The organism is Velazquezella soli, from assembly GCF_977018685.1.
The window spans coordinates 500906-557978 of the sequence record NZ_CDRNXF010000004.1 but is presented as its reverse complement, the minus strand read 5'-3'; the positions used below and the strand labels follow the sequence as shown (position 1 = coordinate 557978).

Annotated in this window: 51 protein-coding genes, 1 tRNA gene and 3 pseudogenes (2 of these 55 cut by a window edge); 37 read left to right on the top strand and 18 right to left on the bottom strand. The window is 58.1% G+C overall.

The features are described from left to right. The 5 genes and pseudogenes from AC0JZ8_RS06325 to msrA all read left to right on the top strand — a co-directional run. On the top strand, positions 1-34 hold the end of the coding sequence (locus AC0JZ8_RS06325; RefSeq protein ID WP_062576949.1) for an ABC transporter permease. 974 nt of this gene lie to the left of the window's left edge; 34 of the gene's 1008 nt are visible here — the last part of the coding sequence; its start codon lies beyond the left edge, outside the window; the stop codon is at positions 32-34. Continuing rightward, entirely contained in the window at positions 31-858 is an 828-nt protein-coding gene (locus AC0JZ8_RS06320) for an ABC transporter permease (RefSeq protein WP_471892083.1), read from the top strand. Before AC0JZ8_RS06325 ends, AC0JZ8_RS06320 begins: the two co-directional genes overlap by 4 nt. Continuing rightward, complete coding sequence (locus tag AC0JZ8_RS06315) at positions 851-2494, top strand: ABC transporter ATP-binding protein (protein WP_471892082.1); 1644 nt, start codon at positions 851-853, stop codon at positions 2492-2494. The genes AC0JZ8_RS06320 and AC0JZ8_RS06315 overlap by 8 nt, the downstream gene beginning before the upstream one ends. Before the next feature lie 134 nt (positions 2495-2628). Continuing rightward, positions 2629-4514 (top strand): annotated as a pseudogene (locus AC0JZ8_RS06310) (CocE/NonD family hydrolase); the annotation flags it as partial. Positions 4515-4606: 92 nt separating this feature from the next. Next, entirely contained in the window at positions 4607-5308 is a 702-nt protein-coding gene (msrA, locus tag AC0JZ8_RS06305; RefSeq protein ID WP_471892081.1) for a peptide-methionine (S)-S-oxide reductase MsrA, read from the top strand. On the opposite strand, the gene AC0JZ8_RS06300 is transcribed toward msrA, so the two are convergent. The 3 genes from AC0JZ8_RS06300 to AC0JZ8_RS06290 form a co-directional block, all read right to left on the bottom strand. After that, a complete protein-coding gene (locus AC0JZ8_RS06300) occupies positions 5298-6224 on the bottom strand; it encodes an alpha/beta hydrolase (protein ID WP_471892080.1) in 927 nt (308 codons plus the stop codon). The two genes, msrA and AC0JZ8_RS06300, sit on opposite strands and share 11 nt — an antisense overlap. Positions 6225-6301: 77 nt before the next feature. Then, positions 6302-6925, bottom strand: a complete 624-nt coding sequence (locus AC0JZ8_RS06295) for a class I SAM-dependent methyltransferase (RefSeq protein WP_471892079.1) — start codon at positions 6923-6925, stop codon at positions 6302-6304. A 9-nt stretch (positions 6926-6934) separates the two neighbouring features. Next, positions 6935-7603, bottom strand: coding sequence for a pseudouridine synthase (locus AC0JZ8_RS06290; RefSeq protein ID WP_471892078.1), 669 nt, complete (start codon positions 7601-7603; stop codon positions 6935-6937). 156 nt (positions 7604-7759) lie between these two features. On the opposite strand from AC0JZ8_RS06290, the gene AC0JZ8_RS06285 reads away from it, so the two are divergent. Continuing rightward, positions 7760-9163, top strand: coding sequence for a DUF6880 family protein (locus AC0JZ8_RS06285; RefSeq protein WP_471892077.1), 1404 nt, complete (start codon positions 7760-7762; stop codon positions 9161-9163). Positions 9164-9250: 87 nt separating this feature from the next. Here the strand turns inward: AC0JZ8_RS06285 and fdhA are convergent, their stop codons facing one another. Continuing rightward, positions 9251-10441: a formaldehyde dehydrogenase, glutathione-independent gene (gene fdhA / locus AC0JZ8_RS06280; protein ID WP_430255482.1), complete on the bottom strand. Its 1191-nt coding sequence runs from the start codon at positions 10439-10441 to the stop codon at positions 9251-9253. Positions 10442-11346: 905 nt separating this feature from the next. On the opposite strand from fdhA, the gene AC0JZ8_RS06275 reads away from it, so the two are divergent. Together AC0JZ8_RS06275 and AC0JZ8_RS06270 are read left to right on the top strand one after the other, a co-directional pair. Next, on the top strand, positions 11347-11790 hold the full coding sequence (locus tag AC0JZ8_RS06275; RefSeq protein WP_062576960.1) for a PTS sugar transporter subunit IIA: 444 nt from the start codon (positions 11347-11349) through the stop codon (positions 11788-11790). A 103-nt stretch (positions 11791-11893) separates the two neighbouring features. After that, complete coding sequence (locus tag AC0JZ8_RS06270; protein WP_471892076.1) at positions 11894-12745, top strand: dihydrodipicolinate synthase family protein; 852 nt, start codon at positions 11894-11896, stop codon at positions 12743-12745. Positions 12746-12822: 77 nt separating this feature from the next. On the opposite strand, the gene AC0JZ8_RS06265 is transcribed toward AC0JZ8_RS06270, so the two are convergent. Together AC0JZ8_RS06265 and AC0JZ8_RS06260 are read right to left on the bottom strand one after the other, a co-directional pair. After that, positions 12823-13068, bottom strand: coding sequence for a hypothetical protein (locus tag AC0JZ8_RS06265; RefSeq protein WP_156461718.1), 246 nt, complete (start codon positions 13066-13068; stop codon positions 12823-12825). 83 nt (positions 13069-13151) lie between these two features. Further along, entirely contained in the window at positions 13152-13601 is a 450-nt protein-coding gene (locus tag AC0JZ8_RS06260) for a phage regulatory CII family protein (protein ID WP_471892075.1), read from the bottom strand. A 185-nt stretch (positions 13602-13786) separates the two neighbouring features. On the opposite strand from AC0JZ8_RS06260, the gene AC0JZ8_RS06255 reads away from it, so the two are divergent. Beyond that, a complete protein-coding gene (locus AC0JZ8_RS06255) occupies positions 13787-13963 on the top strand; it encodes a hypothetical protein (protein ID WP_471892074.1) in 177 nt (58 codons plus the stop codon). A 34-nt stretch (positions 13964-13997) separates the two neighbouring features. Here the strand turns inward: AC0JZ8_RS06255 and AC0JZ8_RS06250 are convergent, their stop codons facing one another. Beyond that, the gene (locus AC0JZ8_RS06250; RefSeq protein ID WP_471892073.1) at positions 13998-14687 is read right to left on the bottom strand and encodes a permease; all 690 of its coding nucleotides are present in this window, start codon (positions 14685-14687) and stop codon (positions 13998-14000) included. A 270-nt stretch (positions 14688-14957) separates the two neighbouring features. Here AC0JZ8_RS06250 and AC0JZ8_RS06245 point away from each other — a divergent pair, with 270 nt between their 5' ends. The 3 genes from AC0JZ8_RS06245 to AC0JZ8_RS06235 all read left to right on the top strand — a co-directional run bounded on the left by AC0JZ8_RS06245 (position 14958) and on the right by AC0JZ8_RS06235 (position 16761). Further along, positions 14958-15356 carry a hypothetical protein gene (locus AC0JZ8_RS06245; RefSeq protein ID WP_471892072.1) on the top strand — a complete coding sequence of 133 codons (399 nt, stop codon included), beginning with the start codon at positions 14958-14960 and terminating at the stop codon, positions 15354-15356. 51 nt (positions 15357-15407) lie between these two features. Then, positions 15408-16145: a lysostaphin resistance A-like protein gene (locus tag AC0JZ8_RS06240; protein ID WP_471892071.1), complete on the top strand. Its 738-nt coding sequence runs from the start codon at positions 15408-15410 to the stop codon at positions 16143-16145. A 76-nt stretch (positions 16146-16221) separates the two neighbouring features. Further along, positions 16222-16761 (top strand): hypothetical protein, encoded by a 540-nt coding sequence (locus AC0JZ8_RS06235; protein ID WP_471892070.1) that lies wholly within the window; start codon positions 16222-16224, stop codon positions 16759-16761. A gap of 162 nt (positions 16762-16923) precedes the next feature. Here AC0JZ8_RS06235 and AC0JZ8_RS06230 read toward each other — a convergent pair whose 3' ends face one another. Continuing rightward, positions 16924-18999 carry a methyl-accepting chemotaxis protein gene (locus tag AC0JZ8_RS06230; protein ID WP_471892069.1) on the bottom strand — a complete coding sequence of 692 codons (2076 nt, stop codon included), beginning with the start codon at positions 18997-18999 and terminating at the stop codon, positions 16924-16926. A gap of 729 nt (positions 19000-19728) precedes the next feature. Between AC0JZ8_RS06230 and AC0JZ8_RS06225 the strand changes: the two genes are divergently transcribed. From AC0JZ8_RS06225 to AC0JZ8_RS06205, 5 genes are all read left to right on the top strand, one after another. Continuing rightward, on the top strand, positions 19729-20109 hold the full coding sequence (locus AC0JZ8_RS06225; protein ID WP_471892068.1) for a hypothetical protein: 381 nt from the start codon (positions 19729-19731) through the stop codon (positions 20107-20109). A gap of 223 nt (positions 20110-20332) precedes the next feature. Continuing rightward, a complete protein-coding gene (locus AC0JZ8_RS06220) occupies positions 20333-21457 on the top strand; it encodes an ABC transporter ATP-binding protein (protein WP_082476353.1) in 1125 nt (374 codons plus the stop codon). Between the two features lie 90 nt (positions 21458-21547). After that, the gene (locus tag AC0JZ8_RS06215; protein ID WP_062459092.1) at positions 21548-22525 is read left to right on the top strand and encodes an ABC transporter substrate-binding protein; all 978 of its coding nucleotides are present in this window, start codon (positions 21548-21550) and stop codon (positions 22523-22525) included. Positions 22526-22529: 4 nt separating this feature from the next. Continuing rightward, positions 22530-24233 carry an ABC transporter permease gene (locus AC0JZ8_RS06210; RefSeq protein WP_471892067.1) on the top strand — a complete coding sequence of 568 codons (1704 nt, stop codon included), beginning with the start codon at positions 22530-22532 and terminating at the stop codon, positions 24231-24233. A gap of 152 nt (positions 24234-24385) precedes the next feature. Further along, a complete protein-coding gene (locus tag AC0JZ8_RS06205) occupies positions 24386-25327 on the top strand; it encodes a DUF808 domain-containing protein (protein WP_471892066.1) in 942 nt (313 codons plus the stop codon). 30 nt (positions 25328-25357) lie between these two features. Here AC0JZ8_RS06205 and AC0JZ8_RS06200 read toward each other — a convergent pair. Then, positions 25358-26524, bottom strand: a pseudogene (locus AC0JZ8_RS06200) (IS3 family transposase). Positions 26525-27037: 513 nt separating this feature from the next. Between AC0JZ8_RS06200 and AC0JZ8_RS06195 the strand changes: the two are divergent. Further along, on the top strand, positions 27038-27223 hold the full coding sequence (locus AC0JZ8_RS06195) for a hypothetical protein (protein ID WP_471892065.1): 186 nt from the start codon (positions 27038-27040) through the stop codon (positions 27221-27223). A gap of 148 nt (positions 27224-27371) precedes the next feature. Here AC0JZ8_RS06195 and AC0JZ8_RS06190 read toward each other — a convergent pair whose 3' ends face one another. Further along, positions 27372-28433, bottom strand: a complete 1062-nt coding sequence (locus AC0JZ8_RS06190; RefSeq protein WP_471892064.1) for a hypothetical protein — start codon at positions 28431-28433, stop codon at positions 27372-27374. A 301-nt stretch (positions 28434-28734) separates the two neighbouring features. On the opposite strand from AC0JZ8_RS06190, the gene AC0JZ8_RS06185 reads away from it, so the two are divergent. The 6 genes and pseudogenes from AC0JZ8_RS06185 (at position 28735) to AC0JZ8_RS06160 (ending at position 35462) form a co-directional block, all read left to right on the top strand. Beyond that, entirely contained in the window at positions 28735-29883 is a 1149-nt protein-coding gene (locus AC0JZ8_RS06185) for a tyrosine-type recombinase/integrase (RefSeq protein ID WP_471892063.1), read from the top strand. Then, positions 29841-30587 carry a hypothetical protein gene (locus AC0JZ8_RS06180; RefSeq protein ID WP_471892062.1) on the top strand — a complete coding sequence of 249 codons (747 nt, stop codon included), beginning with the start codon at positions 29841-29843 and terminating at the stop codon, positions 30585-30587. Before AC0JZ8_RS06185 ends, AC0JZ8_RS06180 begins: the two co-directional genes overlap by 43 nt. Before the next feature lie 584 nt (positions 30588-31171). After that, positions 31172-33256 (top strand): phage/plasmid primase, P4 family, encoded by a 2085-nt coding sequence (locus tag AC0JZ8_RS06175; RefSeq protein WP_471892061.1) that lies wholly within the window; start codon positions 31172-31174, stop codon positions 33254-33256. Between the two features lie 193 nt (positions 33257-33449). Further along, entirely contained in the window at positions 33450-34223 is a 774-nt protein-coding gene (locus AC0JZ8_RS06170) for a hypothetical protein (protein ID WP_471892060.1), read from the top strand. Between the two features lie 171 nt (positions 34224-34394). Continuing rightward, on the top strand, positions 34395-35090 hold the full coding sequence (locus AC0JZ8_RS06165) for a tudor domain-containing protein (RefSeq protein ID WP_471892059.1): 696 nt from the start codon (positions 34395-34397) through the stop codon (positions 35088-35090). Then, positions 35077-35462, top strand: a pseudogene (locus tag AC0JZ8_RS06160) (DUF3768 domain-containing protein). Before AC0JZ8_RS06165 ends, AC0JZ8_RS06160 begins: the two are co-directional and overlap by 14 nt. A 59-nt stretch (positions 35463-35521) precedes the next feature. On the opposite strand, the gene AC0JZ8_RS06155 reads toward AC0JZ8_RS06160, so the two are convergent. Further along, positions 35522-35752 carry a helix-turn-helix domain-containing protein gene (locus AC0JZ8_RS06155; protein WP_471892058.1) on the bottom strand — a complete coding sequence of 77 codons (231 nt, stop codon included), beginning with the start codon at positions 35750-35752 and terminating at the stop codon, positions 35522-35524. Between the two features lie 23 nt (positions 35753-35775). On the opposite strand from AC0JZ8_RS06155, the gene AC0JZ8_RS06150 reads away from it, so the two are divergent. From AC0JZ8_RS06150 to AC0JZ8_RS06140, 3 genes are all read left to right on the top strand, one after another. Further along, complete coding sequence (locus AC0JZ8_RS06150) at positions 35776-36108, top strand: DUF805 domain-containing protein (RefSeq protein ID WP_471892057.1); 333 nt, start codon at positions 35776-35778, stop codon at positions 36106-36108. 255 nt (positions 36109-36363) lie between these two features. Then, on the top strand, positions 36364-36921 hold the full coding sequence (locus tag AC0JZ8_RS06145) for a hypothetical protein (protein ID WP_471892056.1): 558 nt from the start codon (positions 36364-36366) through the stop codon (positions 36919-36921). After that, positions 36914-37450, top strand: coding sequence for a hypothetical protein (locus tag AC0JZ8_RS06140; RefSeq protein WP_471892055.1), 537 nt, complete (start codon positions 36914-36916; stop codon positions 37448-37450). Before AC0JZ8_RS06145 ends, AC0JZ8_RS06140 begins: the two co-directional genes overlap by 8 nt. 377 nt (positions 37451-37827) lie before the next feature. Here AC0JZ8_RS06140 and AC0JZ8_RS06135 read toward each other — a convergent pair whose 3' ends face one another. Both AC0JZ8_RS06135 and AC0JZ8_RS06130 read right to left on the bottom strand, forming a co-directional pair. Beyond that, the gene (locus AC0JZ8_RS06135; RefSeq protein WP_471892054.1) at positions 37828-39684 is read right to left on the bottom strand and encodes a hypothetical protein; all 1857 of its coding nucleotides are present in this window, start codon (positions 39682-39684) and stop codon (positions 37828-37830) included. Continuing rightward, positions 39650-40690 carry a nucleoid-associated protein gene (locus AC0JZ8_RS06130; RefSeq protein WP_471892053.1) on the bottom strand — a complete coding sequence of 347 codons (1041 nt, stop codon included), beginning with the start codon at positions 40688-40690 and terminating at the stop codon, positions 39650-39652. The genes AC0JZ8_RS06135 and AC0JZ8_RS06130 overlap by 35 nt, the downstream gene beginning before the upstream one ends. Positions 40691-40969: 279 nt before the next feature. On the opposite strand from AC0JZ8_RS06130, the gene AC0JZ8_RS06125 reads away from it, so the two are divergent. Continuing rightward, entirely contained in the window at positions 40970-41947 is a 978-nt protein-coding gene (locus tag AC0JZ8_RS06125) for a hypothetical protein (protein ID WP_471892052.1), read from the top strand. A 270-nt stretch (positions 41948-42217) separates the two neighbouring features. Further along, entirely contained in the window at positions 42218-42769 is a 552-nt protein-coding gene (locus tag AC0JZ8_RS06120; RefSeq protein WP_471892051.1) for a recombinase family protein, read from the top strand. 268 nt (positions 42770-43037) lie between these two features. On the opposite strand, the gene AC0JZ8_RS06115 is transcribed toward AC0JZ8_RS06120, so the two are convergent. The 5 genes from AC0JZ8_RS06115 to AC0JZ8_RS06095 all read right to left on the bottom strand — a co-directional run bounded on the left by AC0JZ8_RS06115 (position 43038) and on the right by AC0JZ8_RS06095 (position 50434). Continuing rightward, the gene (locus tag AC0JZ8_RS06115; RefSeq protein ID WP_471892050.1) at positions 43038-44669 is read right to left on the bottom strand and encodes a type I restriction-modification system subunit M; all 1632 of its coding nucleotides are present in this window, start codon (positions 44667-44669) and stop codon (positions 43038-43040) included. Next, complete coding sequence (locus AC0JZ8_RS06110; RefSeq protein WP_471892049.1) at positions 44666-45805, bottom strand: AAA family ATPase; 1140 nt, start codon at positions 45803-45805, stop codon at positions 44666-44668. The genes AC0JZ8_RS06115 and AC0JZ8_RS06110 overlap by 4 nt, the downstream gene beginning before the upstream one ends. After that, entirely contained in the window at positions 45802-47145 is a 1344-nt protein-coding gene (locus tag AC0JZ8_RS06105) for a restriction endonuclease subunit S (protein ID WP_471892048.1), read from the bottom strand. The genes AC0JZ8_RS06110 and AC0JZ8_RS06105 overlap by 4 nt, the downstream gene beginning before the upstream one ends. Then, the gene (locus tag AC0JZ8_RS06100) at positions 47135-50158 is read right to left on the bottom strand and encodes a type I restriction endonuclease subunit R (RefSeq protein ID WP_471892047.1); all 3024 of its coding nucleotides are present in this window, start codon (positions 50156-50158) and stop codon (positions 47135-47137) included. The genes AC0JZ8_RS06105 and AC0JZ8_RS06100 overlap by 11 nt, the downstream gene beginning before the upstream one ends. A gap of 186 nt (positions 50159-50344) precedes the next feature. Then, a tRNA-Ser gene (locus AC0JZ8_RS06095) sits at positions 50345-50434 on the bottom strand. Positions 50435-50738: 304 nt separating this feature from the next. On the opposite strand from AC0JZ8_RS06095, the gene rplU reads away from it, so the two are divergent. The 8 genes from rplU to AC0JZ8_RS06055 all read left to right on the top strand — a co-directional run. Then, positions 50739-51050 (top strand): 50S ribosomal protein L21, encoded by a 312-nt coding sequence (rplU, locus tag AC0JZ8_RS06090; RefSeq protein WP_062462732.1) that lies wholly within the window; start codon positions 50739-50741, stop codon positions 51048-51050. 32 nt (positions 51051-51082) lie between these two features. Then, a complete protein-coding gene (rpmA, locus tag AC0JZ8_RS06085) occupies positions 51083-51352 on the top strand; it encodes a 50S ribosomal protein L27 (RefSeq protein WP_062462735.1) in 270 nt (89 codons plus the stop codon). Between the two features lie 130 nt (positions 51353-51482). Further along, a complete protein-coding gene (locus tag AC0JZ8_RS06080) occupies positions 51483-52130 on the top strand; it encodes a GNAT family N-acetyltransferase (RefSeq protein ID WP_471892046.1) in 648 nt (215 codons plus the stop codon). Beyond that, a complete protein-coding gene (locus AC0JZ8_RS06075; protein ID WP_471892045.1) occupies positions 52127-52732 on the top strand; it encodes a GNAT family N-acetyltransferase in 606 nt (201 codons plus the stop codon). The genes AC0JZ8_RS06080 and AC0JZ8_RS06075 overlap by 4 nt, the downstream gene beginning before the upstream one ends. 165 nt (positions 52733-52897) lie before the next feature. Next, entirely contained in the window at positions 52898-53959 is a 1062-nt protein-coding gene (obgE, locus tag AC0JZ8_RS06070; protein WP_471892044.1) for a GTPase ObgE, read from the top strand. Continuing rightward, on the top strand, positions 53956-55173 hold the full coding sequence (gene proB / locus AC0JZ8_RS06065) for a glutamate 5-kinase (protein WP_092665088.1): 1218 nt from the start codon (positions 53956-53958) through the stop codon (positions 55171-55173). The genes obgE and proB overlap by 4 nt, the downstream gene beginning before the upstream one ends. Next, entirely contained in the window at positions 55163-56443 is a 1281-nt protein-coding gene (locus AC0JZ8_RS06060; RefSeq protein ID WP_471892043.1) for a glutamate-5-semialdehyde dehydrogenase, read from the top strand. The genes proB and AC0JZ8_RS06060 overlap by 11 nt, the downstream gene beginning before the upstream one ends. Before the next feature lie 37 nt (positions 56444-56480). After that, on the top strand, positions 56481-57073 hold the 5' portion of the coding sequence (locus AC0JZ8_RS06055; protein WP_113110014.1) for a nicotinate-nucleotide adenylyltransferase. It continues 4 nt past the right edge of the window; only the first 593 of its 597 coding nucleotides appear in the window; it begins with the start codon at positions 56481-56483; its stop codon lies off the right edge, out of view.

The window sequence follows — 57073 nt, the reverse complement described above, 5'->3', positions numbered from 1 at the left end:
CATCGCCAACCCCCGTCTGAGGCATCCACGATGAGATTGAGAGAGATCCCCATCACCGCCTGGGTCGGCCTGTTCGGCATCGCGCTCGCTGTTTTCTGCGCCCTGTTCGCGCCCTGGATTTCCCCTTACGGCGAGACCGAAGTCGTCGGCAATGTCTGGCAGGAGGCCGATGCGCAATTCTTCTTCGGCCTCGACAATCTCGGCCGCGATATCCTGTCGCGCCTGATCTTCGGTGCGCGCACGACGCTGATTGTCGCTTTGGCGGCAACCGTGATTTCCTTTTCGCTCGGGATCATCCTGAGCTTTACCGCCGCCGTTTCCGGTGGCCTCGTCGATACGGTGTTTTCCCGCTTCAACGACCTTTTGATGTCGATCCCGACGCTGATCTTCGCGCTCGTGGTGCTGGCCGTGCTGCCGCAACACCTGATCGTGCTGATCCTGGTGATGGCGATCCTTGATTCCACCCGCGTCTACCGGCTTGGCCGGGCCGTGGCGCTGGATGTCGCCGTGATGGAATTCGTGGAAGCGGCGAAGCTCCGCGGTGAAGGCAAGATCTGGATCATCTTTCGCGAAATTCTGCCCAATACGCTCTCGCCGCTGCTGGCCGAATTCGGCCTGCGTTTCGCGTTTGCGATCCTATTTCTCTCCACCCTCTCCTTCCTTGGGCTCGGCATCCAGCCGCCGACCGCCGACTGGGGCGGCATGGTGAAGGACAACAAGGACGGCATCATCTTCGGCATTCCCGCGGCCTTGGTGCCGGGAACGGCGATTGCGGCTCTCGCCGTCTGCGTCAACCTCGTGGTCGACTGGCTCCTGAAGCGAACCTCCAGCCTGAAGGGAGGCCGCGGCGATGCATGAAGCTCAATCTCATCTCCTCTCCGTCCGTAACCTCAAGATCGAGGCAACAAGCTATCCACCGGGTGAGCCGCCAAAGCGCATCACCATCGTCGACGACGTGTCCTTCGATCTCGCCAAGGGCAAGGTTCTTGGCCTGATCGGCGAATCCGGCGCCGGCAAATCGACGATCGGGCTCGCGGCTTTAGGCTACGGCCGCGGCGGTGCCGAAATCACCGGCGGCGAAGTGAAACTTGACGGCACCGACATCCTGCAACTGGGCAAGGGCGGCATCCGCAAGCTGCGCGGCGCCCGCGTCTGCTATGTCGCGCAATCGGCAGCTGCCGCATTCAACCCCGCCCACAAGCTCGGCGACCAGGTTATCGAGGCGACTGTCAAGCATCGCCTGATGAGCAAGGAAGATGCTCGCGAGCGCGCTGTCTACCTGTTCCAGGTTCTCGGTCTGCCGAACCCCGAAACCTTCGGCGACCGCTTTCCGCACCAGGTTTCCGGCGGCCAGTTGCAACGCGCCATGACGGCTATGGCGCTCTGCTCCAACCCTGACCTGATCGTGTTCGACGAACCGACGACCGCGCTCGACGTGACGACCCAGATCGACGTTCTCGCGGCGATCAAGCACGCGATCGAGGAAACCGATACGGCAGCGCTCTACATCACCCACGATCTGGCCGTCGTCGCGCAAATCTCCGACGACATCATGGTGCTGCGCCACGGCAAGATGGTCGAATACGGTCCCGTGCAGCAGATCATCGAGGCTCCGAGACAGGATTACACAAGGGCTCTGGTCAATGTGCGCCAGGCAGCCCGCGAAGAGGCAAAAGACCAGACCGAAGCCGTTCTCAGGGTCGATCATGTCAGCGCCCAGTATTCCAACGGGTTCAAGGTGCTGCACGACGTTTCCCTGCATCTGTGCAAGGGCCAGACGCTCGCGGTCGTCGGCGAATCCGGCTCGGGTAAGTCGACGCTGGCGCGCGTCATCACCGGCCTGTTGGCGCCTAGCAGCGGCGCGATCACCTTCGAGGGCCGGCCGCTGACGCCGTTGCTGAAAAGCCGGCCGAGAGACGACCTGCGCCGCATCCAGCTGATCTACCAGATGGCCGATACGGCCATGAACCCGCGCCAGACGGTGCGCGACATCATCGGCCGTCCGCTGACCTTCTATGACGGCCTGCGTGGCTCGGCCAAGACCGCACGCGTCAAGGAACTGCTCGACCAGATCGAGATGGGCACCGGCTTTATCGATCGCTATCCGGCTGAGCTTTCCGGCGGCCAGAAGCAGCGCGTGGCAATTGCCCGCGCCCTTGCCGCAAGGCCCGAGCTCATCCTATGCGACGAACCCACATCGGCGCTCGATCCGCTGGTGGCGGAAGGGATCCTGAAGCTGCTGATGAAGCTGCAGGAAGAACAGCAGCTGTCTTATCTGTTCATCACCCATGACATCGCAATCGTGAAGGCAATCGCCGACTCGGTCGCCGTCATGCATCGCGGCAAGCTCGTCCGCTTCGGGCCGAAATCCCAGGCGCTGTCGCCACCGTTCGACGACTATACCGACCTTCTCCTCAAATCCGTGCCCGAGATGCAGCTCGGCTGGCTGGAGAAGGTCTTGACGACACGGCGGATGGAAAGCGCGGGAAATTGAAGATCGATATTTGAGAGCGCATGACCATGACTGACCGTTCCTTCACCGTCATCGAGAACCAGTGGATCAGGCTAAAGGACGGAACCCGTCTTGCCGCCCGCATCTGGATGCCTGACAATGCAGACGCCGATCCGGTGCCGGCCGTGTTTGAGTTTCTGCCCTATCGCAAACGGGATGGAACCAGCCCGCGCGACGAATCCACCTATCCGGTGTTTGCGGCAGCAGGCATCGCCGGCGTTCGCGTCGATATTCGCGGCTCCGGGGAATCCGACGGCGTCATCGACGGTGAATATACCGAGCTGGAGCTTGCCAATGCCTGCGAGCTGATCGCCTGGATCGCAGAACAGCCCTGGTCGAACGGCAGCGTTGGCATGATGGGCATTTCCTGGGGCGGCTTCAACTGCCTGCAGGTGGCGGCGCTTCGACCACCAGCGCTCAAGGCCGTGATCTCGATCGCCTCGACCGCTACAATGACGACATCCATTACAAGAATGGCTGCCACCTGTCGGCCCAGCTCTCCTGGGCCGCCACCATGCTCGCCTACCAGTCGCGCTCGCCGGATCCCGATATCGTCGGTGATCGCTGGCTCGAGATGTGGATAGAGCGGCTGGAAAACGAACCGTTCTTCCTGGAGGAATGGCTGTCCCACCAGCGCCGCGACGGGTTCTGGAAACATGGCTCCATCTGCGAAGATTATGCGGCTATCGAAATTCCAGCTCTCGTCATTGCCGGCTGGGCCGACGGGTATCGCAACACGCCGCTGCTCGCCGTCGAAGGGCTCGGCGACAAGGCGAAGGCACTGCTCGGCCCCTGGGTTCACAAATATCCGCATTTCGCCTGGCCGAAACCGCGCGCCGATTTTCATGGTGAGGCGATCGCTTTCTGGAACCGCTGGCTGCGGGGTGAGGAGAACGGCATAGAAACCCTGCCCCAGGTTCGCGCCTATATTCTCGACGGCCCGAAACCGGCGGTGCGGCGCGATGTCGATCCGGGCTTCTGGGTCTCCAAGCAGCACTGGAGCGCACCGGAAAGCGAGTGCTTCTACGTCGACCAGTTCGGCTCGCTGCTGGAGGGGATGCCGATCCCGCATGCACCGGCGCACGAGATCTATCTGAAGTCACCGCTCGACACCGGAACGGCGGCCGGCGAATGGTTTACCCTCAAACCCGACGCGGAACTCGCCGGTGACCAGCGCAGCGACGATGCCGGATCGTTGGTCTTCCAGACAGCGCCGCTTGCCACGGCCAAAACCTTTCTCGGACGCCCGAGCATCACCTTGACGCTCAGCGCCGACGCCGAGCTTGCCAATCTTTGCGCCCGGATCGTCGATATCCATCCCGACGGCACCGCGACCCGCGTCTCCTTCGGCGTGATCAACCTCGCCCATCGCGACGGCAATGAGGATCCGCAACCGCTCATTCCCGGCCAGCCGGTCGAAATCCGCCTCGATCTCGATGCCTGCGGCTACCGGTTCGGGGAGGGTCACCGAATCCGGCTATCGCTCTCGACCGCCTACTGGCCGATGATCCTGCCGCCACCTGTCGATCCCGGTGTGGCGATCGATATCGCCTCGCTCGGGCTTGCCATGCCGCTTCTCGGCGATCACCAGACATTCGAGATGAAGCAGCCGGCGAACCCGGATCCGCTGCCGAAATATATCGAGCACGCGCCGTCCACTACCCGCCGCAGCGTCACCCGTGACCTTGCTGAAAACCAGACGCGCTACGAAGTGGCTGAAGACACAGGCCTGTTCGAACATCCGGGCACCGGCCTTTCCACCCGGCAGTTGCGCGAGGAGACCTGGTCGATCGACCCGACCGATCCGCTGTCGATGACGGGCACTTCGGTCTGGACCTGCGACATGAGGCGCGACCGGTGGTCCGTCCGTACCGTCTCCACGGCAAAACTCGCCTGCACGGCAACCGACTGGCTGATCAGCGCTTCGGTCCTTGCCTATGACGGAGAGAAGAAGATCTTTGAAAAGACCTTCGAGAAGGCCATTCACCGCGATCACATGTAGGCGTCGCCCGCCGTGGCTGGCGGCCTACGCCGATGTGATTTGACGCCGGGCCGGTATCCCTGAGACAGTCCATGCGAACAGGAGGAGTTCTCATGGCAGTCTTCGCAAATCGTCTGGCGGCGGCAATGTTTTGCGCCGTCGTGATGGCGTTTCCGGCATCGGCGCTGCGTGCGCAGGAGGCCGCCGTTGCCATTCCTGCACCGACGATCGACGAAGCCGCGAAGGGCAATGTCGAGAAGGCCATCTTCGCCGGCGGCTGCTTCTGGGGCGTTCAGGGCGTCTTCCAGCATGTGAAGGGCGTGAGCAACGCCGTTTCCGGCTATTCCGGCGGCGACCAGAAAACTGCTACCTATGAGACGGTAAGCTCGGGCAAATCGGGCCATGCGGAAGCCGTGGAGATCACCTTCGACCCGAAGCAGGTAAGCTACGGCAAGCTGCTGCAGATCTTCTTTTCCGTCGCCCACAATCCGACCCAGCTGAACTACCAGGGTCCTGACCGCGGGACGCAGTACCGCTCCGCGATCTTCATCACCAGCGACGATCAGAAAAAGGTAGCCGAGGCCTATATCGCCCAGCTCGATGCGACGAAATTGTATCCCGCACCCATCGTCACGGAAATCTCCAGGCTCTCCGCCTTTTATCCGGCCGAGAAATACCACCAGGACTTTCTGACGCTAAACCCCAGCTATCCCTATATCGTCTATAACGACATGCCGAAGATCGATAATCTCAAGGCGATCTTCCCAAGTGCATTCCGCGCCGATCCGGTTCTGGTGTCAAAGGCTAAGAGCTAGCCGCCGCCATCTGCCGCACGGCCTCGCAGAGCGCCACGAAACCGCTGCGCGCGCCAGCACTCATGTGGCGGGCACGCAGCCAGGCATGCACCATCTGCGGCTCCTCGCGGAATGTCGCATCGACGCCCGCCTCTCGTAACCGCTGCGCATAGAGTTCGCCATCGTCCCGCAACGGATCGAAATGCGCAACGGTGATATAGGCCGGCGGCAGGCCGGATAGGTCGCGGGCCAGAAGCGGATGCGCGACGGGTTCGATCTCTGGCGCTTTGAGGACTGCCCGGTAATAGGCGACATCGGCCGTGGTGAGCCCCGGCGCATAGGCCATCTCGCGGTAAGACCCAGACACCAGATCGCCGCCGAGCGCTGGATAGATCAGCACCTGGCCGGCAATCCCCGACAGTCCTTCGTCCCGCGCGCGCAACGCAAGGCCCGCCGCAAGATTGCCGCCTGCGCTGTCGCCGATCAGCACGACCTTTCGCCCCTCGCCTAGAAGCTGCTTCAGCACACCGAAACAATCGTCCGTCTGGGCCGGCCAGACATGTTCGGGCGCAAGCCGGTAATCGACCGAGACCAGTTCCGCCTGCGCGAAATCGGCAATCTCCGCACAGATCGCGTGGTGGCTATCCAGCGACCCGACCACGAACCCGCCGCCATGCATATAGAGGAGAACAGTTTCGCTACTGATCATCGCGGGTCGGTAACGCCTGATCGGCACGACCAGCATTTCGTCCTGAAACGTCAGACCCTGCGGCAGCGGCTGGTCGAAGCGGGCGCAGAGCGCATCATACCAGGCCCGCTGCTGTGCAATCGGCGCATCCACAGCGTCGGCAGGATAAAATCGATCGCAGATATCGAGAAATTCGAGGATCCCCGGCTCTTCCGGAAACGGGCCGGACTTCTGGTCGCTCTCTGACATCGGCAAGGCACTCCCAAGGAATGCGGGATACTATGCGCAACCGTCGCCACAGGGCAACAACCGGGAGCCACGAACGCCTACTCGCCGGTGATCTTCGCCTTGACGAACACATCGTAGCGGGTGCTTTTCCCCAATATCTGATGGGACGGTTTGCGCACGCCCGCCATCGGCTCGGCGCGCAACGGCCACTTCAGCACGACCCGGTTTTGGGCCGCCTCCAGCGCGACCTGCATGAGCTGCACCGAATCCGCATCGGTCCCGACGATATCCCGGATCAGCCGCATCTCCTTCTTTACGAGAGCGGTTTTGTCACGCGGCGGATGCATGGGATCGATCAGGATCACCTGCGGGTTCATCTGCGGAAGGAGAACGCAGGAATCCCCATGCACAAGTGTCATCCGCGAGACCGTCTCCGCAATACGCCCGCCTTCCGCCCGCGCCCGTTCGAGCCCTTCCAGAAGCAGCGCATGCATCGTCGCGGATCGCTCGATCAGCGTGACGCGCGCGCCGAGCGATGCCAGCAGAAACGCATCCCGCCCGAGGCCTGCCGTCGCATCGACGACGTCAGGGATCGTGCCGCTCGAAAACCCGACGGCCTTCGGCAGGTCCTGTTTGCGGCCCTCGCCGGAGCGGAAACGGTGGCCGACCGCGCCGCCGACAAAATCGACGATCAGGGGCGTTTTCTCGAGGTTTTGTGCCAATGTCCGATCTCAGAAAGGCGTTGGAGCGGTGAACGTGACGTCCGAACCGTCAGGATGGCGGAAGCTTAGTTCTTCGGCATGGAGAAGCAAACGGTTCGCAGCCAGAAGCGCATCGCCATCCGCATAGAACTCGTCGCCGAGGATGACGTGGCCGAGCGCTTTCATATGCACGCGCAGCTGATGAGTGCGTCCCGTCAGCGGAAACAGCCGGAGACGCGTCCTGTTTGCGCCGTATTCCATCACCTGCCAGCGCGTCTGGGCAGGCTTGCCGTGATCGGTGTCGACGCGGTGGCGCGGCTTGTTATCAGGATCGATCGCCAACGGCAGGTCGACCAAGCCTTCCGCCTGCTCGAGCCTTCCCCAGACTTCGGCCACATAGGATTTTCGCGTGGTGCGCCCTTCAAACTGCGCTGCAACAAGCGCATGTGCCAGGCGGTTGAGCGACATCACCACGACACCGGATGTATCCTTGTCCAGCCGGTGCACGATCAGCGCCTCCGGATACTCTTTCTGAACCCGCGTCAAAAGACTGTCCGAGAGCGCCGGATGCCGCCCAGGCACCGACAGCAGGCCGCTCGGCTTGTTGAACACAAGCAGATGCGCATCGCGGTGCAGCAGCGAAAGATAGGGATCCTGCGGCGGGTTATAGATCGGATCGGCATCTGAAAGCGCGTTCATGGCGACCCTCTACCAATGATTCCGTTAGGGTGAAAGGTCCTCGACAGCGCTCGGCAGCAACCCGATGGTGAAATGCGGGCCGAAACACTTGCAAATCCCGTTCCGGTTCTGAACTGTCGCTCCCGACACCTCACGCAAGACCGTATCGACATCGCCATGGCCACGAAGACGACCCTCAACGCGAAGAACCTGGAAGCGCTCGGCTCGCAACGACTTGCCGAGTTGCTGATCGAAATCAGCACGGGCAGTGCCGCAAACAAGCGCCGACTGCGCATGGAACTGGCCGGCAGCCACAGCAGCGGAGAAGTGGCGCGCGAAGTTCGCAAACGGCTCGGCAGCATCGCGCGCGCCCGAACCTTCATCAGCTGGCGGCGGGTAAAATCGACGAAGGCCGACCTCGAAACCCAGCGCAAGACGATCGTCGAGACCGTGGCACCGGACGATCCGGGCGAAGGCTTCGAGCTGATCTGGCAGTTCCTTGCCCTCGGTGAGCCGATCTTCGACAGAACGGACGATGCGAGCGGCGCGCTGCTTGCAAGTTTCCATCAAGCCTGCAGCGATGCTGGCATCATCGCCAGCGGATCAGGCATCGACCCCGATATTCTTGCCGACAGGGTTCTGGCGGCGGTTCAGAACAATGGCCACGGCCAATTCGACCCGTTCATTCCAGCCATGGCCCCGGCCCTCGGCACTCAAGGCCTCGACCGCCTGAAATCGCTGCTTGTGCAGTGGTTGAACGAGCCCGACGAAAGCGCCCGGGAAAGCATCGGCACCACCTCACCGAGGCACGACCGGCATGATGAGACGACAGTGCGTATCGCGCTTCAGGCAATCGCCGATGCCACAGGAGATGTGGATGCCTACATTGGCGAACAGCCGGAGAAAACCCGACGGATACCGGCAATCGCTGCCGAAATAGCTCGCCGTCTCCTCTCCGCAGGGCGCGCCGAAGAAGCGCTGCAGGCGCTCGATGGCGCCGAAATAACCGGTTCGCCAGACCGCGAGATCGAATGGCAGCTCGCCCGCGCCGAGACGCTGGAAACCCTGGGACGCACCGAGGAAGCCCAGGCCGATCGCTGGCGATGGTTCGAACAGTCGCTCAGCGACATTCACCTGCGCGCATTCTTGAAACGCCTGCCGGACTTCGACGATATGGACGCCGAGGAAAGAGCGTTTGCCTATGCCCAGACTTCCCCGGATGTTCACCAGGCCCTCGCCTTCTTCCTGCGCTGGCCGGCACTCACCCAGGCAGCACGACTCGTGACAACCAGGACGGCAGAACTGAATGGCGATCTCTACGAACTGATGACATCAGCTGCCGAGATGCTCGCCCCCCATCATCCGCTCGCCGCAACCCTGATCCTGCGCAGCATGATCGACTTCTCGCTCGATCATGGAAAAGCCAGCCGCTACAAGCACGCAGCCCGGCACCTCGGCACAGCCCAAGCCCTCGCGCCCCATATCCTCGATCCCGGCACGCTCATATCCCACGCGGCCTATGTCGCAGCGCTAAAGCGCCTGCACGCAAACAAGCGTGGCTTCTGGAACCATGTGACGTGAGGACTTGGTAGCGTTAGGCAAATCTGCCTTGTCCGGCACCCAATATGGCGCCGGACAAGGGTAGCGGGCTGCACTCGGCCGGTGAGATCATGCGGCTTTCGTCAGGTCCCCATGCGGATCCAGCACGTATTTGACCGCGGCCCCCTGATCGAAGCTTTCATAGCCTTGCGCCGCCTCATCAAGCGAGATGATCTTCGCGTTGACGATGTCGGCGATCGGCAGACGGTCGTGAAGGATGGCTTGCATGAGCTGACGATTGTATTTCAACACCGGCGTCTGGCCCGTGTGGAAGGACTGGGCCTTCGCCCAGCCGAGACCCAGCCGAAGCGACAGACTGCCCTTTTTTGCGGCGTCATCCACCGCACCAGGATCTTCCGTCACATAAAGGCCGGGAATGCCGATGGAGCCCGCCGCGCGGGTGATCTCCATCATCTGGTTCAAAACGATAGCCGGCTGTTCGCCACCCGAATGTCCGCGGGCTTCGAAACCGACAGCATCGATGGCGCTATCGACCTCGTCTGTCCCAACCACCTCGGCGATCATGTCCCCGAGCCGGTCGCTTTTCGACAGATCGATCGGCTCGAAGCCGACCTTGGCGGCATGCGCGAGACGATCCTTGTTGAAATCACCGATCATGACGACCGCCGCACCGAGAATGCGCGCCGACGCAGCCGCTGCGAGACCGACCGGACCAGCACCCGCAACATAGACCGTCGACCCGACCCCGACGCCTGCCTTGACCGCCCCGTGAAAACCAGTCGGCAGGATATCCGACAGCATCGTCAGATCGCGGATCTTCGACATCGCTCTGTCGCGATCCGGGAATTTCAGCAGATTGAAATCTGCATAGGGAACAGTGACATAACGCGCCTGGCCGCCGATCCAGCCGCCCATGTCGACATAGCCATAGGCACCGCCCGCGCGCGATGGATTGACGGTGAGGCAGACGCCGGTATCCTGCGACTTGCAGCAACGGCAGCGGCCACAGGCGACGTTGAAGGGCACGGAAACGATATCGCCGATCTCGAGCATCTCGACATCGACGCCCTTTTCGATGACCTCGCCCGTGATTTCGTGGCCAAGCACGAGCCCCGGCAAGGCCGTCGTGCGCCCGCGCACCATATGCTGGTCTGACCCGCAGATATTGGTCGAAATCACTTTCAGGATAACGCCATGCTCGATCCGGCGCCCATTTGGCGCCTCAAGCTTGGCGTCGTCGATATCCCTCACCTCGACCTTGCCTGGCCGCAAATAGACTACACCTCTGTTCCTGCTCATGCCCATTCCTCCTCTGGGTGGGTTAGACGGAAAGCCAATGCTGCTCGCCGGCAGTTCGCCAAAAGCGGCACTTCCGCCGCATTCCCCGATCTCTTCCTCCTCGAAAAGATCAGGCGAGCAAAACAATGTACCTCAACCCCAGCAGCAGACCACCATCATTCCCATTCGACTGCCGCGACAACGACATGCGGAGATGCAATGGCGACGAGTGGCGATTTGGCGAGGAAGACTTCCGAAATGCGCATAGGTCAGAGCGCCCGAGGAACAGACAAGACGTCATTCAGGGACGCCGCTCCGACGTGTAAACACTGTGACCGCGTTAAGGCAGATGGAGGTGTGTTGGGCGGGCTAGTGACCTGGCGCGAAGTGTCAAAAATCACTATGCATTTTCTATATTCTAGTCCTTCTCCCCGTCTCGAATCCCTATGCGTATCCGATCCATAAAGACGGAGACCCACGCCAACCTGCGCCTGGGCATCGACCCGAAAAAGGTGCGACATGATGTTCGACTACAGATTGTTCGGAGCTTCGACGATCCTTTTCGAGGCTTGTCTTGCCCACATGCAGTGGTGTCAGGAGCGGCTTCAGTGCGTTTCGTGATGTTCGCCCGCTTTGTTCGCAACGCCGTCTTTCCCCGCCGGAACGCAAGGATGGCATGTTGTGGCTCCAACGTTATCTTCGGAATTGTTTGCGCACTTGGCTCGGTCATGTTCGTGGCGAAGGTCATCACCAACATTGCATCCGTCAACTGAAATGTCGGAAACAACAGGGCAAGCCCGTCGTGCTGCGTCATCGTGTTGGGCACGATGACGCAGCACGACTTCCGAACAAGGGCAAACCCCGCAGCTGGTGGTGCAGCTCGTTCAGAGACGAACCAGGCTTCGGAATTTAACGGAGGAGAGAAAATGTTGGTCCACGATTTTCTCCTGGCGGAGAACGTCTTCGTTGGGTTGAGTTCATCGTCAAAACAACACCTCCTGCGGCAGATATCTGAGAAGGCTGGCGAAGCGACCTCGGTTCCTTACCGTATAATCGCCAAAGCACTATCCGACCGCGAGGTCCTGGGCTCTACGGGTATCGGGGGCGGTGTGGCCCTTCCGCATGCTGCAGTCGCTGGACTGGAATCCGTATTTTGCCTTGTGGTTCTTCTGGCGCACCCGATCGACTTCGAGGCCGTGGACGGCGAGCCCGTCGACATCGTCATTCTGCTTCTGACACCCGCTTCCGCACGGACGGAAGCCCTCAATGTCCTGTCATGCGTCGCCAGGCGCTTTAGAGAGGGCGACGCTGTTCGAGGGCTACGGGCGGCCAGGACCGGTGACCAGGTTTATGCAATCCTGACAGCGTGACGCCATCCTTGCACACGGAAAGCTGACGAGTTCGTCCGACCCATCGACATCTGGAAGATCGGCGATCAGTTCGACGTCGGTCTCGTCTCAACGGGAAATCACCATGACGTTCTTTCGGGGGCCAGGGCCATTTTCTATCACAGCGATGCTGACGCCGTTCTCAGCCACCAGCGTCGATATCGCAGTCTTCGAGGCTGAAGTCCGCCACCAAGTCGCGGCGGGAATCGACGGTATCGTCGTCCACGATGTCATCGGGGAGAGCTGCGCGCTTGAGCAGAGGGAACAGGACCTGCTTTTGAGAACGGCCGTCCGCTGTGCGGATAGCCAACTGACTGTCATCGCCGCGACAGGATCGAACTGTACGGCGAAGACGATTGAACGTTCGCTGAGGGCGCAGGAACTGGGGGCAAAGGCCTTGCTGCTGACGGTGCCCTATTACACGAAGCCAACCCTGAAAGGCGTAGTCGATCATTTCCGACAGATCGACGCTGCGGTCCGGCTTCCCATCCTGATCGACGACGATCCGTCAAGGACGGCGCGAGATTTCGGGGAAGAGATGCTTGTCGAGCTTGCTGACCTCGCTCAGGTCGTCGGTATTTGCCACGGCCCCGCACGTCTTGCCCACTTCGCCAATATCAGGGCCTCGTTGCGCAACCGGTTCAAGCACTTGTCCCGGGACGACCACTCCCTGTCTTCCTTCCTCGCACTTGGTGGATCGGGCGTGATATCTGCGCTGAACAACATCCGCCCAGCACCGGTAACGTCACCGAACTGGTCCGTTGATGCAAGGTCCACACCGCAACTGGATACGTGTGATGTCGCGGGGCTGAAGGTTGCCGTCTCGTTGGATCGCCCCTTTCCCACCGACGTTCGGTTGCCGTTGATGCCGCTCGAGCGGGACGAAGAAATCGTCCTTCGCACCGTATGCGCGGAGCTCTTGAGGAGCGACCGTTGACCACGCCCCAGCCTGAAAACTACGCCGTCTATATTTCTTTGTCGCGAAGCCACATCGATTTCGACATGCCCTCAGACTTATTTTTCTTTTGCCGCTTTTGAATGCGTCTTGAGCAAAAGGAGAAACAAATGATGATCGAAAAACAGTCCGCGAATGAGAAGATTCCCCTCCCGGGCAACACAGCTTTCGCTGGACCAAGATTCCTGATTGGCAGAAATCGTCGGGGTGGTTGGATCGTAAACGACCGCCTCGGGCTGGTCGGTGGCATCTTCGTCAACGAAGCAGCCGCCCGTCATTTTGCGATTGAAGAGTCTGACAGGCACTACGAGCTTATAGCAGTACTGGACGACGCGGCGATCGAGCTTGAGTTCCGCAAAGCAGATTTCTCAAACGCAACAGCATCCCATCAGTCCTCCGAAATCTGCAACCGAAGTGTTGCAAGCGCTCGTTCGGCCTCAACGATATCCTTCAGTAGAAGCCTCTTGTGACGGTGGTCCAGCCCGCCGCCTGCCAACACAGCGTCCACAAGCTCAAGGATATCGGCCGCTTCGACCACGACCTTTGTCGCTCCCCTTTGTACCGCTTCGTTGGCAAGGCGTCCCTCGACCGGAGGCATTATACGCTCCGCTGCCACAAAGACGCTTCCGTCCAGAAGATAAGACGCCAGCCTCGGGTCCGGTAACAATCTGATCAGAGCCTGGATCTCGTCGGCGGAAAAAGGGCTGCGAGCAATCAGTCGCGAGTGAAGCGACGCGTAGCTCATCCCCAAGGCGGCCGCCGCTTCCTCAACCGACATCTGCTTCTCCACCACGAGAAGCGTGTAGACGATGTGGGCAAAATCTTCGCCGCGGTTCATGAGGTCCCTCCTGAGTGTTGGATCGTCACACAGAGGCCCTGAGGCTGCAAGGCCGTCAAAACGGCGCACGCGTTTTGATCGCGGGAGCCGGTTTGAGATTCTATCTGCGCCAAGGCCGGCGTGCCCCCCGTCGGCTGGGATGGTCCTGTGAAGTACCGTGCCGATCACATCATCATGGAATGACAATGCTTTTCTGGATCATCATGTCCGCCACAGTCTTGGTAACAACCGTAGCGGCCGTTGTCCTCGGCATATCGCTTGCCGAAACAGGAAGACTTCACTTCGTTGCCTTCGTGGTTCTCTGGGTGGTCACCGGAGTTTTCATCCCCATGTGGCTGATCATCCGTCACGGACGAAAATGACGACATGGCACGGTCGCGCGTCTCCGCCAGTCAATCAACCAGGGGCGGGAGCGATGCTCTTAGCGTCGAGAGTAATCACCGCTGCAACGGTAAACGCCGCGATGGTGGCAAACAGGAATGCGCCGACGAAAATAGCGATCGCTTTCAGCGCGCTGACGCCAAGGTCGTGCCTGAACCAGCGGACCTGCGCCTGCGCGTACCAGATGGTGGCAACCGCCACTGCGACGACGCCGGCGAGATTTCCTTGCTCCTGCGGGATGCTGAAGAAATCGAGGCCCAGCACGAGAAAGAAGGCGAAGGGTGCTGCGACATAGCACTGGCTGAAGAAGGGCGGGCGGAGAGAATTTCGGGTGATCCTGACCCTCTTCGATCGCAGCAGAGTCACCGCCATGCAGAGCGGAAAGATACCGAAGATCACCCCTCTTGCGATCAGAAGATTGGAGCCCGAACCGAGCTCGCGGGCAGCTTCCGTCGGATCGTAGACCGATGGCAGTGCTCCGGACAGCGCCTGTGAGAGAAGCAGCGTAATGAGCAGGAACAGGGGCGGACTAAGCGTGTCCTGATACTGTTCTTCCGGCTCGTCGGCGAGTTCGATGTCTGCGTAGCGCATCATGCTGAGTGGCCTAACGACCGCACGCCACATTGTAACGGGATAAAAGACCAGCCACGACACCAGCTCGTAGAGGAGCTCTTCGAGCGACTTCAGCAGTTTCATGAAGTCCACGTGCCAGTCCTTCCCGTTGATGCCTGCGTGTGGTTGCACCCTCTTACCAGCGTCGGCACCAGACGTCACTGTGCAGTGCCCTGTCTCTGCGCGCAGGCGGGCAGCTGCCACCGTGAAGGACTTGGCCGAACAGGCTTCCCATGCCATTTCAGCTAATGTAGATTTTTGAAATAGACGCCGGGAGGTCGTCGCATGAACCCGAGCAACTTCGTCAAGGCGCCAAGCCGTTCCAGAGACGTTGCTCGTAGATCGAACGGGAGGAGCCAGTCGATGAAGATGATGAAAAGCCTGATATTCGGGGTCGCCATGATAGCAGCCGTGCCCTCTGTCGCCGACGAGATGCGGCGCGAGACGGTTCGTTTTGCTACGGGATCCTCGAGCTCGACCATCAAATCGTCGGTCAAAGGCTACCAGACGGTTCAGTACGCGCTGTCGGTTACAGCGGGCCAGAAGATGAGCGTCCAGCTCGATTCCCGCAATACAAGCCTCTACTTCAATGTGACCGCTCCGGGCGCCGATGCAGCTCTCTACAACAGCTCGATCGATGGAAACGGCACCAGCATCACGATCCCGTCCAGCGGCAAGTACCTCATCGACGTCTATCTGATGCGCAATGCAGCAAGGCGCGACGAGACCGCGAGCTACGATCTCACGCTCTACGTCGAGTAGTCATCCGAACCGCGTGCGACACGGTCGTCCGGAAATGTCGAGGTTCGAACGATGATCTCAACCGATCGCGATTTCCCGTTCTACAACGGCAAGCCCGTCGAAATTGATGGACCAAGCTGGCTCCTTGTCATGGTATCGTTGGCGGCCGCTTTGCTTGTGCTCTCCCTCGTTCCCCTTCGCACCTTCCCCTACAATCTCATTCCGGCGCTGCTGTTCGTCGCAGTCCCCGTGTTGGCGCTTAGCAAGGTAGCCGGGCCACACTTTAAGTGCCTGTTCCGTCCTGTCGGAATTCGATCCGTGGGGCTGATGGTGCTGTTCGGGGTTGCTACGCTGCTGGGATCCATGGCGATGGGCTTGGTCCTGCAACAGTTTTTCGAACTTTACTCCAATCCCGTCGCGGATGCGATCGCCGCGATGTCGGCGACCCAGGTCAGCGCAGCGTTGCTGGTGACCGGCATCCAGTTGGTAGGGGAAGAGCTTTTCGGAATACTGCCTTTCCTCGCTGTTTTGTGGCTGTGCGTACAGCGTTTGCACCTGTCACGAAGGTTGGGGATCCTGATCGCCGTTGTCGTTTCGTCTCTGCTCTTCGGCGCGGCGCATCTGCCGACCTATGACTGGCACTTTGCACAGTCTCTCATCGGCATCGGTTTTGCCCGCCTGATACTCACGTTCGCCTATATCGTCACGAGAAATCTCTGGGTCTCCGCGGGCGCCCATATCATCAACGACTGGACTGGATTTGTCTTCGTTTTGGAGTTCGGTCACGTGCCGATCAACGCAGTGGAGTGAACCTCGAAGGCCAGTGGTCGCTAAGAAATCCAACTCATGGCCTTCGCGCCGCAACGTTCGAACGAAAGGACTTGGAATGCGCATCGTCACGAAAACTCTCATGGGCATGGTCCTGCTGTCGGCCCTACCCGCTTCTGCAAACGACGTTCATCAGACGAAGTGCAAGGGCAACAGCGGAGCATGCATCCAGGAAGCCCAGCGCGTCTGCGGTGGCGAATACCACGTTCTTTTCAGTGAGAGCCACGCCGGAGGGCTCCTCGGCGACAGCGTTCCAGGACCGGTGACCTGGTACTCCATGAGCTACGAATGTCTGAACTCCCGTGGCGACAAGCCGGACTTCCCGTTCCGCGGCAACACGTATTCACCGCCGCCGGAACGCGACATCGAAACGAAGTCGCGGCAGAGGGTCTCCGTCGGAAGCATGGGTAAATTCTGCCAGGGAGAGGCATCAGCCACGTTCGGCCGGAGGCCTCAGGAAATCCTTACTCTCCCGGTGGAGCGCACGGGGGGCGGGTTCACTGTCTACGGCCAGTTCCCACCCGAGGGATCGCGGGTCACCACGTTCGAGTGCCGCTTCGATTCGTCCGGTGCATTCAGACGCGTTGTTCGGGACTAATTACGGTTTCGCAACGACGCGCAACCTTCCTCGCGGTCGCGAGGTGCGGGTCTCCCACGAGAGCGGTCGCTGATCGTCGCCCGTCACCGACACGTAGTCATCTCAATGTGAAGATGCTGCTCTCCGGTGATCGAGGCGCCGGCTCCAGAAATCTCGCTGAAATTAAGCAGCGTGGTCCACTCCACTCGCGTGAGTGTCGCATGTTGATGGTCCCTGCGCGAGTTGGAACATGCCGACGAGACCGCGTAGGCGTTGCGCCTCGTTCATGAGCAGTGCGCTTGCCGCATTGTTTTCCTCGACCATCGCGGCATTTTGCTGTGTTCCGTGATCGAGCATGTTGACGGCCGTGTTGATCTCGTTGAGGCCGACGGATTGTTCGCGAGCCGAAAGGGCAATCGCTTCGACTTGCGTGGTGATCGCTTTCACGCGGCCGGTGATTTCGGTCAGTCCTTCGCCGGTCTCACGGACGCAGCGAACGCCGTCTAGAACTTCTCGGTCAGACGTCTGGATCAGTTGCTTGATTTCTCGTGCGGCTTCCGCCGACCGTCCTGCCAGAGCGCGGACCTCCTGGGCAACCACCGCAAATCCTCGTCCTGCCTCCCCCGCTCTTGCCGCCTCGACCCCGGCGTTGAGAGCCAGAAGATTGGTCTGGAAAGCGATCTCGTCGATCACGCCGATGATTCCGCCGATTTTGGTCGACGAGATCTCGATGCGTGCCATGGCTTTCAACGCATTTGAAACGAGCACAGCTGTGCTTTCACTCGCGGCATTGGTTTCGCTGGCAATACGATGGGCGTCTTGCGATCGGCGCGACGCGTTGCCGACATTGGCAGTGATCTGTTCGAGCGCTGCCGCGGTCTCTTCGAGCGATGCGGCCTGCTGCTCGGTACGGCGGGACAGATCGTCAGCGCTCGAGGCGATCTCGCGGCTTCCCCCCTCGATGGAAATGCTTGCATGGGCGATCGAGCTCATGACATCGGCCAACTGGGCGACTGTTGCATTGAGATCGCGGCGTAGATTTTCGAAGTCCGGCGCAAATGGCTCGGTCAGTTCGAAAGCGAGATCGCCGCTTGCCAAACGCCGCAGCCCTTCGGCGAGACCTCCGGTTGCATGGCTCAATCGTGCCCTTGCCTCGGTCTCTGCTTCCCGTTGCAGGCGGACGCGTTCACCTTCCGCGTTGGCCCGTACGGTCGCTGCTTCTTCTTCCAAACGACGGTTGGCGATCGCCGCCTCCCGAAACGTGTGCAGCGCGCCGGCCATGGCACCGAATTCGCTGCGAGATCCAAACGACGGGATCGCAAGATCCGTCTGTCCCTCGGCGAGCTTACCCATGGCACCGGTCATCGCCGCGACTGGCCGCGTAATGGACCGGCCGATAATCCAGACGCCGCCACCAAGCCCGACGATCGCCAGCAGAACCAGGCCGGCGACGACGGTAAGGTTGCGAGACGCGACTCTTTCATTTTCCACGAGGATAGTCTCGCGCTCCGTTTCGTAAGCTGCGCTGACAGCCTGCACCTGCGGCTCTAACGCAAGGTAGGCAGCTGCAACATCCTTGCGGGTCTCTGCTTCCCCAATGCTGGCTTCGGCGTAAAAGCGAAATGCCGATCGGTAAATTTCCAGGCCATCGAGCACCCGGCTGCGCTGCGCACCCGGGCGGAAGGCGTTTTTCACAAGCGTCGCGAACGTCTCAGCCTCCTCTGTGTGTTTTTGCAGATATGAGGCATCGCCACGCAGTATGAAGTCTTTCTCATGACGCCGCAGCATCAACATGCTGGCGCGAATAGCGGTATCGTCGACGGAGTCCAGACGTCCCTCGATCGAATGAACCGCCGAGCGCATGGCGCCCTGCAAGCCATTGTCCTGATCGAGACCAAGGTCCTGATTGTTCTTCACAAGCGTATCAAACGCTGCTTCGTAGGCAGTCAGGCCAATGCTCAGTTGGTCGAGTTGGGCTGCGAGTTCAGGAGTGGCGGAACGACGAAGGCTCGCCAGCATGCCACGACCTTGAGAAACGGCTGCCTTGAACTTTTCCGTGCTGGCCATCTCTTTTTCGAGCAGGAATGCCTGCTGGAACATGTAGCTGGCGCTCACGCTGGCCGACAGGCTTGCAACGTCGGCTTTGCTCTCGGCAAGCGCATCTGCAGCGGCACGATATCCGTGCTCGACGTGGCGCTGACCGATAAAGATGGCGCAGATCGTGATGATACCGACGAGCGCCATCGCCGCCAGGAGCATGACGCGCTGCGAGATTCGAAGATTGGCGAAGAGCAAAGGCTTAGACCTCAAAGGCAAGAAAATAGCGGCATCAATGCCCTTCGGCTCTTAAGCAAATGTCTACGGAGTGTGAATTTACTGTGACATAACCGCGTGCGTGCCGGTGCGGCGCAGCTCACTTGCCCCCTCGGCTAGATTGCGGAAGAGGGCTTCAGCACACTGAAGCTGTGATCATTGTGGAGTGCGATAACACCCTCGTATTCAAGGGCATAGAGAGCGTTGAGTAGCTCGTGCCTGGAAAACTTCACTGTCGTCGGCGTGTTTGCGATCGTGCGAAACCGGATCTGCGACGGCGGCCTCAGCCGCAATCGTCGCAATAGATCCGATAGAGCATGCACAACTTCGAGATGGGTTCTCAACGACCGGGTCTCCAGGTAACACTCTCGATCAACGCAACACGCGCCGAAGCGACAATGCTGTCTCCAGCTATCCCTGGTCTATTTCAGTTTTGTGACGCGGCTTAAGGAATAAGATGGCCTTGGCCAAGCAGTCGTCTGCGTAATCCTGCGTGGGAGTTACCTGATGGGCTTAAGAGTCCTGATGGCTGCATTGAGTGCGATCCTGACACGAGGTCAGCCCGATCCAGTTTGACACCAGGCCGGGCAGTCGTCAGGATCAATTTGCCCTGAACGACATTCGCACACCGTCGTCATCGGAACCGAACTTTCATCCGAAAAAGGAATCATCCTCATGGGCAAGAAACTGAACAAGGTCTACGAGGCGCTCGTCAGTGGCGCAGCCGACGGTCTAACCGGCAAAGAACTCTATGCTCATGTCGTAGACGAATGCCCGAAGACATCGAGCAAACGCATTGTCAAAGCCTCCCTGTTTGCGTTGTCCGACCCGGACATCAAGGAGAGAGGTCTGCTGGAAGCAATCTACGCGCTTGCTATCGACTATCGCCTGTCCTCGCTGGGGGTCGATGAAGAAACTCAGGAGACAGATGACGAAAACAGTCCGGCTCCACTTATTTCACAGGAACTGAGAAACAGGCTCGAAAGCACGGTCTCGATTATTCCGGCCATTCGAGAGGACGCGACATTACCGGAACCGTCTAAAGGCATCCATTGAGTGCAGATAGGCACCGCTCAATCCGACGCACTCAGCGTCCATCGGGCACGTCCGTCACAGCAATTTCCAAGGGCTTGATGGCCTTCAGTACGAATTCGATAGCGAGAATATCGACCTCGTTCTACTGCCCTACCCAGTCGGAACTGGCTATGCCTCGCACCTGACCGTCATCCACACGTCACATATTCGTGGAATCTGATCTTGACGATCGGAGGGCGATTACGTGCCGTATCTATGCCTCAACGCGATATCGAAGCACTTCGACCAGTTCACAGCGCTGGATAGCGTCTCGCTCGCGATACCCGACGGAGCGTTTCTCGCCTTGCTTGGACCTTCAGGCTGCGGCAAGACCACTCTTCTGCGCCTGATCGCCGGGCTTGAGCATCCCGATCAAGGAGAGATCCGTTTCGACGATCAGTTAGTCGCCGGTGATGCCGTCTTTGTCCCACCGGAAAAGCGTCGCGTTGGCATGGTCTTTCAGTCGTATGCGCTCTGGCCGACGATGACCGTACGAAAAAATATCGAGTTCGGCTTGAAAGTCGCCGGGCTCACGGTTCAGGAGCGAAACCAACGCATCGATGAGGTTCTGGACGTCGTCGGGCTTCGGGGGCTGGATGGCCGCCGGCCGCACGAACTGTCGGGTGGACAGCGGCAAAGGGTAGCGCTTGCTCGCTCGCTCGCAACCAGACCGCAACTCATCCTGCTCGATGAACCGCTTGCCAATCTCGATTCTCACTTGCGTGAGGCCATGCTCGCGGAATTCCGCCGTATCCATAGTCTGACCGGCGCCACATTCGTATTCGTCACCCATGATCAGGACGAGGCGATGGCGGTTGCGACGCATGTCGCCGTCTTGGACCGGGGCCGGCTACAGCAGCTCGGTACGCCGGAAGAGCTTTACCGCCAGCCGTCTTCGAGCATGGTTGCCCGTTTCATCGGTCGGGGACGGACGCTGCCGGTCCAAGTGGTTGAGTCCGGAGCGGGTCGAACGAAGGTCATGCTCGGCCAGCAGCTCCTCGACATGCCGGGCGAGGCCCCGACAGGCTATGGCTGGCTGTGCTGTCATGCCTCCGATTTCAAGCGCGTGCCTGAGGGCGGCCACCTGAAGGTCGAGCTCCTGGGTCAGGTCTTTCAGAACGGCGTCTTCCTCAGCCACTGTCTGCCGACTGAGATTGACGGCGACGTCGTCAGCCTGCCGCTCGAGGAGCGGTTAGCGCCCGGCACATCGATCGAACTCGTCCTTACGGGCGGCTGGGTGATCGGCGACGGCGGAACAGGCCAAACCTGGGCCGGCCGTGTCACTGGTCGATCGTCAACCTGTCGTTCTGCCGTCATCTCTGTGAGCTAGGCGAAACAGCACCTGCCGAACCGGTGGCCGTCTCCCCATCGCCCGGGCGGGGCCGCGTTCAAAACAATCTGCCCTATCAACGAGGTTCTCATGTTCTTCCGCACGCTCGTCGCCACAACCATTCTTGCCGGCCTCGCCTTCCAGGCCGCGGCCGCAGACACGATCACCGTTTACACCTCGCAGCCGCAGGATCAGATGACCAAGGTCATCGAGGCGTTCAACGCCGACCATCCAGAGATCAAGGTTGAACTCTTCCGTTCCGGCACGACCGAGGTCATGGCCAAGCTGCAGGCTGAATATGCCGCTGGCAACAGCCCGGCCGACGTCATCCTGATCGCTGATACCGTCGCGATGACGCAGTTGAAGAACGACGACCGCCTTCTGGCCTTTACCGACGCTCCGGTTGCGGGCATAAACCCGGCCTTCATCGATGCCGACAAGACCTTTTTCGGCACCAAGGTGATCACCACAGGGATCATCTACAACACGAACCTCGTGAAGACCGCCCCGAAGAGCTGGAACGACCTGCTTGCCGCCGATGCGGCCAAGAGCCTTATCATGCCAAGCCCGCTCTATTCCGGTGCGGCCGTCATCCATGTCGGCACGGTAACGCAGCAGCCTGAATTCGGCTGGGCGTATTACGAAAAGCTGGCCGAGGCCGGCGCCGTTGCCGGCCAGGGCAATGGCACGGTTGTCGAAGCCGTTGCGCGCGGCGAAAAGGCCTACGGCATCATCATCGAATACATGGCCCTCAACGCCAAGAAGAAGGGTTCACCCGTCGACTTCGTCTTTCCCGCAGAAGGTGTAAGCTCGATCACCCAGCCAGTCGCCGTGCTCAAGGGGTCCGATCAGGTCGAGGCAGCCAAGACCTTCGTCGCCTGGCAGCTCTCCAAGGCAGCCCAGGTACAGGCCGCCGCCCAGGGCTATTTCCCGATCCTGCCCGGTGTCGCGCAGCCGGAAGGGTACCCGGCGCTTACCACACTGAAGATCCTGCCCGCCGATAGCGATGCCATGCTCAAGGCCGACAAGGAAACCAAGGAAAAGTTCGCGGAACTGTTTGGCGGTTGACCCTATGATCCGCAGACCCGTTATGGGCCGGCCGCATCGTTTGGGAGGCGAGCATCTGCTCGTCTCCCTTCTCGTTTTATACGTGTCCTTCACGACGCTATGGCCGCTCGCGCGGCTCTTTTCCGCCGCCTTCCAACCCGGCGAGGACGGCACGCCGCTCGGGCTGATGCTGACCACGCTCGCCAGTCGCTCGGCACTCAGGGCGCTCTCGGGAACGCTGCAGACCGCGCTTCTGTCCGTTGCCGTGTCGACTGTCATCGGCGTGGCGCTCGCCTTTGCAGTCAGCCTTTTGAAACTCCGCACCCGCGCCGCACTGACCTTTCTCATCCTGATCCCGCTGATCGTGCCGTCGCAAACCATGGCGCTTGCCTGGATTGAACTCTTTGGCGCGCAGTCGCCGATCCTGAAACCGCTCGGCCTTGCGCCACCGCCGGGCTCCACCAACCCGCTTTATTCAACTGGCGGGATCGCGCTTGTGATGGGCATCGAACACATGCCGCTGGTTTTCATTGCTGTCCGGGCGGCGCTGCGGGCACTGCCGGCCGACCTTGTCGAGGCCGCGCGCATCCTCGGTATTTCGCCAGGCAGGATCGGCCTCGGAATCGTCTTACCCATCGTCATGCCTTCGGTGCTGGCTGGAAGCTTGATCGCGTTCACCGCGGCGATTGGCAATTTCGGCGTGCCGGCACTTCTTGGCATTCCGGGCCGCATCTCGGTCCTGACAACGTTGATCTACCAACGGCTGAACGGCTTCGGCCCGGCCGCCGCCGGCCAAGTGGCGACACTGGCGCTGATGCTCGCTGCCATGGCGGCGCTTGCCATCGTCCTGCGCAACATCGTCACGACCCGCATCGCCGTGCCGCTTCCGGCCGGGACACCCTTCGTGCCTACCCGCCGCGCGCCTGTAATCGAGTTCATGCTGTGGATCGTGGTGCTCATCCTGTCGCTCGTGCCGCTCGCGGCGCTGACCATGACTGCGCTCTTGCCGGCCATCGGGGTGGCCTTCGGACCCGACACGATAAGCCTCGACCAGTTCCGCGCCGTGCTCGACAATCCGACCGTGCGAAGGGCTTTTGCCAATTCGCTGCTGCTCGCCGTGATCACGGCCGCAATTTCGATGCTGGTGGCCGTACCGCTGGCCTTTCTTTCTCAACGCCGTACAAATCCTGTGCTCCGGCTGCTTGATTTCGTCATCGAGGGGCCCTGGGTCGTTCCCGGCACTGTTGTCGCGCTCGGCATGATCCTCGCGTTCCTCAAGCCGCTGCCGCTGATCGGGCTGTCGCTCTACGGGACCATGGCGATCCTCGTCATCGCCTATCTCTCGCGCTTCCTGCCGCTGGTGCTCCGGCCCGTGGCCGCCGCCGCGCAATCAGCCGACCCCGCACTGGACGAGGCGGCTCGCATTACCGGCGCCGGTCTTAATCGCCGCATCCTGTCCATCTTCTTGCCCGGCGTGCTACCGGCCGCGGCTGCCGGGGCGATTCTGGTCGTGATGACGGCGCTCAACGAGCTGACGCTTTCGACACTGCTCTGGTCGTCGGGAAAGGAAACCATAGGTGTGATGATTTTTGCCCTGCAGTATGAAGGAAACTCGACTGGCGCAGCGGCAGTCGCAGTTCTCTCAACCCTCCTCGTGTTGAGCCTTGCCGGGGGAGCGACATTGATTGGCTCAAGCATGCCGAAGGGCACCCTGCCCTGGTTGGAGTGATTGAAGTACGGTGGTTTAAGCTTAGTTCCTAGCTTCGAAAATGCGGGGTAAAGGCGTGCCCTACCTTCAAAAAGCTAGGGAAAGAGATGACGGAACTTGACGTGCTATTGATCTGTTGTGAGTGTCCAATCGGAAATTAACGGAGCATTTCGTTGGCGACAGGCCTGATAGCACTACTCGACGATATCGCTGCAATAGCGAAGCTGGCTGCTACGTCGCTGGACGATGTTGCGGCCCAGACTGCAAAAGCAAGCGTCAAGGCTGCAGGCGTTGTTATCGACGACACGGCTGTAACCCCGACCTATGTCGTTGGGCTATCACCGGCCCGGGAGCTGCCGATAATTTTGCGCATCGCTCTGGGCTCGCTGCGCAACAAGCTGGTCTTCCTCCTGCCCATCTGCCTCCTGCTCGGCTACTTCGCCAACTGGCTGATCACCCCGCTGTTGATGATCGGCGGCCTGTACCTGTGCTTCGAAGGCGCTGAGAAAATATACGGTCTGCTGGCCCCCCACGCGCACGATGTGGGTGACTCGTCGACACCGGTTGACCCGGTCGCGCTCGAAGAGCAGAAGGTCGCCGGGGCTATCCGCACGGACTTCATCCTATCCGCAGAGATCATGGCCCTGACGCTTGCCGATGTTGCGGATTCCAGCATCTATACCCAGGCTATGGTGCTCGCTGCCGTAGGAGTGCTGATAACGGTTGCCGTCTATGGCGTCGTGGCTTTCATCGTAAAGGCCGATGACATCGGATTGCACATGGCAAAGGCGGGATCTGGCACGGCACGGGTGATCGGCCGCAGCCTGGTCAAGGGTGTGCCGGTGTTTCTACAGATCCTGGCGGCCGTGGGCACTGCGGCCATGCTCTGGGTCGGCGGCAGTATCGTCGTCCACGGGCTGGATGGGCTCGGGCTGTCAACACCCGAGCATGTCATAGAAGGGGCATCCCATTTCATGACGACTACCATCGGGGTTGCTCCGGCTGTGGTCGGGTGGCTTACGACATCCTCGCTTCAGGCTTTGCTGGGCATCATCCTTGGCGCCATCGTCGTCATTGGCGTAACGGCCGTGCATGCGGTGCTCCCCTCGCGTTGAATAGCCCCGAGTTTCCTAGACACCCTCGGGTTAAGTTTTCTGCCGCTTTTCGAACTCTACGGGCGACAGCATCCCGTTTCTGACATGTTTGCGCTTCGGGTTGTAGAACATCTCAATGTAGTCGAACAGGTCCTGCCTGGCTTCGTCTCTTGAGCGATATACCTTTCGGCGTATCCGCTCCCGCTTCAACAGATTGAAGAAGCTCTCAGCGACGGCATTGTCATGGCAGTTGCCCCGTCGGCTCATCGAATGAACCAGATTGTGGTGCTTCAGGAACGCTGCCCAGTCCATACTGGTGAATTGCGATCCCTGATCCGAATGCACCCGAACCTTTTCCTTTGGCTTTCGCCTCCAGACAGCCATCAGCAACGCCTGCAGCACGACATCCGTTGTCTGACGGCTCTGCATCGACCAGCCGATAACACGGCGGGAATAGAGATCGATCACCACCGCGAGATAGGCGAAGCCTTCGTTGGTCCGGATGTAGGTGATGTCCGTGACCCACGCCTTGTCCGGAGCAGCAACGTCGAATTGACGGTCCAGAGTGTTGTCGATGACAATGGAAGGCCTGCCGCCATAAACTCCGGGACGGCGCTTGTAGCCGATCTGAGCCTTTATCCCGGCAATCCGCGTCAGACGCGCAACCCGGTTAGGGCAGCATGTCTCGCCGTGATCGAGCAGGTCGTCATGAAGCTTGCGATACCCGTAGACCTTGCCGCTCTCTTCCCAAGCCGTCTGGAGCAGATTGATCTGCCGCTTGTCCTCAAAGGCACGCTTGCTCAAGGGCATCCGAAGCCAGGCATAAAACCCGCTGGGATGGATGCGGAACAGGCGACACATCATTCGCACCGAGAACCGCTGTTGATGCTGGGCAACGAACGCGTACTTCACTCATTGCCCGGCAGACGATGTTTACATCGTCGAGAGGGGTGCATCCCTGACGAAATACGCGGTCGCTTTTTTTAGTATGTCGCGCTCCTCCGTGACCCGCGCCAGTTCCTTTTTAAGCTGCCTGATCTCTTCGGACTGGTCGTTACCCTGGTTCCCAGACGCCAAGGAGAACTTCTTCTTCCACTCATAAAGCGAGTGCGGGCTTACACCGAGCCGCTGCGAAACCTCCGCAACCGGATAGCCCCGTTCCGTGATCTGACGCACCGCGTCGCGCTTAAACTCTTCGCTGAAATTCGATTTGCTCATGGTGATCTTCTTGCCTCAAAATTAGGAAAGAAGGTGTCTACAAATCTCGGGGCTATTCAATCCGATTCCGAACCATCGGCGTCCGATTCAAAAGTCTCTGCGGACGATTCGATCCTAACGGCAGGCGATTCACTTCCTCATATTATCGATTCTTCTTCTGGGAGGGGCGTCTTTCGAGTTCCCGAACGCGACAGCAGGGCCGTCGAAGAAATCCCCGAGAACGCATCTCAACGTGTCCGCACGTCGAAACAAATTGCGCTCATTCGATTCAGAATGACGGATTTCCGATTCAGAAAATTATGATTTCGATTCACTCGAAAACGGCTTGCGCCGGTCCGCCGGTCCTCTGACCATCGAAGGTGCCATCATAACAAAAGGGAGGAAAACATGGCACGACAGACATAGCGCGAACGCAACGCGAAGCAGCGAGAGAGGCAGCGGCTGCTGCGGGACCGGCACAAGATTGAGCGGCGCCCGGCACGGGATGACTTCGCCCGAATTCTGCTCTTCAGGGTGATCTCGGGCCTGCTGAAGACCGGACGGCTTTCCAAGCTGGAAGAGCTGGAAGACGAACTGGTGGAAGAACTGGCCAACCAAGGATTTGACGAACGGGCCTCATGCGAGGTCTTCAGCGCTCTCGTCGAACAGTATGGGAGTGGCGACAGCCCCTTCCGCCGCAAGGTTCATCTCGTACATTGACCGCAGCCCTGGCGGTGATCGGAAAGCCTTCTTCGCCAAGGTAGGCACTCACCTGATGCAAACGACGTTCTCCCGATGGGGACTTCGTCCCCCTGTTACTTCGTGAAACGCCGTTTGCCTCTGAGCCGGCGCCCCCGAAAGACGGAAATCATTTCCGCTTCGGCGGTCCTGCTGCCCGCTCGCGTCTGGCGATAGCATCGAAGTCCAAGCCACGGAAGATCGAGTAGTCGATCTCAGGATCGAGAGGCAGTGCCTTGAGCTTGCGCGCCTCCTTCTCCGTGGCGACGTCGAAGCCATAGGTATCGACGGGATGATCGCCGATCAGTTCGATGAAAAGAGCAAGGCGGCTCTCTGCCGTAGATAGGTCGCGTGCGATGTTGACCCCACCGGAAAGACGCCGCTTAGCCACATAAGTCGGAATCGCGTCGCTGAGCCTGGACTGGGAGGACCTTGGCCGCTTCACCGTCCGCCGGTCCAACGCGAAGGCGGGGATCAATCGCCCTTCGGCGTCGCGGGGCCGTTCCTCGGCAGTCAATGACTCGTGCCCGGCGACGTTCATCGGTTGGACGTCGCTGTTGTCTGCTGTCTGAGGTGGCGTCGCCACTGACTTTGCGGCTACGACAGGTGTGGAAGCAGGATCCGAGAGCGCCGACGACGCAGAGAGCTTCGCCACCGCCGACTGCTTCAGGATCTCCTCGTTGCCGGTGATGAGCTCATTGAACGGCTCGCCCTGAGCCTTCTTCTCCAGTTCGCGGTTGAGGTTGACGAGGTCTCGGATGCCTGCGGCCTTCTGCAACTCCTCGACGGGGACCGCTGCGTTCGAGCGATCGATCATTCCGAGGTAAGCCTTCAGCTCGCCCTTCATTTCGATGACGAACTCACGCGCCCGCATCTCGCTGTCTTCGTCATCCTGCATACCGCTACCGTGCCTCATCGAATCAAACATCAGTCTGGCCCTGGCCGCCAGAAGGTCGGCCAGCAGCCGGGCTCGCCTGTGAGAGCAGGCACCGAGGCTGAGCCGCAAGGGCGGGATGGCTTTCGTGCCACCGCTCGTCTTCGGCAGCTTAATCTGGAAGATGTAAACGGACCCTGATTTCGCGAGATAGGGACCCGGCCCTCTGGCAACCGGCTTGGTGGCCGCTGCCTGATTCGTTGGATCGGGCGATACCCCAACGTGTACCGGAAGGTGTACCGGGCGCGATACCTGCATGATTTTCACTCCTCAAGGGCCGCTGGCGAGCAGAGGTTTTGCGAGGAAATCCAAAATCTTGCAGGTAACTGGCGGAGAGTGAATACAACCTGGCGGAGAGGGTGGCCGCCATTTTTTAATCCAGATGCAGCCGCCTTGGTGCAATAACGCAATGATATCAACTATAGGAAAAATTTTAGTTGTCCAATAGGCCCTTTACAATCCGCGCAAAGCCAGCAAGAAATGTGGGGCATTTTGTGGGTTGAGAGAGGCTGGTAGAAGATTGAAGGGGGGCAAACATCCTGAGAAGGCGCTGAGTGCAATGAAGGTCAACAGGCTTTCCAAAGCGGGGCGTTATGCCGATGGGAACGGACTATACCTAGTGGTTGATGACAGTGGTGCAAAACGGTGGCTACTGCGCATCGTTGTCCTGGGCAAGAGGACAGACATAGGACTTGGTGGAACCAGTCTCGTAAGCTTAGCCGAAGCACGTGAAACGGCGCTTGAATATCGCAAGCTTGCACGGTTGGGCGGCGACCCGCTCGCGGCAAAGCGAGCAGCGAAAACCGTCATTCCGACCTTCAAGGATGCTGCCGAGGCTGTTCATTCCGACAATATGGTGGTCTGGAAGAACGGCAAGCATAACCAACAATGGATCAACACACTCAAGCAGTATGCTTTTCCCATAATTGGCGAGCTGACCGTGGATCGGATCGGAACTCCGGACATATTGAGGATACTTACCCCAATATGGCTCACGAAAGCGGAGACCGCCCGCCGGGTTCGTCAGCGCATTGGTACTGTCATGGACTGGGCTAAAGCAGCAGGTTATAGAACGGGCGACAACCCTATCGAAGGGGTGACGCGCGGTTTGCCGAAGCAGCCGACGAAAGACCGACACCACAAGGCGTTACCCTACACCGCCGTGCCGCAGTTTGTAGTAAACCTTAAAGGAAGTGATAGCGGCCTGATCGCTAAGCTGTCGTTCGAATTTCTCATTCTCACCGCGACGCGAACTAGTGAAACGCTAGATGCAAAATGGGTTGAGTTTAGCCTCGCAGATGCGCTTTGGACTATTCCTGCTGAGCGTATGAAGGCCAAACGTATCCATCGCATTCCATTAAGTGGTCGTTGCCTCGAAATACTAGCGGCTGCGCGTGAGCTATCAATTGCCAGCGAATTTGTTTTTCCAGGCCGCTCCTTGAACAGGCCGCAGTCGAACATGGTTTTTCTCAAGATCATTGGCACGATGAAGGCGGAGACGACTGCACATGGGTTTCGCTCGTCTTTTAGAGATTGGGCAGCCGAGTCGACCGCCTATCCTCGTGAGATCGCTGAAATGGCACTGGCGCACACCATAGAGAATAAGGTCGAAGCAGCTTATCGTCGTGGTGATCTACTCGATAAGCGAAGGGAGATGATGTTCGAATGGTCGACATTCATAAGCAAAGTGACTCCTCCACAGAGTTGAAGGCCGAAGACGATTATTTTCCCGACCAGGAGGATGTCCGATTAAAAGTCGAACAGACCTACAACGCGGCGTACGCCGTCCTGGTGTCGGACCAGATAAAAAACGAACTCCATGTGCGGTACCGTGTAGCGAACCCGGCGGTTGTAAAGGAGGTCAAGTCAAAGCTTTTCGACCTTTTTTACCTACATGTTTCGTATCAGCGGGTGAAATTCCATCTTGAGGACGAGAGCACCGCTCACCTCGCGAAACTTGCGCTCGCTGATGTTGAGGCCATCCATAAATCGTTGAATGCGATTCCTCCGACGCTCATAGAGTTATTCCTTGCTCAACAAGGGCACCACGCTGCGATTTTCAGCGACACAGCCCGGCAGTCCCTCGTTGAATTTCTCGAGTTTTGCACTCAACGCGCGTCACTTCCCAAGAAATCGCGAGGGCGAAAACCGGATGATGTCAGTCAGCTGATAACGGCCGATGCCGTTGAACTATTTCAGTATTGGGTAGGCCGATCATTTACATGGAATCTTAATTCCCCAGTTCGTACCAACACAAGTGAAACGGACTTCGAGGGTGGCGACGCCGCCTGTGTCCGGGCAATACTAGTGGGGGTAGATCCCAACCTTACAAAAGCGCGAATACGGACTGCATTGAAACAGCTTCGTAATAGTTCAGGTCAGAAATTACAGCGACCGGGCAGCAATTCCTGACCTGAGATAGTCGTGCAATCTACTCCGATATGATGAATATGAATGGCGTTGTCCAAAGAGCGGAGGCGCCAATCAAAGAGTTCCCATCAACCGGCTTAGTCCGGCTCAATCAAATCATCAGGCCCGACGGCCCACTCCCGATCAGTAAAAGTTCCTGGTGGTCGAAAGTCCGCAGCGGTGAGTATCCGCCTGCAATCAAGCTTGGCCCCCGGACAACGTGCTGGGACGCCAAAGCAGTCCGCGCACTGTTCGAGCCTGAGAAAAAATAGCTGTTGTAAAGGGTGGCGTTGCCGGTCGAGCGGCGACGACCACGCACACTTCCCTTATCCCCAACCTACTGCCGAAGCGGCACTCGGTACCGCATGCCGTGCCGCTTTATATCCAAAGGAAATACGCAAGCGGGTGGAAAATCATTCGCCGCATACGACCTGATCGGCGTTCGAATGAATTCAAGTCGTAGAGACACCAGTACGTTCTTAGCATCAAGTCCGCGCCGCGACTTCAGCATCTAAGCCTTGCCCAAACACACCTCTGCCGGAGCTATCCGCTCCGAGTGAAGACCCATGTCCAAATAGGAGATAATCGTGCCGAATAAACCTCGCATATTTTTGAATATTACCCAGGAATCTTTTGTAGCGCTATTCGAAGTTGCCTTGAGATTTCTTTTGCTAGGCATTGCTATCGTTCCACTTCGTCCGCGTTCCAAGCTACCTTTTCCCGGTTACAGTTCCCGTAAATTTATCACCGACGAAAGCGAGCTCCGTGCATTCTGTGAACAAAACCCAAATGCTAATTATGGGCTAGTGACCGGACTGCCCTCTAAGGTTGTTGTTCTCGACGTAGACGGCAAGCGCGGTATTGAATCACTGAAGCGCCTCAAGGGGGTGCTTCCGGGCTTTCCGAACACCCCGACGGTCAAAACCGCCACTGGCTATCATTATTATTTTCGCGATGAAGATGGCCTCTTCCATAATTCTACGAGCCAACTGGGGCTTGGTTTAGATATCCGCGGTGACGGTGGCTATGCCGTTGGTCCAGGTAGCGTGCATCCGAGCGGCCACCGATACGAATTTTTCAAGGGCCGCAGCGTGGACAGTGTTCCATTGCCGTCGTCGATCTGGCTAAAAAATGCGTTTGCTACACTTCCCGAAAATCCAAATCAGGCGGCCTCCGCAAACCCACCCTCTGTTACGATTATCGAAGGGGGTCGCAACATTGCACTAACGCAGTACCTGGGCATGCATGTCCGACGTGGCGTCAGGGAAGATGAGCTGACCGTTCTGGCCATTGCCGAAAACGCGAAATACGTCCCTCCTCTTGAGCACACCGAGGTGTTGAAGGTAGTTCAAAGCGTCATGCGGTACCGTCCTGTGGATAAGGAAGCAGACCCCGGCGAAGCGTACGCGTCACTAGCCCTCGAAGCCGAATTCGCCGGTGGCAACAACCTGCTGCATTCATCAGACGGGAATTTCTGGAAGTTCGACGGCAAGAAGTGGTGCGTACTGACCCTGGCCTTACTAAAAAAGAAAATTTTGGGTGTCATCGAGAAAAGCAATGATCGCCCGCCTATGGCCACATCTGCACTGGTCAAGCAGGTCATTGAGCTTCTAATCCCGAAGGCCACCGTCGAGGGTGACCCACTGCACTTCTACAGTCATCCTCCCTCGGTGCTCAACTTGCGTAACGGTGAGTTGTGGCTGTGCCCTGATGGTTCCGTGGAACTGAAGCCTCATCGAGCAGCGTCGTACCTTCGGCACTATCTGGATATCGACTTCGATCCCGCAGCGACATCGCCGTTGTTCGACAAGGCTCTTCTGGAGATGTTTCCCGGCGAGAACGGTGACGTCATCCCGTACCTTCACGAGGTGTTTGGCTACGTCCTACAGCCGCGTCGCCCAATCGCCCTGGTAATGATCTGGAAGGGCGGCGGCAGCAACGGCAAATCCGCTCTAGCTGGACTTCTAGCTCACATGCTCGGCTTCGATGCCGTTACGTCGACGAGCGTTAAGATCCTTGGTCAGAATCAGTTCTCTACGAATGCGCTTTTCGGTCGTCTCCTTTTTCTTGATGATGACGTACCGACAGGCACGCGGCTGCCTGACGGCGAGCTGAAGAAGATCAGCGAGGAAAAGCTCTTATCGGGAGAGCGCAAGTTCGGCGACCCGTACAATTTCGTTAACCGCGCGTTCCCGCTGCTACTATGCAACAACCCACCCACCATTATCGATATCAGCGAGGGAATGCGGCGCCGCCTCCAAGTTGTGCCGTTCGACGTGAATTTCAACAAGGATCGGCAGGACCGCACGCTATTCGACCGCCTCAAGCAGACCGAGCTATCAGGTGTATTGAACCACGCTATCGCTGGCTACAGCCGCGTAATTCGTTCCGGATGGAGACTGAGCGAACCGGCTGCAGTGAAGCGTGCAACGGGTCGATTCTTGATGGAGGCGAATCCCATCCCAGCATTCCTTGATGAGACAACGAAGCTTGGTGGCAATATTCTGGTCGGTGATCTCTACAACCGGTATGAGTCTTGGTGCCGTCAGCAGGGCATCACCATGGCACAGCAGCGACTTAGCTTCCAGCGTAACGTCGAATCGTGCGGCTACAAGGCTGTCCGGCGCAGCAGAGGCATGGTCTTCATGGGCCTTAACCTTCGCCAAGGTTAGCGCCAGCCACGAGGCCAGGGTGGTGGTGTCAAAAATGACGATGAATTTCAGTCATTGTGAATCAGGCATTGGGTAACCATCAGCCCCTTAACCCTGCCTGCACTACTGTCACCACCACCGAACTAATGATGCGAAGACCAGGCCGCGTCGGAGTGCTTGCGAGATTCCATACCAACCAAAGTGGGATGCATGCATGACGGCCGGCCTCCCCGTCATGATTTTTTTGAAGGAAGAAAAAGTGAATACATCGAAACTAGTCATGAAGTTCGTTGATAACCACCTTCGTCATGCAGACCGCATCAGGTTTGCACCAGGCCACGTTGATTACGGGGACGCAGCGACGGACCTCAAGTGGTACCGGCAGGCCGTTGTTGCAGAGCCAGGTCCGGACCCCACTCAGCTTCTTAAGCGCCTGCCGTTTGTCCTGAAAGCTTCTCAAGCACCATCTCTCCCTCGGGAGAAAGTCTACCGGGTCTCCATTTCTGCTGACGTACTTGTGGCCGAACCATTTGATGAGTTCGATGGAGAGCCTGAACTTGTAACCATCGCCGGCGCGGTTCGTCGTACGCTCCCGGATGCCCACATCGCCGGAAGCTTCAGGCCGCACCGTTTCCGCGACTCGGGGGGCAAGTTTCTCCTCGAAGCGGACTTCCTCATCTGGGGCTGCTCTAAAAAAGAGCTGGAGACTCTCGCTCTCAAGCTTAGTCGAGAATATGAGCGTGTCGTCCATGCCGTGCCGGTGATGCGCTTCTTCAAGTTGAAGAGCTCGGACGACTTCTTGAAAAACTTATTCGAGACGATGAGCATTCCCGACCGCCAGCTCATCACCGAGCGTGAGTTCTCCACGTGCTGTACGATAGGCATGGACTTCTGCGCAGAGCTTGAGTTGAAGGAGCTCCTGAGGAAGTTCTCCTTCGAACAACTTCTTTTCGTTGAGGGAGAAGGCGAGCGACTGGTATCGAGCTAGTAGCAGGCCAAGAACCCCTAACCTATTGACATAGAACGTTTTTATAGGTAATTTATCGTCAGTTTGGTTGGCTGTTCACTACGCTTATGTAGCGAACGGTCAGGCTGAATAACTAATATTTCCATCAACTAGGGCGCCCTCGTGGCGCTCTTTTTCGTTCAAGGAACTGACATGAACCCTGCGTCGTATCCCTCGCCATCAGCCCTCCGTGTTTCCCTACCTCGTCTTTCCATCCTCGGTCAGCCACCGATGATCGGCACCTCACCGGCGGCAGCCGGTGTTATTGCACCTCAGCTAGTAGCCGCGCCCGCCTTCCTCATGGTCGGCCTGGATGACAAGGGAAAGCCACACGCCTCATGGTTTGCCGCTGATCAGGCAGAGGCTGCTGCTAGGGCTGCTAGATTGATGGGTATGGCCATCATTGAAGTGGCCGGCGAGAAACTCACTGCACTCGCCCGCGCCCTGCCTCAAGGCAAGCTCTTTGAGAGCGGCAAAGCATTTGTACCCTTCGTCAAGCGTTTGACCTATGACGCGCTTGCCGTGCATCTTGATGACGAGTACATGGCAGCCGCTACCAAGCGGGTTGAAGCAGCAGCCGCCGCCGGTGCCGACTACGCGAAGGCGAGCAAGGGAGAGGCGCCGCCGCGTCACTACCCTGAACATTGGTCGAAGATCGCCACCGGTGACATCGTGCTGGCTTCTGAGGGGCATGACGATGGCTGGTGGCCGGCGACGGTGGTTGCTGTGCAAGATTCTGGCGACTACCTTCTCCGCTGGACGGACTGGCCAGAGCTCGACCAGTTTATTCGGCCTGCCACGCAGCTGGCGTTGCTGCACCCCCATTTCACGACCGATGCACCGGAGTGATGGCGCCGGCGCGCCTCAGGCGGCCCCGCCGGCGACCGATGAATCAGGCGCCGGCACTCGTCGTGTTCGTGAGCTCAACGATCACCTGCGCCGCACCTCCGGCGGCGGGCGCACGATGATGACGGCGGGTGTGCAGGCGCTGGACGACGCCATCCGGCGGGAGTTGCGGCGGCGGGTGCGAGCATACGAAAATTTCGATGTCGCTAACGATCCTTACGGTGAACACGACTTCGGTCGCGTCGACGTCGGCTGCGTCTCCTACTACTGGAAGATCGACTACTACGACGTCGATTAGCCCATGGTTCGCCGGACCCTGCCGATGTGGCGATGACGCGCCGGGTCATGACAATTATGCGGAGCGATGAGTATTAACATGCTCGCTGTGACGCACGCCGAACAAAGACAAGACTGCGACACTCTCGCAGCCTTGTTCATTTAGAGCTCGGCTTGCGCCCCGACCGCAGCGGTGCCGGTTTGCCGGAGCCCTCTTCGAATTCTTGGAACAGCGCACCTACCGGCACTTTCAAGGCTGCAGCAACTGCTTCCAACACGCTGATCGTTACGTTCTCTTCACCCCGTTCGATACAGCCGACATACGAGCGGTCAATCTCCGCCACCCGAAGCCTGCGGACATTCCAGCCGATGAGTTCGCGTGCATTCATGATGGCGCGAAGCACTCATTTACGTGGTCCATCTGATACCGAGTCTCGCTGTCACTGTTCGCCGGCTGTACGACGCCGGCAAGTCAGGCTGGCTCGTGCTGCTGCTGCTGGTGCCGCTATTGAGTTTAATTTGCTATGTTGTTTTCGGCTCCCTCGCATCGACACCGGGCGCACACAGGTTCGGCACGGCAGCCACGCAGCAGGCCACAGCGAGCCCTAAAACGCGAGGGGCAGCATTGAGCGCTTGCAGGGTCGAGCAAGTGGAAAAGCTCGCTGGGCTGCTCGCCTCAGGCGCTATTGATGACCTCGAATTTCGCCGCCTCAAGGCTGACCTGATGCAGGAGGCCGTACGATGAAGATAGCAGCCGGCATCATCGCCATCATGTTGGGGGTTACTCGTTCTACTACAGTCTTGCACTATTAGCGCCGGCTCGAGCCTGACTGACAATCAGGCGATGGCTGAGGCGGGTGGTGGTCCCACTTCACCAACGATGCTCGGTACGTCCTGTGCGTAAGGCCCCATGAAGTCTCTAGTGGCTTGTAGAAGTTTGCTTGCACCCCTAGTGTCGTCAAGAGTGCCGAGGGCGCTGGAAGCAAAAACGGATGACGTCATGCCTATATCAGACAAAGATTTCAACGATTTCGTAAATAGTGTTTCAGTTGGAGACGACCCTTTCCAGCCACCTGACAGGCTTCGAAATAGGCTGTCCGAATGGGTTTCCGCGCTAGATGAGCTGTACGTCATGGTGGAGAGCTTCTTATCCGACCATATAGAAAAGGGCACGATTAGACTATCGTATGACGAAGTCGATCTAAATGAAAACTATATCGGGCCGTACAAGCTAAAACGCATGCTAATCCAGATCGGCAGCCGTTATGTACGGCTGCTTCCAGTGGGAACGGTTATCATCGGCGGCAAAGGACGCGTCGATGTAATTGGTCAAGTTGGTAAATCGCGCCTCGTGCTAATCGAGGAGAGTGTGAATAAGCCGCAGGACCTCATTCGAGTGACAGTACGTCAGGAGGGATCAAACGCTCCAGCTGCGACAGAATCGACTGGTACGGCGAACTATCAGTGGAAGATTGCGACCAATCCTCCGGCCTTGCGATTTATTGAGCTCGAAAAAGGTAATTTTCTAGAACTCTTGCTTGAAGTGAGCAATGCGTAGCGGGGTCAGCCTTTCCAATCTACATATTGACGTCGGCGACTACAGTATTCATCACGCCGATGTAGAGCATTCCCTCAAACTTTTCTTCAACGAAGCCTCGCCCTCCTTTGCGACACGCTTTGTAGCAATGACAAAACCCGAGGTTGTGGCGCTACTCAACGATCGGCTGGAGGAAGTCGAACGCGCCGGAGCTCTGACACTACTCAGCGGCCTTGAAGCGCTTTTCCGAATTGATTACGTCAACCGCGTGGATCGTCGCAAGAAGGACCGATTGTCCCTCGCGCTTCGTGAGGTATTTCGGGAACATGGTCGCCGCGCAAACCTCGAAGACACTATTTTGGGTTGCTGGAAAGCTCACGCCGAAATTGATCCGACCGTTGTGTCGCAGCTTCGCGGTGCCTTTAAATACCGGCACTGGCTAGCGCATGGTCGTTACTGGACACCTAAATTTGGCCGACAGTACGATTACGAAAACATCTATACCATGGCTATCGCCATCCGAGACAATTTTCCTTTCGATCTGACTTGATCAAGCCGTAGGTTTCAAAAATGGACGTTGTGGCTTCGAACCTGTAGCAGGCGACGCCTGTATTGCAGATCTTTACATTCCGCTTATTGCCCATTCCTAAATGCAGTTCCGGAATGGGCTCATGGTTCCAGTAGCTCCAGGCCGCCTGAGAATCTCCCTTAACTTAATGTCCTTGAGAAGGTGAGTCTAATAATGGCGGATTCCGGCGCTGGTTTGCAAAAGCGGAAGTTCCAAGAGTACCCTTGCCTCGCAGCTTTCAACAGGACGTTCACGTGTCGGGCTTCGAATGTGACATGCGGAAACCGTTCTGATAGCGCGAGTAAGATATTCCGTAGGCTTAATTCTAACCGCACCGCGCAAGTTCGGCGATGTGCCGGTCATGGATGTGATTTCTGCCCAGATCCCGGTTCGAGTTCGGGTTGTGCATTGGCATTTGGTCTTGGACGACTACCGACTGCCGTGCTTGGTGACAGATTCTCGGTCTGAAACGCTCCAGCGCCAGCAACGGGATCGGACAACTGGTTATTAGGCAAAAGGTTGCTGGGGTTCGTTGCGTTGGTTGAGGTGCCGGACGCCTTGGTAGCGCCGTTACTGTTTGCGTCTTGGTCTGGCTGCGCGGGAACAGCAGGGGTCATGATAGCGAGCACGATCAGCGCGATCACGGTGAGCGCATACGCCGCGATCGCGGCATTGCGAGCACGCAAGTACACCCCCTCGGCCTCTATCAACGGCTGTGTCGCCAATGACTTGAAGTCTTCAGGGTCTACGAACCCGTATAGCTTGACCTGCCACTTGGCTTGGACATTACGAAACAGCGTCATAAATCGGGCATTGGTGAAAAGTACTATCCCCAGGCTGAAGGTCAAATAGACCACCAGGCCGTAAAGCAACGCATCTGCGAAGCCAGCCTCGCCCTTCCCAGGGGTCGCAAGCAGCGCAAAGCGTCCCAGCACGGCAGCGACAACGACTAGCAGGTCGCGCCACAACGTTCCGGTCAGGTCGCGGGTCTGAGTGACGACGCGAGTGACGTCGTCTGCCAGCGTCTTACGCAGGTCTTGAAGAGACTTAAGCGTCTCCTTGCTAGCATCGCGCACATGCATGCGGAACGCCGTCTTTGCGGCTTCAAGCGCACCGGGCGCACGGTCGGCGAAGCTGCTCGCAAAGGGATCCTCGCCAGGCCATTCGCGCGCGAGTTCGTAGACGAATAGCGTATGCCGGATCTCTGCATCGCGGCCCGAGTTAAACACCCACTCGGCCACTTCGGTAATCAGCTTAAAGTCGCGCCTCGGGTCGATCGTCTCCAACGCGGTCCGGAGCTTGCGCTTGCGCGGACCCGTAAGAGTTACGTGCATCTCCCCGTCTTGTTTCCAGACCTCGTCGGCGAGGCATAGGAGCAACTGCGGCAGTACCGCACCGCGCCAAATCTTAAAGACCGCGCTAAGCCGGGCCTCGCTCTGGTCCTCCGTCGTTGTAGCGAGTTCCGCGACGACGGTCGCGGGCGGAACGTCGACAACGGCCGTGGTCGCAGGCGCACGATTGCCTCCAATGGCTCTGCTCTGATAGGAGGCATCTTGCGTCTTGCTTGTTTGCTCGTCTGGTCGATCACTACTCACTCTGAGCGCGTCGGCCGACGCCGCAGCGTCAACCGCCGCCTCTCCGCTTGTCATAAGCTGGGCCGTTTCTTGGACTTCCCCAGCGGATATGGGCGGCACCGCTAGAAGCAGCGGTCCGACCGACAAGGGCACGACTGCCAATTGATCACGCACGATGCGGCGCGGCACGGGCAAGGTCGGCTCGTCGCCCTCAGGTGCATCGGCAACTATCTCAGTCCAGGGCTCGAAGATGCACTGTACCGTGCGGAATGGCAGGAAGTCCTCGGCGACGAGCACGCGTCGGGCAAGCGCGGCCTTGTCGCGATCGTCAATCAGAGTTGTGAGCCCACGGGCGAATAGAAAATAGTAGGTCGAGGCCGTAGGTGCCTTAATAAAGCTTACGCGCACTTCGCCGTCGCTCTCCTCCAGGGCAGAAATCGAAACAGCTTCTCCCAGAGCGTCGATTGCTTCGAAGTCGCCATAACCGCCATTGCGCCAAGCGGCGGCGGCGCCCGCAAGCTCGGCACGCAATGGCGCATCAGGCGTGCCGCGCACGTCCAAGCGATCGATGCGTTCGCTCAGGGATCCACCGCAAGCAGCTAGAGCGTCAGCGCAGGCGCGGACGCGTTTCGGCGTAGTCATCCTCAACCCTAATCCCGCCGGTTTCGATCACGATGCGCTCGCCGCCGCCTGCCAAGGCTTCGCGCCGGACGCGATCTTCAAACTGCCGGTCGTAAATAACTTCGATGCCCTCGTCAGTGACCATATGCTTGCGCCGTGGCCGCGGCACTGCGTCGCGGTCGAAATCGAACACCTCATTTTCGACCCGCGAATTGCGAAGCTCCTTATCGAAGGTAGTGCGCACAGGCGAGTCCTCCGGCAACGGCCCAAATACTGCCGCGAGGAACGGTTCTCGATTGCGGGGATCGAAGCCGGGCTGCGCCTGGACTGCCTCGTAAACGCGCCGGTTGAGCTGGCTCATCACAGCTGGCCCGAGCGTGCCAGCATGCTTACGGGCAGTCCTCTTCGCTATGTCGGAGAGCGTCGTGGTGAGTTGGTTGGCTTGGAACCGGCGCCGGGCGCCCAGGAAGCTAGAGAAATAGCGGGTGATCTTACTGGGCGCTACGCGATCGCGAACTGAAAGCTCGCCGCCCGCTCCGGTAAGACGGATGATTGCCGCCTTCTGCAACGCGTCAGGTGACCGGACGAAGGTGCTGGTCAGCGCGGCGATGAGCGCGCGGCGTAAATCATCCTCCTCCTCGATCGTGTAGGAAAGCACTTCCTCATGATCATATTTGATGATCGCGTAGAGGCGCTCGCCTCCAACGCTAAGGAGGAACATGAGGAAGACACCAACGCTCGCAGCGCCGGAATGCATTGTATTGAACAGGGTCGCAAGATCTTTGGTCTCCTGCGCGAAGCGGCCAGGCTCCTCCTCGATCCGAAGCAGCGACGCCAATACTGGCGACGCGGCGACGAAGTCGAACATGACACCAGAGGACGCCGTCCGGATGCGATCAACGAAGAAGTCAGCATGATCGCCGGGGTCGATTTCTTCGAGCAGCACGAGATTGTGATCCTCTGGTCCGACGACATGGAAAATCATGCGTTCGATGACGATGTCGTTGAGATTACCGGGCTCAATCATGCGGTCGCTCCCCCAAGCTATACCACCAGAGGTATATCAGACACACACACAGCAGCCAATACAGCAGGCTCATGTTCTTTATATGTTCCAAAAAGCTTCGTCAAGGAGAATTGGCGCCAGGCAACCCGTACTCTCAGAAGGATAAGCGGACCATCAGCCGTTCAGGCCGAGAACTTGAATGCAACGAAAGCAAAAATTGGCCGGCTGCAACAGGAGGCTTGATCTAGACGCTTTTCCTACGCGATCCATATTTATCCGATATGGAAACGTCAGAGTAACATGAACCAAGCCGAATTCTGGAAGTCACCTATGCTACCCTTTTCACTCACTAGTGTTCTCGCTACCGCTGCTGCTCCAGTCATTGCTAAGGTGTTAGCTTATGGTGGCGCTTCCACAGTTAAACCCAGCGGCGAAGTCACAGCAGTGCGTACGTTGACACTCGACGGATTTGATGGGATCGCCGCGGCTTGGTCGCCGATCCTTAAAGCTTTAGGCTATAGGATCGACCTTCGGGCAGTTTTTTGCCATTCGCGTCCACACGTTACTTTCGCACCGGTGCCACATCCCAATTACCTCGGCGGAACGACGCCACGACGGTGCGAACTGGCGGACCTATTGATCGTCATTGATCATGTTGATCCCGTTGCCAATGTAGACGAACGGCGCGCTGTGCTGGTTCAAGCGAAGATGCTCAAAGGTGGAATCATCAAACCTTTAGGCAAGGAGTGGGTCCAGCATGAGTTACTTGCTTGGCAACCCGTTTTTACGTTCATTGATAATCGTTACGACACGCGCAGCCGGGACTTCGGCGGGGTCCCAGGGATTGGGTCGCCCGTCTATACTGCCGAATACGGCGGTATAGACCTCACCAGCAGTCCTCCCAAATGGCGGCACGAAGTCGCGCAGAGAACCGCGCCCTGGTTCAAGTTCCCTATTCCACTCGCCGACTATATCGCCGGTATGGCGACAGGAAATGCTGCCTGCAGCCGAGAGGCAGTTAGGGGTGGTTCGGACGATTGGTCGTTCACCGTGGATGAGTTACTTCGGGTGACGGCGGCACGCCCTATGTCTAAGCATAGCAAACTCGCCCGCGGCAATGTCAATGTCATTGGGTTTATTCATGATACGCCTGAACTTGCAAGCGCAGACGATGGAGGCGGTGGCGACGATTCTGAGGTTGGCTCGCCAGATTGGCCTGAAGGTCCAATCAGCACCGTACACCTAACCTTTGGCTCCGCCGATGAGCGGCGGGAGTAGCAGGATAGCTGCTTTGGATTGTCAGGCAATCGGAGCATTGGCAGCTAGATCGGGTACTCGATGGCATCGATCAAGGCCTATCGTATCGCTGCGGAGCCGTTCGTCCGGTTAAGCTGACGCTGCTGCGCTAGTATCGAGCGCACGCGACGTTGTAGCGATGGGGTATACCCTGGCGTGCCATATCGACAGGTGACGGCGGCGCCGTAACATCTGGGTTGACGTACCCTATTTGCGACGAGTTAGTTTCAGGCCTAAAGTTGAAGGTTACACATGGCCCGCATTGGTTACGCTCGCGTCAGTACCATCGATCAGGATCTGCAGGTTCAACATGACCGCCTTCGCGCTGAAGGCTGCGAAATCATTCGTTCCGAGAAAATTTCCGGTGGTAGTCGCGAAGGCCGTACAGAACTAGCAACAATCATCGAGTTCCTTCGCGAAAGTGATGAGCTTGTTGTCACCCGGTTAGATAGGCTTGGCCGCGATACGCGCGATGTGCTCAACATCGTACACGACTGCCAGGAGCGGGGCGCATATGTCACTATCCTCGACCCCCACGTATCAACACGGGGCGAAATGGGACATGTGATTATTACCGTGCTCGGTATGGTCGCTCAGATGGAGCGTCGCTTCATAAAGGAACGACAGCGCGAAGGTATTGAGCGAGCTAAATGCTTGCAGGTCTACAAGGGCGGCAAGGCTCGCCTGGATCACATCCTTATCAAACGACTGCATTCGGAGGGTATGGGTGCTTCGGCAATATCCAAATTGGTAGGGTGCTCTCGTATGCAGGTCTATCGGGTCGTCGATTCGAGGAGCTCTTGAACCTGGCACCACTGAATTCGTAAATTGTGTAAGAACTGGACAAGAGGCCCGCCCTGCCCCGAGCCAAGGCGTATCGACATCCGATCATATTAATCCGCTGCCCACACTCGAGCAGCGAGTTCAAATTCCTCGCGTGAAGTCGCGCCGTTGAACTCGCAAAAACGATAAGAATTCTCCTCAAGCCTAGAGGACTTTGAACTTCCTTTCCCGCAGACAAGAGAGCAAGGCACGGTTGAACCTGCGCCCGTTATCGTATGAAACCCAGGGATCACTTACTAGCGAATGGCAACGGAGGCAGCCCCAATTCCTTTAGAAATCCATTGTGCTTAAGCGCTTCGGTACGGACCTGCTTCTCGATCTCGACCAACTCCCTATGGGTGGCCGCCAACTCAATTTCTTCTTTGCCCACGGCTGTGCTGATGTAGCGAGATATGTTGAGGTTGAAGCCTTCCTTAGCAATTCGGTCCATACTTACGCGCTTGGAGTAACGTTCCTCCTCTGTTCGGAATCGGTAGGTTTCTATGATTCTCTCAATATGATCATCGTTGAGCTGATTCTGACGCTTGCCCTTCGCAAAGTGTTCAGCAGCATTGATGAACAGTACGTCGTCGGGCTTTTTGCACTTCTTAAGAATTAGGATGCAGACGGGGATGCCCGTCGAATAGAAAAGATTTGCAGGCAGTGCGATGACCGTGTCGATATGGCCATCTTTCAACAGCTTTGTTCGGATTCGCTCTTCTGCGCCGCCTCTGAATAACACCCCGTGGGGAAGGATGATGGCCATAACGCCGTCATCTTTCAAATAGTGCAAACCGTGCAGCAGGAAGGCAAAGTCCGCAGCCGACTTGGGCGCCAGCCCGTAGTTCTTGAACCGCACATCGTCGCCCATCGACTCAGTCGGCTCCCAGCGGAGGCTGAAGGGCGGGTTGGCCACGATGGCATCGAAGGACAGCTTCTTGGCGGGGTTCGACTCGCGCAGGATGTCCCAGTCATTGGCCAGCGTGTCGCCGTGGTAGATTTCGAATTCCGTGTCCTTCACGCCATGCAACAGCATATTCATGCGGGCGAGGTTGTAGGTTGTGATGTTCTTTTCCTGGCCGTAGATTTTTCCGATCCCGTGCGGACCCATTCGCTTGCGCACATTCAGCAGCAATGAGCCGGAGCCGCAGGCAAAATCAAGCACGCTGGCGAGCCGCTTTTTCTTTCCGGTTGCAGGCTCCTGGCTGTCCAGTGTTACTATCGCGGAAAGGACGTCTGACACCTGCTGCGGGGTGTAGAACTCGCCTGCCTTCCTTCCGGAGCCGGCAGCGAACTGGCCAATCAGGTATTCATAGGCGTCCCCCAGATGATCTACCTCGGATGAAAATTCAGTCAGCCCGCGGGCAATTTCAGTGATGATCGAACAAAGCTTCTTGTTCTTGTCTTCCTGCGTCTTGCCGAGTTTTTCCGAGTAAAGATTAATCTCTGAGAACAACCCGCCGAACGTGCTCTGGAAGGACTCATTCTCGATATATTTGAAGCCCTCATAGAGCGTCTTGAGCAGCTCACCGTTCTGTCTACGGGCAAGGTCAGCTATGTTATTCCATAAATAGGGCGGCTCGATCACATAGTGCACTTTGCGGCGCATCTGCTTCTCGAACTCGGCTACGTCACCCGAGTTGTCCTCGTACCACGCCTGAAGCGGTGTGTTGGCATCCGTCCGTGCAAGAATAGCCGAAGGATCGGGATAGTCTGCGCCTAGTTCCCGCTGCGCCGCGGCCTCATAGTTGTCTGACAGATATCGTAGGAAGAGAAACGACAGCATGTAGTCCCGGAAATCGTCCGCGTTCATTGCGCCGCGCAGCGTGTCGGCGATGTTCCAGAGCGTCCTGCCAAGTTGCTTCTGAATCTGGTCGTTCATTGTGCGCGAGCCTTCTCTGGGGCATCCACGAGCGCAGCTTCGGCTGCAGGCGCATGAAGTACAAAGTTGTATTTTTCTTTAAGGCCCAAAAACACCCTTTCAAATAGAGCTCGTGGATCATCTTCTAAGAGGTCACCCTCGAAGTAGTATACTTTCCTATGGGAGAGCGTGTTGATCACACGCGCCGCGTCTTCAGGGTCGTTGATCCCAATCTCACGAAGGACATAGCCAAACTGGCCGACCCCTAGGAAAGAGGCGACATTCTCCAAGACCTGCCGGAGCAACGCAAAGTGGAACGCCATCACCTTATTTGCGGCCCAAGCTTGCTCAAGTAGTTGTAGAAGACGCAGGTGATAAAGCAAAACGTCATTACTTGGGCTTTCCAATGAGAGGGCGCCGTTCTTGGTGCTCAGAATGCCAACCTTCGAGTGTTTCTTAAATTTATCGGCTTTCTCGCCTTTTTTTAGCCAATCAGCAAGTATTGCGAAAAATCCAATGTGGTGCGTAGTAATAATGATTTTGCGTTTCTCGAACTGCTCCTCGATAAGATCGAACAGCGTTGAGGCCGTAATAAATATGTTGTGGTCGTCCAAGCTGGACACAGGATCATCGATAAAGAAATGGGACGCTTGCTGATCAGCCCATCCGTCTACCTCAAATAGAGCGAGAAAGAAGCACCAGACGAAAATCCGTTCTTCTCCGCGGGAAATCTTAAAAGCGACTTTATAGATGTTGTTCGGGTCATCTGGATCCGCCTCTTCCTGAAAGAACGACACCGCCTGGATACCGTCTTCGGGATCGTCATAAGGAATGAACTCGAAGCGATAGCCCGGCTTGAAACGGTTCAGCTTGTCGCGCACATTGTCTTCGGTCAAAGAGCTATGAAACCTGTTCAAGCTGCACTTGCGGATATCCAATCGGATGGGCGTCCCGTCGTTCTCGGAATCGTTCTGCCAAATAAACAGATCCTCGCTGTAGGCGTTGTAGTAGACCCCCGCATGTGAGCCATCTTCGGCTTTTGTCGCGTCCTTGTAGGCAACTGACAGCCGCGTCTTGCCTGTTGCGTTAAACGCATAGAGTAGGATGATCTTTTCTCTCGCGTCACGTAGCGAGGTGGCGATTTCCGAGTGGTTCACGATTCAGACTCTTCAATGGACGGGAAAAGCTGCTGCATAAGCCCTTTCTTGTGGGTCTTGAACATGTCGAGCTTTCGTGTCTCGGCGGCGATGAGGTCGTCGAGGGAGGAGAGGCAGTCGGCGATGCGCTGTTGTTCGTCGGTCGTGGTCGGAACAGAAACAACGATGTCGCCGAGCTTGGTTGGTGACGTGTGACGGACTTTCGCTCCGGATGCAGTGTCATGGATGGCCTTACGAACCGGCACTGTATTCAGGACGTGGAAAAAGAAATTGTTTACCCACTTAGCTCCAGGCTTTTTGGTCACAAGGCCGAGTCGTTGATTATGTAGAAACTTGTCAGACTGGGGAACGAGAAGTGGACTGCCGAGCAGACCAGCCGCCTGTTCGGTCATTGCAATCAGCATGTCTCCCTCGCTGAGCACGTAGTCATATGGAATCTCGCCGTTGTAGTATTTCTGCTTTTCGCCTCGGTCCCGGTAACCGCCTTCCTCGTAGAAGTTACCTGGCGTGAGGAGCACATAATCGCCTTCGTTGCTGAAAAACTCACTCTCGAATGCGTAGCCGTGTTTTATGTTGCAGAGCTCGGAGAAAGTCTTTTCCTTCCACTCCCCCGTCCCCTTGAATTCGGAGAAGCGGAGGCGAGGTACGATTTCGCCTTTTTGGGGAAAAAGCTGATGCATCAGGCCCTTCTTGTGGGCCTTCAGCGACTCCACCTTCCGCCCCTGGGCGTCGATCAGCGCATCGGCTGACGCCAGGCAGCTCGCAATTTTTTCCTGCTCTTCAAGAGAAGACGGGCCGCCGGGTATCGGCACAGGCAGGGCCAGTAAGTCTCGGTCATTGATACTCAACGAGCCGTGAGCGCGGGCACCAACCTCTATGAATTTTCGAAGCCACCGCCCGTGTAGATTGCCTAGTAGCAGGTAATTCAAGTACTTTGGGGAAAGCGACGCCCCATTGAGGCGGAAGCAGGTGAATATGCTTTTGGGGACGGCAGCAAGTTCTTCGCCAGTGTAAAGCGCGATGAACCCCTCAGGGTATTCTTTGGTCGCACTCTTATTATAGGCAAAATCATTCTTCTGGAGAACGATGTAGTTCTTGTAAGACTCCCCGGCGATGATCCGTCCAAATTTCTTCATTTGACTGACAAGGCCAACGCCGGAAGTAATGCTCATTGGAATACAAGGCTTGTCCCCAACCTTCGTAGAGCTGATCGATGCCACCGAGCCAAGGGCGACTGTTTCCCACGCTCCAGCTTCTTGAAACTCTGGAAATCTCCGCTCGGGTGTCAAGATATTGCTGCCGCCGCACTTATCGGCAGTGGACGCCACCTTACTGCTCATAAGCGCTCAGCCCCGAAATCTCGCGCCCGCCGGCACGCTTCAACAGAAGTGGCATAAGAGCTGCCATCAGGTCCAGTTCCTTCACTCGTCGCGCCTTCCAGTTCAGGCCAAGGGGTTCCATTAAGTCGGTCAGCCGCTCGCCGTCAAAGATCATGCGTTGCAGGATGGTGTCGACAAAACCTTGTAGCGCATCGATGGCCAGCCCATGCTCAACCGCGATGCCCGCCAGTTCGGCCTCGTTTTTTTCCGCCTTGAAGCGGCTGTAGCCATCGCGGATGGCCTTCTCGCTAAGGCCCTCCCCTGCCTTTAGGGTGTTGATATAGGACGCGATGTCCTCACGTTCGTCCATGAACTTGGCATCGGACTGGATCAGGCCGATCAACTCCTTTCGGCTCATCTTCTGTTTACCCGGTGTAGCCTCAGAATAACGAGCGATCAGACCCATAATGTAGTCATAATCAATGACGGCCGAGGCGAAAAGGACGAACTCGAAATCAAGCCGGTCCGCTTCTTGTGTCGGCTTGTCTGCACCTGCTCCTTGTTGTGGACGAAGCTGTTGAGCCGTTTCTAGATAGGCGCCGCGAAAGCCCAAAAGGTTATCGCGTGGCAGGACTTGTTCAATTGCGTTGCGGTTTTCGTCCGTTAGGTCAGTGTACTGGTCAAGTTGGGTCTTAAGACGCTGGATCTCCTTGAAATGCTCGATGAAGGCCGCGCGGGCCGCGTCTCCTTTAAGGTTAGGCACCTCTTCGGGTGCGCAGTCGAGGCCCTGCGACGTCATGAAGTCATCTAATTTCTGGATGGCGGTCTCCAGTTTTTGGATGACCACAGGCGCCTTATCGACCAGCCAGATTTTGCGGGCCTTTTCGGCTGCAGCCTCGCCCGAGAAGAGGGCGATGGCGGCATCTACCGCGTCCTGCTGTTGGCGGAAGTCGAGGATATTGCCATAGGGCTTTGTGGCGTTCAGTACGCGATTGGTGCGTGAGAAGGCCTGGATCAAGCCATGATGCTTTAGGTTTTTGTCGACGTACAGGGTATTGAGGAATTTGGAGTCAAAGCCGGTCAGCAGCATGTCTACGACAATCGTGATGTCGATCTTGTGGTGCAGTTGGTTTGGGTAAGCCTTCTTCAGGTCGGCATCCGGCCATTGCTGATCTTTAATTCGTTTCTGCACGTCTTGGTAATAAAGATCAAACTCCCCTATCTTGTGGTTTGTGCCGTAGTAGGCATTGTAGTCGGCAATGATCGCCTCTAGCGCTTCCTTCTTCTTCTCCGGTTCTTCCTCATTGTCTGCCTTCTCTGTAGGCAGGTCTTCCTGGATCTGCTTTAAATCAGAATTACTCTCCGCTGGCGGTGAGAAAACACAGGTGATGTTGAGAGGCCGGAACCTTGGATAGGCGTCCAGTTTCTCGGCCTGTATGGTTTTGAAGAGGGCGTGATACTCGATAGCGTCATTGATTGACGATGTAGCGAGCAAGGCATTGAACCGGCGCTGATTGGTAGCTTGGTCATGCTTGGATAGGATAGCTTCTATGACCGCACGCTTGGCAAGAGGCTCGCCTGGCTTGGGCAGCATCTTGTCCCGCGGCTTGAAGTAATCGACGTGGAACCGCAGCACGTTTCCGTCTTCGATGGCATGCGTGATCGTATAGGTATGAAGGCGCTGCTGGAAAACGTCTTCCGTTGTCTTCATGCTAGCTTGTGTATCCTCGATCTTCTGCTGAGCCGCGTTCTGATCGAAAATGGGTGTACCAGTGAAGCCGAAGAGCTGCGCCCGTGGGAAGAATTCCTTGATGGCCTTATGGTTTTCTCCGAATTGCGAACGATGGCATTCATCGAAAATAAACGCGATGCGTTTTTCGCGAAGTGGTTCAAGCTGTTCTTTGAAGCTCTGCTTACCCTCCTTCATATGCTGCTTGTTGCGTTTACTGTTCTCGTCGAGGGCGAGGCCGAGTTTCTGGATGGTACAGACGATGACCTTGTCTGCATAGTCGTCTGAAAGCAGGCGACGGACTAAAGAAGTTGTGTTGGTGTTCTCTTCGACGCAACCTTCTTGGAATTTATTGAATTCCTCGCGCGTCTGCCGATCCAGATCCTTGCGATCCACCACGAAAAGGCACTTCTCGATGTCCGGGTTATCCTTTAACAGCGTTGATGCCTTGAAAGACGTTAGCGTCTTGCCGCTGCCTGTCGTGTGCCAGATATAACCGTTGCCGCAGTCCTGGGAGATTGAGTCAACAATCGCCTTCACAGCATAGACCTGATATGGCCGCATCATCAGGAGCTTCTGCTCACTTGCGACAAGAACCATGTAGCGACTGATTGTTTGACCAAGTGTGCATTTTACCAAAAAGCTCTCAGCGAAGTTGTCGAGATGGATGATTTTCTTATTGTTTACATCCGCGAACTCATAAGCCGGTAGAAAACGCTCTTCGGCATTAAAGGCGAAGTGGCGTGCATTATTGTTCGCAAAATAGAATGTTCTGTCGCGGTTGCTGACAATAAAAATTTGAATGAAACACAGGAGTGTCTTAGTATAGCCATTCCCTGCGTCGTTTTTGTACTCAACGATCTGCTGCATCGCGCGACGAGGACTTATGCCAAGTGTCTTCAGTTCAATCTGAACAACGGGTACACCATTTATAAGCAGAATGACATCGTAACGATGATGACTGTTGTCCGTATTGATGCGGAGCTGATTGACCACCTCGAACGTGTTCTTGCACCAATCGCGGATGTTGACGAGCATGTAGTTGAGCGGCGTGCCATCATCACGGATAAAGCTATTACGCTCGCGCAGGATGCGAGATGCCGCGAATACATCGGCCGTGACGATGTCGTCCAGGATGCGGGTGAATTCGGCGTCTGTGAGTTTCACGCGGTTTAGCGCTTCAAATTTCTCACGAAAATTCCGCTCCAACGAAGCACGGTCGCGGACGTCCGGGCGATGTTCATATTTGAGGTCCTGCAGCTTTGAGACGAGCGAATCTTCAAGGCTGCGTTCAGTGCTAATCATACCGGGTTGTAACTCCGCGCACGTCAGAAGGCCTGGGTGCTGTTTTGTCGATTCGATAAGCATAGCTGTTGCTTGGCAAAAAAAGGAAGCTTGATGCTTGACGAATGCCGCCCACCGCAGCGATTTGAGGGCTTCATTTGACCCGAAGCGAAAAAATGATTTATTTCAAACGCTTGATATGAAGCATGGCGGAGAGGGTGGGATTCGAACCCACGATACGGTTGCCCGTATGCCGCATTTCGAGTGCGGTGCTTTCGACCACTCAGCCACCTCTCCGCTTTGCTGGTCGGCGCATTTGATGCGCGGCTGTCTCATAGCGGCGAAAAATCGGGCTGGCAAGGGGTGAAATGCAAGTCTTCATATCCTTTCGCCTTGACAGTTTTTAGGGCCTCGCGTAAGGCCGGACGCGTCGAAGTCTGGAAAAATGTCCAGATCAGACGTTGCGCGCCAAGGCGCGCAGAAAATCACCGGCAGATGCGTTCTGGAAGATCCTTCTTTCGCAACCCTGCTAAAGCCCGACTGAGAAAAAGACGGCCGTCCCTTTGGGGATAGAGCCGGAACGAACATGAAAGGATAACCAATGTTCGCAGTCATCAAGACCGGCGGTAAACAGTACCGCGTGGCCGCCAACGACGTGCTCACCATCGAAAAGCTGGAAGCAGAAGCTGGCGCAATCGTAGAATTCAACGAAATCCTGGTCATCGGCGTCGGCGCCGATGCCAAGTTCGGCGCTCCCTTCGTTTCGGGTGCGACGGTCAAGGCTGAAGTTGTAGAGCATAACCGTGGCAAGAAGGTTCTTTCCTTCAAGAAGCGTCGCCGCCAGAATTCCAAGCGTATTCGCGGTCATCGCCAGCATCACACGGTCGTCCGCATCACGGACATCCTCGGCTAATCCAGGTTTTCGAAAGTTAAAGGAGAACACCAATGGCACATAAAAAAGCTGGCGGCTCGTCGCGTAACGGTCGCGATTCTCAGTCCAAGCGCCTTGGCGTGAAGAAGTTCGGTGGCGAAGTCGTCATTCCGGGCAACATTATCGTGCGTCAGCGCGGCACGCAGTGGCATCCGGGCGCCAATGTCGGCATCGGCACAGACCACACGATCTTCGCACTGACGGCAGGCAACGTGAATTACCGTACGCGCGCTAATGGCCGCGTATACGTGTCCGTTATGCCGAAAGCCGAAGCCGCAGAATAAAGCCGGCAAGCGTTAAGCAACCGGCGTCTCATCGACCCGGTTGAACGTTTGAAGGTTCAGTCAAAGAAAAGGGGAGATGGGGCGCTACCCATCTTCCCTTTTTCTTTTATCCCTCAAAGGAGACTGAACCATGCAAGGCGAATTAGTAAGGGCTGGCCAATTACGGCCGCCGGAAACAAGACCAGAGGAACGGCTCAGGCCGGACCGGTTGAGAAGCGATTGCCCCGTCTTACCGTCGCAGAGCCTTGTTCTGCGCGCACCGCACGAAGACGATATTGACGCACTTGCCCATCTCGCCAACAATGCGAACATTGCGACCATGGTGTCGCGCATGCCGCATCCCTACACGTCTAAAGACGCGGCCGATTTCGTGCGACGCACGAATGCGGGCGAGATTGGCAAATGCGTTTATGCCGTGACCCGAGCTGACAATGGCCAGTTTCTCGGCTGCTGCGCGCTCGAACCCCAGGTTGACGAACGAACCCTCGAAATCGGCTACTGGCTGGGCGAACCCCACTGGAACAAGGGCTATGCCACGGAAGCGGCGCATGCGCTGATCGACATGGCCTTCCGCACCCGCAGCCATATCGATCACATCGATGCCCGTTGCCGGGTCACCAATATCGCGTCGAAGCGGGTGATCCAGAAATGCGGCTTCCAGTTCCAGGGCACCGGCATGATCGAATGCCTGGCGGTGGGCGGAATGGTCCCCGTCGAATGGTTCCGGCTGGACCGCAAGACATGGATGTCGCTGAGAAGCTGGGGAGAGCTGAGATGAGTGCCGTCGTTCTCGAAAAGGCAAAAGCGGTTCGCACTGAGCCTGGCCCCTGCCCTGAAATCGTCACGCAACGCCTGACGCTTCGCCCGCACCGCCTGTCGGATGCGGCAGCGATTGCCGAAACGCTTTGCGATTTCAAGGTCAGCCGCATGCTGTCGCGTGTTCCGCAGCCTTATGACCGTCAGGATGCGCTCGACTGGCTGGTGCCGCAAACTTCGGGCATCCTGCCGAACTGGCAGCTGGCGATCACCACCGGCGACGATGTGCATATCGGCGTTGTCGGCCTGGAACTCAGGCACGGCCGCTGGCATCTCGGTTACTGGCTGAACCGCCTCTATTGGGATCGCGGCTATATGAGCGAGGCAGCGTCGGGGGTCCTCGACCGCTTCTTCCGCCGCATGCCGGACACTGTCGTCCATTCGGGCGCGTTTGCCGACAATCTCGGTTCGCTCAATGTGCAGACAAAGCTCGGCTTCCGCATCACAGGCGCAAGCGATGTGTTCAACCGCGCCCGCAATGTCATGGTGCCGCATATCGAGACGGAGCTTGCCCCGGAGGATTTCCGGCTTCTGGCCCCCGCTCCCCGGCATGATCGCGCCTGATCATGCCTTGATCACGATCGGCCCCGGCGGATGCCTTGTCCGCCGGGGCCGTTTTCAGCGCATTCTGTCGATAGGCTTTGACCTAAAGCCTGTCGGACGGTATCGAAAACCTTAAGTACGTCCCGCCGGAGAGCGGGAGCGACCAAGAACAGGACTACCAGACCGATGAAATTTCTCGACGAAGCAAAAGTCTATATCCGCTCCGGTGACGGCGGCGCGGGCGCAGTTTCGTTCCGACGGGAAAAGTTCGTCGAATTCGGTGGACCTGATGGTGGCGATGGCGGCCGTGGTGGCGACGTGTGGGTCGAAGCCGTCAATGGCCTCAACACGCTGATCGATTTCCGTTTCCAGCAGCATTACAAGGCAAAGGTCGGCATCCACGGCATGGGCCGCAACCGCACCGGCGCCAATGGCGACAGTGTCACGCTCAAGGTTCCGGTCGGCACGCAGATCTTCGAGGAAGACAACGAAACGCTGATCATCGACATGACCAAGGAGGGTCAGCGGTTCAGGCTTGCCAAGGGCGGCAATGGCGGCTTCGGCAACACGCATTTCAAGAACGCCACCAACCAGGCACCGAACTGGGCAAACCCTGGCCTTGAGGGCGAGGAAGCCACCATCTGGCTGCGGCTGAAGCTGATTGCCGATGCAGGACTTGTCGGCCTTCCGAATGCCGGAAAATCCACCTTCCTGGCCTCGGTTACCCGCGCCCGCCCGAAGATCGCAAACTATCCCTTCACCACGCTGCACCCGAACCTCGGTGTCGCCACGATCGACGGCCGCGAGTTTGTTCTCGCCGATATTCCGGGCCTGATCGAAGGCGCTCATGAAGGCGTTGGCATCGGCGATCGCTTTCTTGGCCATGTGGAACGCACCCGCGTTCTGCTGCACCTCGTGTCTTCCATCGAGGAAGAAGTCGGCAAGGCCTACAAGACGGTCAAGACCGAGCTTCAGGCCTATGGTGGCGGTCTGACCGACAAGCGCGAAATCGTTGCGCTGTCGCAGATCGATGTGCTCGACGAGAAGGAACTGAAGAAGAAGGCCAAGGAGCTTGAGAAAGCCTGCGGCCAAAAACCTTTCCTGATCTCCGCCATCACCGGCACGGGCATGACCGATGTTCTGCGCGCGCTCCGCGATGTCATCGTCGCGGCAAGCGTGGGCCAGGACACGGCCCTGCCGAACCGCTCCGTTCCTGTTCAGGAGTTCGACGAGGACGTCGACGAATGACGCCCGGCCACGAGATCGGTCACAAGCAAGTCTCTTCCGGGCAAGCCGGCGGTCGCAAGCCGCTCGGCGACCATCGCCGGATCGTCATCAAGATCGGCTCGGCCCTCTTGGTCGATCGCAAGACCGGCCTGAAATCTCCGTGGCTCGACGCGATCTGCGCCGATATCGCCGCGCTTAGGGCGAAGGGTATCGATGTTCTCGTCGTCTCCTCCGGCGCGATCGCCCTCGGCCGTACCGTGCTGAACCTTCCCCACGGCGCCCTCAAACTGGAGGAAAGCCAGGCAGCGGCAGCCGTCGGCCAGATCGCGCTTGCCCGCGCCTGGTCGGAAAGCCTGTCGCGGGACGGGATCGTCGCGGGACAGATCCTGCTGACGCTGGGCGATACGGAAGAGCGTCGCCGCTATCTCAACGCCCGTGCCACAATCAACCAGCTTTTGAAGATCGGCGCTGTCCCGATCATCAACGAAAACGACACCGTCGCGACATCCGAAATCCGCTACGGCGACAACGACCGGCTTGCCGCGCGCGTCGCCACCATGACCGGCGCCGACCTTCTGGTTCTCCTGTCGGATATCGACGGGCTCTACACGGCACCGCCGCATCTCGATCCGGACGCGCAGTTTCTCGATATCATCAATGTCATCACGCCCGAGATCGAGGCGATGGCAGGCGGTGCGGCCTCCGAACTGTCGCGCGGCGGCATGCGCACCAAGATCGACGCCGGCAAGATCGCGACGACTGCGGGCTGCGCCATGATCATCGCATCCGGCAAGCCCGATCATCCGCTGCGCGCCATCGAACAGGGCGCGCGATCCTCCTGGTTTGCCCCATCCGGCACACCGGTGACTGCCCGCAAGACCTGGATTGCCGGGCAGTTGCAGCCAGCCGGCGAACTTGTCGTCGACGAAGGCGCCGAACGCGCGCTGGGATCTGGCAAAAGTCTGCTGCCCGCAGGCGTGCGCCGCATCGAGGGCAATTTCCACCGGGGCGATACGGTCGCGATCATCGGCGCGGAAGGCCGCGAGATTGCCCGCGGTCTTGTCAGCTACGATGCCGACGAGGCACGCCAGATCACCGGCCGCAAATCGGCGGAAATCGAAGCCATTCTGGGCTATGCCGGCCGTGCCGCCATGGTCCATCGCGACGACCTTGTCATGACAGGCGCGATCAGGCGCACGACCACCCGCAAGGAGGATGCCGTCCATGTTGGATAAGGTCCAGACGACCGACGTTGCCGCAATCATGGATGCGATCGGCGTCAACGCAAAGGCTGCAGCCGGCGCATTGGCAACGGCATCGACCGAGCAGAAGAACGATGCGCTCAATGCCATGGCCGATCTGGTGCTCGCCAACAGCGCCGCGATCCTAAGCGCCAATGCTGAAGATCTCCGCAACATCGAGGGCAAGGGGCTCCTGCCCTCCTTCATCGACCGGCTGACGCTGACGGAAAAGTCGATCGCCGGCATGGCGGAGGCGCTTCGCGAAATCGCCGCGATCAAGGATCCGGTCGGCGAAGTGATCGCCGCCTGGGATCGCCCGAACGGGCTTCATATCGAACGTGTCCGTACGCCGCTCGGCGTGATCGGCGTCATCTACGAGAGCCGCCCGAATGTGACGGCAGACGCCGGCGCGCTCTGCCTCAAGGCCGGCAATGCGGTGATCCTGCGCGGCGGCTCGGATTCCATTCATTCATCGCAGGCGATCCATCACTGCCTGGTGGCGGGACTGAAGCAGGCGGGTCTTCCCGAACATGCGATCCAGCTCGTGCCGACGACCGATCGGGCTGCCGTTGGTGCCATGCTGTCGGGCTTGTCCGGCGCCATTGACGTCATCGTTCCCAGGGGCGGCAAAAGCCTGGTTGCCCGCGTCCAGTCCGAAGCCCGCGTGCCGGTCTTTGCGCATCTGGAAGGCCTTTGCCACATCTATGTCGACGCGTCAGCGGATCTGGAAATGGCAAAAGCGATCGTCGTCAACGCCAAGATGCGGCGCACCGGCGTCTGTGGTGCGGCCGAAACGCTGCTGGTCGACAGCGCCGCGATCGGCACGCACCTGATGCCGGTGCTGGAAGCGCTGACACAAGCCGGCTGCGAAATCCGCGCTTCGGCGGCCGTGCTCAAGGTTCACCCGGGATTCAAGCCGGCGAACGAGGAAGACTGGCACACCGAATATCTCGATGCCGTCATATCGGTGGCGATCGTCGATGGAATTTCCGGTGCGATCCGCCACATCAACACCTATTCGTCCAGCCACACCGAAGCGGTGATTGCGGAAGATCCGGCCGTGGTCGCGCGCTTCTTCAACGAGATCGATTCGGCGATCCTGCTCCACAACGCGTCTACCCAGTTTGCCGATGGCGGTGAATTCGGCATGGGCGGCGAGATCGGCATTTCCACGGGCAAGATGCATGCGCGCGGCCCTGTTGGCGTCGAACAGCTGACCTCGTTCAAATACAAGGTGCACGGCACCGGCCAGATCCGGCCCTGACGTGACGATAGAGCGGATCGAAAGACGCCATCTCGCCATGCCGCATGTGGAACGGGGCATGGCCGTCGGCCTTTTCGGCGGTTCGTTCAATCCTCCGCATGAAGGCCACCTTCTGGTCGCCGAAATCGCCCTTCGCCGCCTAGGCCTCGATCAGCTGTGGTGGATGGTGACGCCAGGCAATCCGCTGAAAAGCCGGTCGGAACTCGCGTCCCTCCCCGACCGCATCGCCATGAGCGAGCGGCTGATCCAGGATCCGCGCATCAAGGTCACCGCATTCGAGAAAGCACTCGGCGGCGCCTATACCGCCGATACGCTCTCCTTCGTCAAGGCGCGCAATCCGCATATCCATTTCATCTGGATCATGGGTGCAGACAGCCTCAGGACCTTTCACCATTGGCAGAAGTGGCAGGAGATCGTCTCTACCTTCCCGATCGCCGTGATAGACCGGCCGGGTGCCACCCTTTCCTTCCTGTCATCAAAGATGGCCCGCACATTCCAGCATGCCCGTGTCGACGAGACAGATGCCGGTACGCTGTGGAAGCGCCGTCCGCCCGCTTGGACCTTCATCCACGGTCCGCGTTCGGCCCTCAGTTCAACGGCAATCCGGGCATCGGGAAAGACTTCCGATTC

What these genes read in the sequence shown, in the direction of transcription:
- AC0JZ8_RS06130 (WP_471892053.1), bottom strand. Translation starts at nt 40,690, where the DNA reads ATGATTGAGCCCGGTAATCTCAACGACATCGTCATCGAACGCATGATT.
- AC0JZ8_RS06320 (WP_471892083.1), top strand. Translation starts at nt 31, where the DNA reads ATGAGATTGAGAGAGATCCCCATCACCGCCTGGGTCGGCCTGTTCGGC.
- AC0JZ8_RS06100 (WP_471892047.1), bottom strand. Translation starts at nt 50,158, where the DNA reads ATGATTAGCACTGAACGCAGCCTTGAAGATTCGCTCGTCTCAAAGCTG.
- AC0JZ8_RS06185 (WP_471892063.1), top strand. Translation starts at nt 28,735, where the DNA reads ATGAAGGTCAACAGGCTTTCCAAAGCGGGGCGTTATGCCGATGGGAAC.
- AC0JZ8_RS06225 (WP_471892068.1), top strand. Translation starts at nt 19,729, where the DNA reads ATGGGCAAGAAACTGAACAAGGTCTACGAGGCGCTCGTCAGTGGCGCA.
- AC0JZ8_RS06245 (WP_471892072.1), top strand. Translation starts at nt 14,958, where the DNA reads ATGAAGATGATGAAAAGCCTGATATTCGGGGTCGCCATGATAGCAGCC.
- AC0JZ8_RS06255 (WP_471892074.1), top strand. Translation starts at nt 13,787, where the DNA reads ATGCTTTTCTGGATCATCATGTCCGCCACAGTCTTGGTAACAACCGTA.
- AC0JZ8_RS06180 (WP_471892062.1), top strand. Translation starts at nt 29,841, where the DNA reads ATGGTCGACATTCATAAGCAAAGTGACTCCTCCACAGAGTTGAAGGCC.
- AC0JZ8_RS06075 (WP_471892045.1), top strand. Translation starts at nt 52,127, where the DNA reads ATGAGTGCCGTCGTTCTCGAAAAGGCAAAAGCGGTTCGCACTGAGCCT.
- AC0JZ8_RS06140 (WP_471892055.1), top strand. Translation starts at nt 36,914, where the DNA reads ATGCGTAGCGGGGTCAGCCTTTCCAATCTACATATTGACGTCGGCGAC.
- AC0JZ8_RS06260 (WP_471892075.1), bottom strand. Translation starts at nt 13,601, where the DNA reads ATGAACCGCGGCGAAGATTTTGCCCACATCGTCTACACGCTTCTCGTG.
- AC0JZ8_RS06275 (WP_062576960.1), top strand. Translation starts at nt 11,347, where the DNA reads ATGTTGGTCCACGATTTTCTCCTGGCGGAGAACGTCTTCGTTGGGTTG.
- obgE (WP_471892044.1), top strand. Translation starts at nt 52,898, where the DNA reads ATGAAATTTCTCGACGAAGCAAAAGTCTATATCCGCTCCGGTGACGGC.
- AC0JZ8_RS06285 (WP_471892077.1), top strand. Translation starts at nt 7,760, where the DNA reads ATGGCCACGAAGACGACCCTCAACGCGAAGAACCTGGAAGCGCTCGGC.
- rpmA (WP_062462735.1), top strand. Translation starts at nt 51,083, where the DNA reads ATGGCACATAAAAAAGCTGGCGGCTCGTCGCGTAACGGTCGCGATTCT.
- AC0JZ8_RS06165 (WP_471892059.1), top strand. Translation starts at nt 34,395, where the DNA reads ATGAACCCTGCGTCGTATCCCTCGCCATCAGCCCTCCGTGTTTCCCTA.
- proB (WP_092665088.1), top strand. Translation starts at nt 53,956, where the DNA reads ATGACGCCCGGCCACGAGATCGGTCACAAGCAAGTCTCTTCCGGGCAA.
- AC0JZ8_RS06315 (WP_471892082.1), top strand. Translation starts at nt 851, where the DNA reads ATGCATGAAGCTCAATCTCATCTCCTCTCCGTCCGTAACCTCAAGATC.
- AC0JZ8_RS06125 (WP_471892052.1), top strand. Translation starts at nt 40,970, where the DNA reads ATGAACCAAGCCGAATTCTGGAAGTCACCTATGCTACCCTTTTCACTC.
- AC0JZ8_RS06120 (WP_471892051.1), top strand. Translation starts at nt 42,218, where the DNA reads ATGGCCCGCATTGGTTACGCTCGCGTCAGTACCATCGATCAGGATCTG.
- AC0JZ8_RS06135 (WP_471892054.1), bottom strand. Translation starts at nt 39,684, where the DNA reads ATGACTACGCCGAAACGCGTCCGCGCCTGCGCTGACGCTCTAGCTGCT.
- AC0JZ8_RS06080 (WP_471892046.1), top strand. Translation starts at nt 51,483, where the DNA reads ATGCAAGGCGAATTAGTAAGGGCTGGCCAATTACGGCCGCCGGAAACA.
- AC0JZ8_RS06230 (WP_471892069.1), bottom strand. Translation starts at nt 18,999, where the DNA reads ATGCTCCTGGCGGCGATGGCGCTCGTCGGTATCATCACGATCTGCGCC.
- AC0JZ8_RS06270 (WP_471892076.1), top strand. Translation starts at nt 11,894, where the DNA reads ATGACGTTCTTTCGGGGGCCAGGGCCATTTTCTATCACAGCGATGCTG.
- AC0JZ8_RS06240 (WP_471892071.1), top strand. Translation starts at nt 15,408, where the DNA reads ATGATCTCAACCGATCGCGATTTCCCGTTCTACAACGGCAAGCCCGTC.
- AC0JZ8_RS06170 (WP_471892060.1), top strand. Translation starts at nt 33,450, where the DNA reads ATGACGGCCGGCCTCCCCGTCATGATTTTTTTGAAGGAAGAAAAAGTG.
- msrA (WP_471892081.1), top strand. Translation starts at nt 4,607, where the DNA reads ATGGCAGTCTTCGCAAATCGTCTGGCGGCGGCAATGTTTTGCGCCGTC.
- AC0JZ8_RS06115 (WP_471892050.1), bottom strand. Translation starts at nt 44,669, where the DNA reads ATGAACGACCAGATTCAGAAGCAACTTGGCAGGACGCTCTGGAACATC.
- AC0JZ8_RS06060 (WP_471892043.1), top strand. Translation starts at nt 55,163, where the DNA reads ATGTTGGATAAGGTCCAGACGACCGACGTTGCCGCAATCATGGATGCG.
- AC0JZ8_RS06145 (WP_471892056.1), top strand. Translation starts at nt 36,364, where the DNA reads ATGCCTATATCAGACAAAGATTTCAACGATTTCGTAAATAGTGTTTCA.
- AC0JZ8_RS06210 (WP_471892067.1), top strand. Translation starts at nt 22,530, where the DNA reads ATGATCCGCAGACCCGTTATGGGCCGGCCGCATCGTTTGGGAGGCGAG.
- AC0JZ8_RS06190 (WP_471892064.1), bottom strand. Translation starts at nt 28,433, where the DNA reads ATGCAGGTATCGCGCCCGGTACACCTTCCGGTACACGTTGGGGTATCG.
- fdhA (WP_430255482.1), bottom strand. Translation starts at nt 10,441, where the DNA reads ATGAGCAGGAACAGAGGTGTAGTCTATTTGCGGCCAGGCAAGGTCGAG.
- AC0JZ8_RS06155 (WP_471892058.1), bottom strand. Translation starts at nt 35,752, where the DNA reads ATGAATGCACGCGAACTCATCGGCTGGAATGTCCGCAGGCTTCGGGTG.
- AC0JZ8_RS06105 (WP_471892048.1), bottom strand. Translation starts at nt 47,145, where the DNA reads ATGAGCAGTAAGGTGGCGTCCACTGCCGATAAGTGCGGCGGCAGCAAT.
- AC0JZ8_RS06300 (WP_471892080.1), bottom strand. Translation starts at nt 6,224, where the DNA reads ATGTCAGAGAGCGACCAGAAGTCCGGCCCGTTTCCGGAAGAGCCGGGG.
- AC0JZ8_RS06290 (WP_471892078.1), bottom strand. Translation starts at nt 7,603, where the DNA reads ATGAACGCGCTTTCAGATGCCGATCCGATCTATAACCCGCCGCAGGAT.
- rplU (WP_062462732.1), top strand. Translation starts at nt 50,739, where the DNA reads ATGTTCGCAGTCATCAAGACCGGCGGTAAACAGTACCGCGTGGCCGCC.
- AC0JZ8_RS06215 (WP_062459092.1), top strand. Translation starts at nt 21,548, where the DNA reads ATGTTCTTCCGCACGCTCGTCGCCACAACCATTCTTGCCGGCCTCGCC.
- AC0JZ8_RS06235 (WP_471892070.1), top strand. Translation starts at nt 16,222, where the DNA reads ATGCGCATCGTCACGAAAACTCTCATGGGCATGGTCCTGCTGTCGGCC.